Annotated in this window: 54 protein-coding genes and 1 tRNA gene (1 of these 55 cut by a window edge); 24 read left to right on the plus strand and 31 right to left on the minus strand. The window is 66.2% G+C overall.

Translation table 11 applies throughout. From position 1 onward, the window contains the following. Positions 1-99 precede the first annotated feature (99 nt). The 3 genes from VIL42_01795 to VIL42_01805 are packed head-to-tail and all read left to right on the plus strand — an operon-like array spanning position 100 to position 2,394. Positions 100-1,494, plus strand: coding sequence for a Mur ligase family protein (locus VIL42_01795; protein HEY8591578.1), 1,395 nt, complete (start codon positions 100-102; stop codon positions 1,492-1,494). 25 nt (positions 1,495-1,519) lie between these two features. Then, the gene (locus VIL42_01800; protein HEY8591579.1) at positions 1,520-1,900 is read left to right on the plus strand and encodes a hypothetical protein; all 381 of its coding nucleotides are present in this window, start codon (positions 1,520-1,522) and stop codon (positions 1,898-1,900) included. Next, positions 1,900-2,394, plus strand: a complete 495-nt coding sequence (locus VIL42_01805; protein HEY8591580.1) for a hypothetical protein — start codon at positions 1,900-1,902, stop codon at positions 2,392-2,394. Before VIL42_01800 ends, VIL42_01805 begins: the two co-directional genes overlap by 1 nt. A gap of 7 nt (positions 2,395-2,401) precedes the next feature. Here VIL42_01805 and VIL42_01810 read toward each other — a convergent pair whose 3' ends face one another. Further along, complete coding sequence (locus VIL42_01810; protein HEY8591581.1) at positions 2,402-2,950, minus strand: hypothetical protein; 549 nt, start codon at positions 2,948-2,950, stop codon at positions 2,402-2,404. Positions 2,951-3,148: 198 nt separating this feature from the next. After that, positions 3,149-3,376 carry a hypothetical protein gene (locus tag VIL42_01815; GenBank protein HEY8591582.1) on the minus strand — a complete coding sequence of 76 codons (228 nt, stop codon included), beginning with the start codon at positions 3,374-3,376 and terminating at the stop codon, positions 3,149-3,151. A 144-nt stretch (positions 3,377-3,520) separates the two neighbouring features. Between VIL42_01815 and VIL42_01820 the strand changes: the two genes are divergently transcribed. Together VIL42_01820 and VIL42_01825 are read left to right on the plus strand one after the other, a co-directional pair. Beyond that, the gene (locus tag VIL42_01820) at positions 3,521-4,729 is read left to right on the plus strand and encodes a histidine kinase (GenBank protein ID HEY8591583.1); all 1,209 of its coding nucleotides are present in this window, start codon (positions 3,521-3,523) and stop codon (positions 4,727-4,729) included. Beyond that, entirely contained in the window at positions 4,722-5,468 is a 747-nt protein-coding gene (locus tag VIL42_01825; protein HEY8591584.1) for a LytTR family DNA-binding domain-containing protein, read from the plus strand. The genes VIL42_01820 and VIL42_01825 overlap by 8 nt, the downstream gene beginning before the upstream one ends. On the opposite strand, the gene VIL42_01830 is transcribed toward VIL42_01825, so the two are convergent. Next, on the minus strand, positions 5,436-6,743 hold the full coding sequence (locus VIL42_01830) for a dicarboxylate/amino acid:cation symporter (protein ID HEY8591585.1): 1,308 nt from the start codon (positions 6,741-6,743) through the stop codon (positions 5,436-5,438). The genes VIL42_01825 and VIL42_01830 overlap by 33 nt on opposite strands. Before the next feature lie 107 nt (positions 6,744-6,850). Beyond that, positions 6,851-8,437 (minus strand): FAD-dependent oxidoreductase, encoded by a 1,587-nt coding sequence (locus tag VIL42_01835; protein ID HEY8591586.1) that lies wholly within the window; start codon positions 8,435-8,437, stop codon positions 6,851-6,853. A gap of 172 nt (positions 8,438-8,609) precedes the next feature. On the opposite strand from VIL42_01835, the gene VIL42_01840 reads away from it, so the two are divergent. Then, positions 8,610-9,071, plus strand: a complete 462-nt coding sequence (locus VIL42_01840; protein HEY8591587.1) for a PA2169 family four-helix-bundle protein — start codon at positions 8,610-8,612, stop codon at positions 9,069-9,071. Between the two features lie 86 nt (positions 9,072-9,157). On the opposite strand, the gene folE is transcribed toward VIL42_01840, so the two are convergent. The 8 genes from folE to VIL42_01880 form a co-directional block, all read right to left on the minus strand. Further along, entirely contained in the window at positions 9,158-9,784 is a 627-nt protein-coding gene (gene folE, locus VIL42_01845) for a GTP cyclohydrolase I FolE (GenBank protein ID HEY8591588.1), read from the minus strand. Next, positions 9,781-11,085: an FAD/NAD(P)-binding protein gene (locus VIL42_01850; protein HEY8591589.1), complete on the minus strand. Its 1,305-nt coding sequence runs from the start codon at positions 11,083-11,085 to the stop codon at positions 9,781-9,783. The genes folE and VIL42_01850 overlap by 4 nt, the downstream gene beginning before the upstream one ends. A gap of 4 nt (positions 11,086-11,089) precedes the next feature. Continuing rightward, on the minus strand, positions 11,090-11,377 hold the full coding sequence (locus VIL42_01855; protein HEY8591590.1) for a DUF6356 family protein: 288 nt from the start codon (positions 11,375-11,377) through the stop codon (positions 11,090-11,092). A 14-nt stretch (positions 11,378-11,391) separates the two neighbouring features. Continuing rightward, a tRNA-Arg gene (locus tag VIL42_01860) sits at positions 11,392-11,468 on the minus strand. Positions 11,469-11,537: 69 nt separating this feature from the next. Next, complete coding sequence (locus VIL42_01865; GenBank protein ID HEY8591591.1) at positions 11,538-11,939, minus strand: DUF1178 family protein; 402 nt, start codon at positions 11,937-11,939, stop codon at positions 11,538-11,540. After that, entirely contained in the window at positions 11,936-12,763 is an 828-nt protein-coding gene (locus VIL42_01870; GenBank protein ID HEY8591592.1) for a carbon-nitrogen hydrolase family protein, read from the minus strand. The genes VIL42_01865 and VIL42_01870 overlap by 4 nt, the downstream gene beginning before the upstream one ends. Beyond that, positions 12,760-13,017 carry a glutaredoxin 3 gene (gene grxC, locus VIL42_01875; GenBank protein ID HEY8591593.1) on the minus strand — a complete coding sequence of 86 codons (258 nt, stop codon included), beginning with the start codon at positions 13,015-13,017 and terminating at the stop codon, positions 12,760-12,762. The genes VIL42_01870 and grxC overlap by 4 nt, the downstream gene beginning before the upstream one ends. A 43-nt stretch (positions 13,018-13,060) precedes the next feature. Further along, positions 13,061-13,834 carry a ComF family protein gene (locus tag VIL42_01880; protein HEY8591594.1) on the minus strand — a complete coding sequence of 258 codons (774 nt, stop codon included), beginning with the start codon at positions 13,832-13,834 and terminating at the stop codon, positions 13,061-13,063. Positions 13,835-13,843: 9 nt separating this feature from the next. On the opposite strand from VIL42_01880, the gene VIL42_01885 reads away from it, so the two are divergent. Both VIL42_01885 and VIL42_01890 read left to right on the plus strand, forming a co-directional pair. Beyond that, positions 13,844-14,620 (plus strand): SAM-dependent methyltransferase, encoded by a 777-nt coding sequence (locus VIL42_01885; protein HEY8591595.1) that lies wholly within the window; start codon positions 13,844-13,846, stop codon positions 14,618-14,620. 86 nt (positions 14,621-14,706) lie between these two features. After that, positions 14,707-14,889: a Flp family type IVb pilin gene (locus tag VIL42_01890; GenBank protein ID HEY8591596.1), complete on the plus strand. Its 183-nt coding sequence runs from the start codon at positions 14,707-14,709 to the stop codon at positions 14,887-14,889. Between the two features lies 1 nt (position 14,890). Here VIL42_01890 and VIL42_01895 read toward each other — a convergent pair whose 3' ends face one another. The 5 genes from VIL42_01895 to VIL42_01915 all read right to left on the minus strand — a co-directional run bounded on the left by VIL42_01895 (position 14,891) and on the right by VIL42_01915 (position 20,189). Further along, positions 14,891-16,354 carry a M48 family metalloprotease gene (locus VIL42_01895; GenBank protein ID HEY8591597.1) on the minus strand — a complete coding sequence of 488 codons (1,464 nt, stop codon included), beginning with the start codon at positions 16,352-16,354 and terminating at the stop codon, positions 14,891-14,893. 83 nt (positions 16,355-16,437) lie between these two features. After that, positions 16,438-17,379 (minus strand): acetyl-CoA carboxylase carboxyltransferase subunit alpha, encoded by a 942-nt coding sequence (locus VIL42_01900; GenBank protein HEY8591598.1) that lies wholly within the window; start codon positions 17,377-17,379, stop codon positions 16,438-16,440. 35 nt (positions 17,380-17,414) lie between these two features. Continuing rightward, positions 17,415-18,299: a tyrosine recombinase gene (locus VIL42_01905; protein ID HEY8591599.1), complete on the minus strand. Its 885-nt coding sequence runs from the start codon at positions 18,297-18,299 to the stop codon at positions 17,415-17,417. Further along, positions 18,296-20,065, minus strand: coding sequence for a hypothetical protein (locus tag VIL42_01910; protein ID HEY8591600.1), 1,770 nt, complete (start codon positions 20,063-20,065; stop codon positions 18,296-18,298). Before VIL42_01910 ends, VIL42_01905 begins: the two co-directional genes overlap by 4 nt. After that, the gene (locus VIL42_01915; GenBank protein HEY8591601.1) at positions 20,055-20,189 is read right to left on the minus strand and encodes a hypothetical protein; all 135 of its coding nucleotides are present in this window, start codon (positions 20,187-20,189) and stop codon (positions 20,055-20,057) included. The genes VIL42_01910 and VIL42_01915 overlap by 11 nt, the downstream gene beginning before the upstream one ends. Positions 20,190-20,234: 45 nt before the next feature. On the opposite strand from VIL42_01915, the gene VIL42_01920 reads away from it, so the two are divergent. Then, positions 20,235-20,780 (plus strand): shikimate kinase, encoded by a 546-nt coding sequence (locus VIL42_01920; protein ID HEY8591602.1) that lies wholly within the window; start codon positions 20,235-20,237, stop codon positions 20,778-20,780. On the opposite strand, the gene VIL42_01925 is transcribed toward VIL42_01920, so the two are convergent. Genes VIL42_01925 through radA form a run of 5 tightly spaced genes read right to left on the minus strand, consistent with a single transcriptional unit; the run spans position 20,777 to position 26,239 of the window. After that, on the minus strand, positions 20,777-22,519 hold the full coding sequence (locus tag VIL42_01925) for a monovalent cation:proton antiporter-2 (CPA2) family protein (protein HEY8591603.1): 1,743 nt from the start codon (positions 22,517-22,519) through the stop codon (positions 20,777-20,779). The two genes, VIL42_01920 and VIL42_01925, sit on opposite strands and share 4 nt — an antisense overlap. A 56-nt stretch (positions 22,520-22,575) precedes the next feature. Next, positions 22,576-22,998, minus strand: coding sequence for an iron-sulfur cluster assembly scaffold protein (locus VIL42_01930; protein HEY8591604.1), 423 nt, complete (start codon positions 22,996-22,998; stop codon positions 22,576-22,578). Next, positions 22,995-24,305 (minus strand): cysteine--tRNA ligase, encoded by a 1,311-nt coding sequence (cysS, locus tag VIL42_01935; protein ID HEY8591605.1) that lies wholly within the window; start codon positions 24,303-24,305, stop codon positions 22,995-22,997. The genes VIL42_01930 and cysS overlap by 4 nt, the downstream gene beginning before the upstream one ends. Continuing rightward, on the minus strand, positions 24,302-24,829 hold the full coding sequence (locus VIL42_01940; protein HEY8591606.1) for a CvpA family protein: 528 nt from the start codon (positions 24,827-24,829) through the stop codon (positions 24,302-24,304). Before VIL42_01940 ends, cysS begins: the two co-directional genes overlap by 4 nt. Positions 24,830-24,871: 42 nt before the next feature. Next, entirely contained in the window at positions 24,872-26,239 is a 1,368-nt protein-coding gene (radA, locus tag VIL42_01945; GenBank protein HEY8591607.1) for a DNA repair protein RadA, read from the minus strand. A 95-nt stretch (positions 26,240-26,334) separates the two neighbouring features. Between radA and VIL42_01950 the strand changes: the two genes are divergently transcribed. The 4 genes from VIL42_01950 to VIL42_01965 all read left to right on the plus strand — a co-directional run bounded on the left by VIL42_01950 (position 26,335) and on the right by VIL42_01965 (position 32,639). Then, positions 26,335-27,579 (plus strand): hypothetical protein, encoded by a 1,245-nt coding sequence (locus VIL42_01950; protein HEY8591608.1) that lies wholly within the window; start codon positions 26,335-26,337, stop codon positions 27,577-27,579. 10 nt (positions 27,580-27,589) lie between these two features. Beyond that, positions 27,590-28,870 carry an MFS transporter gene (locus VIL42_01955; protein ID HEY8591609.1) on the plus strand — a complete coding sequence of 427 codons (1,281 nt, stop codon included), beginning with the start codon at positions 27,590-27,592 and terminating at the stop codon, positions 28,868-28,870. 64 nt (positions 28,871-28,934) lie between these two features. After that, positions 28,935-29,855, plus strand: a complete 921-nt coding sequence (gene cysK / locus VIL42_01960; protein HEY8591610.1) for a cysteine synthase A — start codon at positions 28,935-28,937, stop codon at positions 29,853-29,855. A 117-nt stretch (positions 29,856-29,972) separates the two neighbouring features. Continuing rightward, a complete protein-coding gene (locus tag VIL42_01965; GenBank protein HEY8591611.1) occupies positions 29,973-32,639 on the plus strand; it encodes an EAL domain-containing protein in 2,667 nt (888 codons plus the stop codon). 3 nt (positions 32,640-32,642) lie between these two features. Here the strand turns inward: VIL42_01965 and VIL42_01970 are convergent, their stop codons facing one another. The 4 genes from VIL42_01970 to VIL42_01985 all read right to left on the minus strand — a co-directional run bounded on the left by VIL42_01970 (position 32,643) and on the right by VIL42_01985 (position 36,877). Beyond that, a complete protein-coding gene (locus VIL42_01970) occupies positions 32,643-33,962 on the minus strand; it encodes a L,D-transpeptidase family protein (protein ID HEY8591612.1) in 1,320 nt (439 codons plus the stop codon). Between the two features lie 190 nt (positions 33,963-34,152). Next, entirely contained in the window at positions 34,153-34,653 is a 501-nt protein-coding gene (locus VIL42_01975) for a hypothetical protein (GenBank protein ID HEY8591613.1), read from the minus strand. A gap of 142 nt (positions 34,654-34,795) precedes the next feature. Then, on the minus strand, positions 34,796-35,014 hold the full coding sequence (locus VIL42_01980) for a hypothetical protein (GenBank protein HEY8591614.1): 219 nt from the start codon (positions 35,012-35,014) through the stop codon (positions 34,796-34,798). Between the two features lie 66 nt (positions 35,015-35,080). Continuing rightward, the gene (locus VIL42_01985; GenBank protein ID HEY8591615.1) at positions 35,081-36,877 is read right to left on the minus strand and encodes an acyl-CoA dehydrogenase C-terminal domain-containing protein; all 1,797 of its coding nucleotides are present in this window, start codon (positions 36,875-36,877) and stop codon (positions 35,081-35,083) included. Positions 36,878-36,966: 89 nt separating this feature from the next. On the opposite strand from VIL42_01985, the gene msrA reads away from it, so the two are divergent. The 4 genes from msrA to VIL42_02005 all read left to right on the plus strand — a co-directional run bounded on the left by msrA (position 36,967) and on the right by VIL42_02005 (position 40,508). After that, complete coding sequence (msrA, locus tag VIL42_01990) at positions 36,967-37,557, plus strand: peptide-methionine (S)-S-oxide reductase MsrA (protein ID HEY8591616.1); 591 nt, start codon at positions 36,967-36,969, stop codon at positions 37,555-37,557. 126 nt (positions 37,558-37,683) lie between these two features. Beyond that, positions 37,684-39,132, plus strand: coding sequence for an amidophosphoribosyltransferase (gene purF / locus VIL42_01995; protein HEY8591617.1), 1,449 nt, complete (start codon positions 37,684-37,686; stop codon positions 39,130-39,132). 18 nt (positions 39,133-39,150) lie between these two features. Further along, positions 39,151-39,867 carry an SDR family NAD(P)-dependent oxidoreductase gene (locus VIL42_02000; protein HEY8591618.1) on the plus strand — a complete coding sequence of 239 codons (717 nt, stop codon included), beginning with the start codon at positions 39,151-39,153 and terminating at the stop codon, positions 39,865-39,867. A gap of 38 nt (positions 39,868-39,905) precedes the next feature. Further along, positions 39,906-40,508 carry a LuxR C-terminal-related transcriptional regulator gene (locus VIL42_02005; protein HEY8591619.1) on the plus strand — a complete coding sequence of 201 codons (603 nt, stop codon included), beginning with the start codon at positions 39,906-39,908 and terminating at the stop codon, positions 40,506-40,508. Between the two features lie 111 nt (positions 40,509-40,619). On the opposite strand, the gene VIL42_02010 is transcribed toward VIL42_02005, so the two are convergent. The 5 genes from VIL42_02010 to VIL42_02030 form a co-directional block, all read right to left on the minus strand. After that, a complete protein-coding gene (locus VIL42_02010) occupies positions 40,620-41,903 on the minus strand; it encodes a cyclopropane-fatty-acyl-phospholipid synthase family protein (protein ID HEY8591620.1) in 1,284 nt (427 codons plus the stop codon). A gap of 14 nt (positions 41,904-41,917) precedes the next feature. Next, entirely contained in the window at positions 41,918-43,246 is a 1,329-nt protein-coding gene (locus VIL42_02015; GenBank protein ID HEY8591621.1) for a deoxyribodipyrimidine photo-lyase, read from the minus strand. Between the two features lie 52 nt (positions 43,247-43,298). Further along, positions 43,299-44,237 (minus strand): metal-dependent hydrolase, encoded by a 939-nt coding sequence (locus VIL42_02020; GenBank protein HEY8591622.1) that lies wholly within the window; start codon positions 44,235-44,237, stop codon positions 43,299-43,301. An 11-nt stretch (positions 44,238-44,248) separates the two neighbouring features. Next, a complete protein-coding gene (locus tag VIL42_02025; GenBank protein ID HEY8591623.1) occupies positions 44,249-45,262 on the minus strand; it encodes a 2-oxoacid:ferredoxin oxidoreductase subunit beta in 1,014 nt (337 codons plus the stop codon). Positions 45,263-45,381: 119 nt separating this feature from the next. After that, positions 45,382-47,280 (minus strand): 2-oxoacid:acceptor oxidoreductase subunit alpha, encoded by a 1,899-nt coding sequence (locus VIL42_02030; GenBank protein HEY8591624.1) that lies wholly within the window; start codon positions 47,278-47,280, stop codon positions 45,382-45,384. A 143-nt stretch (positions 47,281-47,423) separates the two neighbouring features. Here VIL42_02030 and VIL42_02035 point away from each other — a divergent pair, with 143 nt between their 5' ends. From VIL42_02035 to VIL42_02065, 7 genes are all read left to right on the plus strand, one after another. Continuing rightward, positions 47,424-49,355 carry a CocE/NonD family hydrolase gene (locus tag VIL42_02035; GenBank protein HEY8591625.1) on the plus strand — a complete coding sequence of 644 codons (1,932 nt, stop codon included), beginning with the start codon at positions 47,424-47,426 and terminating at the stop codon, positions 49,353-49,355. 4 nt (positions 49,356-49,359) lie between these two features. Further along, on the plus strand, positions 49,360-49,833 hold the full coding sequence (locus VIL42_02040; protein HEY8591626.1) for an RNA pyrophosphohydrolase: 474 nt from the start codon (positions 49,360-49,362) through the stop codon (positions 49,831-49,833). Between the two features lie 70 nt (positions 49,834-49,903). After that, positions 49,904-50,545: a DUF47 family protein gene (locus VIL42_02045; GenBank protein ID HEY8591627.1), complete on the plus strand. Its 642-nt coding sequence runs from the start codon at positions 49,904-49,906 to the stop codon at positions 50,543-50,545. Positions 50,546-50,557: 12 nt separating this feature from the next. Next, positions 50,558-51,646, plus strand: coding sequence for an inorganic phosphate transporter (locus tag VIL42_02050; protein HEY8591628.1), 1,089 nt, complete (start codon positions 50,558-50,560; stop codon positions 51,644-51,646). Between the two features lie 50 nt (positions 51,647-51,696). Next, complete coding sequence (locus VIL42_02055) at positions 51,697-52,905, plus strand: hydrolase (GenBank protein ID HEY8591629.1); 1,209 nt, start codon at positions 51,697-51,699, stop codon at positions 52,903-52,905. Continuing rightward, positions 52,902-53,918, plus strand: coding sequence for an arginine N-succinyltransferase (locus VIL42_02060; protein ID HEY8591630.1), 1,017 nt, complete (start codon positions 52,902-52,904; stop codon positions 53,916-53,918). Before VIL42_02055 ends, VIL42_02060 begins: the two co-directional genes overlap by 4 nt. Continuing rightward, positions 53,918-54,711, plus strand: partial view of an N-succinylarginine dihydrolase gene (locus VIL42_02065; protein HEY8591631.1) — the 5' portion only. Its footprint extends 457 nt past the window's final position; the window shows 794 of its 1,251 coding nt (coding positions 1-794); it begins with the start codon at positions 53,918-53,920; its stop codon lies off the right edge, out of view. The genes VIL42_02060 and VIL42_02065 overlap by 1 nt, the downstream gene beginning before the upstream one ends.

A 54,711-nucleotide genomic window follows, 5' to 3' on the forward strand; every position in this document is an offset into this window, starting at 1 on the left:
CCTTCTTAACACGAGTGACAAGCCGCTCGACAGTCGCCCCGCACTGCCTTGCCAATGATGGGCTTTCGCTGAGAGTCACAACGCAATAGGGCCGCCGCCATGATCGATACTCCGGTTTTCTTCAGCGGCATCGGTGGCAGCGGGATGCTGCCGCTCGCTTCCATTGTGCGCGCCTCGGGCGCGAAGGTCGCGGGCTCCGACCGCTCGCTCGATGCGGGCCGGACGCCGCAGAAGTTCGATTATCTGCGTTCGCTCGGCATCCAACTGTTCGCGCAGGACGGATCAGGCCTGCAGGACGGCATGACGCTGGTCACCTCGGCAGCGGTCGAGGACACCGTTCCCGACGTTGTGCGCGCCCGCGAACTCGGCCTGTCTCACCTGACGAGGCCACAATTCCTCGCCGAGCTGCTCAATTCGGCGCGGCGCAGCATCGCCGTTGGCGGGACGAGCGGCAAGTCCACCGTCACCGGCATGATCGGCTGGATCCTGCACGCCTGCCATCGCCAACCGACCGTGATGAACGGCGCGGTGATGAAGAATTTCGTAACGCCGTCGGCGCCGTTCGCGAGCGCGCTGGTCGGCGACCCCGAACTGTTCGTGAGCGAAGTGGACGAAAGCGACGGCTCGATCGCGCTCTACCATCCGGAAGTCGCGGTGCTGACCAACATCAGCCTGGACCATAAGGAGATGGAGGAGCTGCGCAGGCTGTTCGCCGGCTTCCTCCTTCAGTCGCGCAAGGCCGTGCTCAACCTCGACGATCCCGAGACGCGCGCGCTCGGCGAAGCCGTGCCCGACAAGCTGGTCGGCTACGGATTCGACAGCCCCGCGGCCGCCTTCAAGGGCCGCGACCTCAAGCTCGAGCCGAATGGCGTGCGCTTCTCCGTCGGTTCTGGCGGCGAACGGCACGAGGTGCACTTGCAGGTGCCGGGACGGCACAATGCATCGAACGCCCTCGCCGCCATCGCCGCTGCAGCATCGGTTGGTGTTCCCGTTGCAGATGCCGCCGCAGCCCTGGCAAGGTTCGAAGGGCTTCGCCGGCGCATGGAAACGGTCGGCGAGGCAGCGGGCGTCACGGTGATCGACGATTTCGCCCACAATCCCGACAAGATCGCCGCGACTCTCGACACGCTGCGCGCTCATCCCGGCCGCTTGCTGATCATGTTCCAGCCGCACGGATATGGACCGCTCGCCAAGATGGGCCAGCAACTGGCCGACGCCCTTGCCAGCGGCATGGCGCCCGGCGACCGGCTCTACCTGCCCGATCCCGTCTATCAGGGCGGCACCACCGAGCGGGTCCACGGCAGCGACTGGCTGGCCGCGCAGGTGAAGGACCGGGGCCGCGACGCCTTCCATATCGCCGAGCGGCTGGCGATCGGCGAAGCGCTTGTCGGCGACGCTAGAAGCGGGGACCGGATCCTGATCATGGGCGCCCGCGACGACACGTTGATCGACTTCGCCCAGCATCTGGTGGACCAGCTCGCGGCGCGGAACTGATCGAGCGCTTCAGCGTCGGGCGTGCATGGCACGACCCGGATCAGTCACTGGCTGGAAGCTTCCTCAAGTCGAGCGCGAGCTGCTGCTGCGACAGTTTCCGCCCAAGTACGCGAACGTGGTTGCCGATCATGTGACGCTGCGGGTCGGCGCTGGACCCCAGACGCCACTGCCGCCGCAGCCGGATCACGCGCGGGTCATCGGACGTGCCGACGATGGAGAAAGCCTCGAGTGCCTGGTCGTCGAGCTCGATGGCACGACGGACCGGCCGGACGGATCAACCTATCACATCACCTGGTCGCTTGGCCCCGGACGCAAGGCGCGGGAAAGCAATGACGTCCTTCGCGATCAAGGCTGGAAGCACCTCGACGCGCCAATCGACGTCGAGCTTGAGCCGGCGCGGTTCTGATGGCTGAGCCGAGGCTGTTCTTGGATGCGGACGGCGTGCTTGCCGACTTCGACGAGGGCTTCAGGAAGCTGCTCGGCGCCTATCCGCGCGACTATGAGCGCAAGCACGGCCGCGGCAGCTTCTGGAAGAAGCTAGCGACCGCCAGGAACTTCTACGGCAGCCTGCCGGAGATGCCCGATGCGCGAGTGCTGTTCGACGGCGTCAAGCATCTGAAGCCGACGATCCTCACCGGACTTCCGCTCGGCAAATGGGCCGCGCCGCAGAAGGTCGAGTGGGCGGCCGAACATTTTCCCGGCGTCCCCATCATCACCTGCATGGCGCGCGACAAGCACAAGCACATGCATCCGGGTGACGTGCTGGTCGACGATCGCGAGAACCACCGCGCCGCCTATGAGGCCGCCGGAGTCGTCTTCGTGCACCACAAGAATGCCGAGGACAGCCTCCGGCAATTGGCGAAGATCTACCCGTCGGTAAAGGCGCCAGAAAGCGCCTGAGCGCTGCTTAGGCCGCGGCCTTCAGGTCGACCTTTTCGACCCATTCCGGCCAGAACACCGGCTCGCGGCTCGACCAGCCCGGCGCCGTGGCAGCGCTTTCGCTGATCGACTGGAGCAGGGTCCGGCGACGGTCCGGGTGGAGGTGCGGTAGCGCCGCGGCTGCACAGAAGGCTGCCGGCAGCCACGGACGCGCCGACGCGCCGATCAGCCGCTCATACAAGAACCGGTAGGCTGCGAAGTTGAGCAGCCGGTCCTGGCCGAGGTCGAACGCGGAAATGGTGATCAGCATGCCGATGAACGGCTCGATCATGTCGAGGCCGCTATCGTCCGGCACCTGCAGGCGCAGATGGTCCAACTGCTTGTAGAGACGGGCTTGGCCGCGGATCGAAGCGGCTTCGCCTTCGTCGCGCGCCCAGCATTCGATCGCGTCGCGACGCCCGTAAGCGACGTCCAGCGAACGGCGGATGTAACGCTGTGTCGCCTTCGGGAAGCTCGCAAACTCCTTCATTTCCGAAAGCAGCATCGCCCCGCTTGCCGGCTGGCTGGTGCGCGTGATCATGAACCCGACTCCTTTTGCCCAGGCGGGATCATGCTATTGCCATGGTTTCGAGATACTTAACCATGATCCCACCCCCCGTTCATATTGAATCAGAGGGTGGTAGGCGCGTCTAGCCAGAAATTGGCCAAGCGCCTGAAAACTGTGGATTGTTGATTTGTTGCAACGCCGCTGCCGTCGGGCGACAGCAGCGAGACGTCACTCGGTAAAGCCCGAGGATGGCGCAGGCTCGCCGCTGTCCGGCTGCGCCGCCGAAGGGGGATCGGACGCGTCCATGGACTCGTCGCTGCCGACATCGGTTTTGAGGTCCGGATCATGCGGGTTCCGCTTCAACGCTTCCTCCAGGCCCGCTTCAGGCGGCGCCGAAAAAACCAGCGGTGGCGGCGTGTCCTTCTTCGCTTCGGTCACTGAAGTGGTCTCCGTCATGTCCATTGCTATTCTGTAACGAGCAGCAGGGTCGCCCCGTTCCCCATTGCCTGCTTTCGACGGGGTGCGGCGGAGCTTCTGCCAACGGGCCTTCAGGCGGTTTGCGGGACATGCGTTTTGCGACATGGTGCCGCCCAGATGCTGATGATGCCGCAACCTGTCGCCCACAGCCGCTTTGCCGACTGGCCCCTGGCGCTGAAGTCCATCCTCGGCTTCTGGCTATTCTATGCCTTGACGGTGCTGGCCCGGGCGTTCCTCGGCGCAGATCCCTGGACGACGCTGCAGAACAAACTGATCGTCGTCGCCATCGGCAGCGTTCTAACGGGCGTCGTCTACATCGCCATCAACCTGTTTGGCGTCGGCTCGAGCATCAGGCGCAAGGCCGTCATTGCCACCCTGGCATCGCTGGTGGTCGCGGCCGTGATGGGCGCGTCCTTGATCCTGCTCGAAAATTTCGCTCGTCCGAGCAATGAGGAGTTCCGCTTTCAGGCCCGCGAAGGCGTAACCGTGATCGCGAAAGGCAAGACCGTCGAGATCGAGCGGAAGGCTGCCGAGCCGCTGGTGCTCACCATGCCGACGGTGACGGACCTGGATACCAAGCAGCGGGTCCGGGTGATCGCCGACGCCGCTGTCGTGTGGCTGTTTTTCTTTCTCGCCTGGAGCGCCTTCTATCTCGCCAATCTCGCGCAGGCTGAAGCGTTGCGGGCGCAGCGGCGCGTGGCGGATGCCGAGGGCGCTGCACAAGCGGCGCAAGTCCGGGCGCTTCGCTACCAGGTCAACCCGCATTTCCTCTTCAACACGCTGAACTCACTATCGTCGCTGGTGATGACCGGGCGCACCGACCGCGCCGAAGCCATGCTGCTGGCGCTATCGACCTTCTTCCGGACCAGCCTTTCGCTCGATCCGGGCGCCAACGTGACGCTTGCTGAAGAGATCGACCTGCAGCGGCTCTACCTGGATATCGAGAAGGCTCGCTTCCCCGATCGGCTGCATGTCCAGATCGACGTGCCGGACGAGCTCGCCCAGGCGCGGCTGCCGGCGCTGCTGCTTCAGCCGATCGTCGAGAACGCGATCAAATATGGCGTATCGAACAGCCGCAAGGCGGTGCTGATCCGCATCGAGGCCAAGCGGGTGGACGCAAGCCGCATGGTTCTTGAAGTCAGCAATCGATTGAAAAACGGCGGGCGCGAGGAGCTGCCGGCCGCGACCCACGAAGGAACCGGCCTTGGCCTCAGCAACGTCATTCAGCGCCTGGAAGCGCGGTTCGGAAATCGCGCCAGCTGCCGCTTCGGGCCGATGACCGGCGGCGGGTTCAAGGTGTCCATCACCATGCCGATCGACCACGATGCTTGAAGACCGCGCCCTTCGAGTCCTGATCGCCGACGACGAGCCGCTCGCCGTCGAGCGGCTCCAACTGCTGCTCGCCCGTGCCGAGGGCGCACAACTCGTCGGAACCGCAAGCGACGGCGATTCGGCAATCCACCTGAGCGAGGCGCTCCGCCCCGACCTGCTGTTGCTCGACATTGCAATGCCGGGGCTCGACGGGATCGGCGTCGCCCGCGCACTCGCGGCGCAAGACGCCTCGCCTGCGGTCGTATTCGTCACGGCCTTCGATCAGTTCGCGGTGGCCGCTTTCGAAGTCGAAGCCGTCGATTATCTGATGAAGCCCGTCGATCCCGCGCGCCTGCAGCGGGCACTCGACCGGGCACGAACCTACCTGCGCCAGCGCGAGGAGCAGCCGAAGCCGGCCAAATCTTCCGAGTGGCTCGAGGAATTCTGGGCGTCGGACCTGTCCGGCCTGGTCCGCATCGCGGCGCAGGACGTCGACCGGGTGTCGGCCGAACGCGATTACATGCGGCTACACGTCGGACGCCGAAGCTGGCTGATCCACCATTCGATGGCTGCACTGGAAGAGGGTCTCGATCCCGACATCTTCGTCAGGCTTCATCGCTCCGCAATCGTGCGTAGGGACTTCATTGCGGGCTTCAGCCGCAACCCCTCGGGCCGGTGGATCGCCCGGCTGGTCGATGGCACCGAGCAGCCGGTCGGGCGGCTCTATTCAGACCGCGTGCGGGCGATCGCCGGCCGCTGATTCCTCGCCTGTTTCGCGGTCGACGACCGTCGCGAGTGATACGTCGAACGTCACATTGCCGAGCGTCCGGAAGATGTCGGGGATCATCTCGACAGCCACGAGGAGGCCAAGCGGCGCAATCGGGATCCCCAATGCGATCCCGATCGGGGCAATGGAGGAAATGAAGCTCACCTCCCCGGGCAGACTTACGGCGCCGTAGCTCATCACCGCACCGACCGCGACGGCGGCGATCATCTGGCCGATGGTAGGTTCGAGGCCTAGCCAGTGCGCCACATAGAATGCGACCGCCACGTTCATCGCCGGTCCGGTCGAGCGGAAAAGGGCCACAGCCAGCGGCAATGCAACGTCCGCGCTCTGCTCGCGAACGCCGAGCGACCGCGCGGCGGTGAGCATTGCCGGAAGGCAGGCGAGCGAGGAGCGAGTCGAAACGGCGACCGCCTGCGGGCCGATCAGCGCCTTTGAAAAGGCGCCCGGCGACCTGCGCCCGCCGATGATCGCGAACGGATAGGCCGCCCCGAACGTCCAGAGCAGCCCGACGGCGGAAACCAGAACCACATAATGGCCGAGCCCCGCGAAGGCGGCTGCCCCTGCCTCCGACCCGACGCTGAATGCGAGCGCGAAGACGCCTAGCGGCGCGATCCAAAGCACCCAGCGGATGATGACCAGCAGCGCCTCGGCGATCGCCTCGAACAGGGTCACGACCGACTGGCGGCCGGCAGCCCCGATTCGCGTCAGCGCCAGCGCGAACAACAGGCCGAACACCACCAGCGGCAGGACATCGCCGTTGGAGCCGGCGGCGATCACGTTCGACGGAACGACACCGGTGAAGAAGTCGATGATCCCCGGCAGCTCCTGCGGCGCCTTCTGGTCGACAGCGGAAAGCCCGCTCTGCAGCGCCGCCGCCGTGCTCGGCGCGAGTGGGAAAAGGTGCGTCAGAAGAAGCGTGAGCAGCGCGCCGACGATCGCGGAAACAGTGCAAAGGATCACGATCCACAGCACTGACCGGGCAGCGATCCGGCTGCCCTGCGCCGCCTCGGCGCTGCGGGCGATCCCGGTCACCAGCAAGGTAATCACGAGCGGAATGACGGTCATCTTGAGGCCGTTCAGCCACAAGGTGCCGACGAAGCCGGCTGCCTTCAGTGCGCCCTCGCGCGCTGCGGGATCGAAGGTCCCGGCAAGCGACCCTAGCGCCAGGCCTGCAACCAGCGCCGCAAGTGCCCAATAAGCATGGAAACCGCGCCTTTCGCCGCGCCCGCGGGCTTCACCGTCCCTCAACGCGGTGTCCGGACGGAATGAGGTAAGCGGACGATGCGCATGCTGGCTCTCCTGAATCGCCGGGCCTTCTATGCACGCGCGAGCGCTTGCGCCAGCGGCGCCGGAGTTCAGGCCGCTTTTGCTTTCGCCATCTGCGCGACGAGCGTCAGCGCATCATGCGCGGACAGCGCCGCGCCTTCCTGCCAAGTGGGCTGATAGCTCAGATGCTCGCCGGCGAAGACGATTGGACCTTCAGGCTTCAGCAACTCGCCATAAAGCTCGCCGCGTCCGCCGCCCTCGGCACCAGGCCTTGGATCGAAATCGGGCCACAGCGCGCCGACGCCTTCGGAATAAGGCGTCAGGCCCCACGCGACGGTGACGCCCTTGCCCAACAAGCGCGACTTGCCCGGGTGCAGTGCCTCCACCGAATCCCTGCAGATGCGGAAGCGCTCCTCATGGCTAAGCGCGGCGAAGCGCTGCGGGTTGTCGCGATTGGTCCAGCCGGCTGCGTAGGCAGCGACCAACACGCCCTTTGGCGCGCCGAAGCGGCTCGATGGGTACATGATGTTTTCGTTCAGGCGGTCGGTCCAGGCGAGCCCGCCATAGATGAAGTCGTCGCGTTCCCAGAAGCGGGGCGCTTCGAAGCCGACCTTCACGCTCGGCAAGTAGCCGGGCGCCTTCTTGAGTGCGTCTTTCTTTGCCGCCGAGAAGTCGCTCGGGATGCGCGCGAGCACAGGCATCGGCAGGGTGCAGATGCAATAGTCGGCTTCCGTCACCTGATTGCCCGGTCCATGTTCGATGCGGACTCGATCGCCAGCGCGGCGGATGGCCTTGACGACGGTGCGCAGCCGTACGGCCGGCCGCACCCGGTCGTAGATGGCATGGGCGATCCGATCCATGCCGCCGACCGGCTGAAGCATGGTCGCCTGCATGTCCCAGATATGTTCGAACAGGTAAGGGAGCACGATCGACGGAGTCGGGGCCAGCTCGGCGAATTTTAGCGCCGGCAGCATTTCAGGCGCACCGTGGTAGCCGCCGGGTTCGCGGGCGAAGCCGGAGCTGCCGCTGGGTACATAGCGGCCGTTGTCCCCGACAGCCGCGTACGGCTCAAGGAAGCGCCGAACGATCGACAGCTCGTCCTTCGACACTTGCCCATCCAGTGCCTTCGCGTCGATCGCCTTCGCCAGCAGCTCACCCAGATGCCCGCGCATGTCGTTGACCATGCGCCGCTCGGGGTGGACCTTCCCAGCGAAGTCCCAACCGGCATTGCGGTTGACGTTGACGAACGGCTCAAGCTGCACGCCGAAGCGCCGGGCATAGCCCAGGATCACGCGGTGCGTGCTCGGGATCCGGGCAGCGCCGGCGTTGAAGTACAGGCCCGGGTCGAAAGCGGCGCGCTGGTCGGGCCTGCCGGTCTGGACGATGCGGTCGCCGCCGCGGATCGTCCAAACACGCCCCCCGACCCGGTCCCGCGCCTCCAGCACCGTCACCTTGTAGCCCGCCTGCTGCAGCTCGTAGGCGGAGACCAGCCCAGCGATGCCGGCGCCCAGGATCACGACCGAGCGGCCATTTCCGCTCGATCGCGGCAGCTGGAACTTCTCGGCCCCGGCCGGCGTGGGCATCGCTAAGCCCAGCGATTCCATGGCCATGTAGGCGGCGCCGGCGCCACCGATGCGGCCGATATTCTCCATGAGAGCGCGACGAGTGAGCGCCATGTGCAGTCCCCTGTCTGCAGCGCGACTCGCCCCCGAGCATTGCTGCTCACGGCAGACTGACAGCAATTCGCGGCGGACGCCTGAAAAAAGCGCGGTGCGGCTTGGCATCACCTGCGGGGCTCACGCGTTGTCGACCGGGAACCCCCCTCAATTCGGAATGGAGAACCCAGTCATGGACAACAGCAACTCGGACGAAATCGGCACGCTCAACACGCTGATCGCCACCACCATCGACAGCGTCACGGGCTATGAGAATTCGGCCAAGGACATCGACAACCAGCGTTTCGCCGAGATTTTCCGCCAGCGCGCCGACGAGCGCCAGCAGGTCGTCGAACAGCTGCGCGGCGAAGTCCGCCGGCTCGGCGGCGATCCCGAAGAGAGCGGCTCGTTCCTCGGCAAGGCCCACCAGCGCTGGGAAGACCTGAAGTCGGCAGTCACCGGCCAGGATGAGAAAGCGATCATCAACGAGGTCGAGCGCGGCGAGGATTATCTCAAGGAGAAGTTCGAGACGGCGCTCAGCGGCGGAATGCTCAGCAGCGAAAGCCGCTCGGTCGTCGAGCAGGCCTATCAGTCGGTGCGCCAGGGCCACGACCAGATGAGCCAGCTGAAGCACGGCATGGAAACGAACGCCTAAGCGGCAGCACTTCCACTACCCACCCCGTAGGGGTGAGGGCACGGGGCGGCATCGCAGCGAGCGGGCCGCCCCGTTTGCTGTCGGCCCTAGTAGCCCATCAGGGCGAGAACCTCGCGCCGGCTCCGCTCGTCCTCGCGGAAGGTGCCCATCATGCGGCTGGTGGTCATCATCACGCCGGGCGTCGAAACGCCGCGCGCCGTCATGCAGGCGTGGCTCGCCTCGATCACCACGGCGACGCCCTTGGGCTGAAGATGCTCCCAGATTGCATCGGCGACCTGCGCCGTCAGCCGCTCCTGCACCTGCAGGCGCCGCGCATAGCCATGAAGCACCCGCGCCAGCTTGCTGATCCCGACAACGCGGTCGCGCGGCAAATAAGCGATCGCCGCCTTGCCGATGATCGGCGCCAGGTGGTGCTCGCAATGCGATTGGAACGGGATGTCCTTCAGCAGGACGATCTCGTCGTAGCCGCCGACTTCCTCGAAAGTCCGGCTGAGATGCGAAGCCGGATCCTCGCGATAGCCGCGCGCATATTCGTGCCACGCGCGCGCGACGCGCTTGGGTGTATCGGCAAGGCCTTCGCGGGCAGGATCGTCGCCCGTCCAGCTGATGAGCGTTCGAATGGCGTCGAGCACATGGTCGGGAACCTCGACCTTCGGCGGAGTCGCGACGAGGTCGCCGTCGGCGGGATCCCGATGCTCGTCAGTTGGGGTCATGATGCAAGCTCCCGCTCGATATCCATTGCGACGGCTGCCGCTTGTTCGCGGATATCAGGGACCGCGACAATCTCCCAATAACGACCTTTGGTCAGCGGCCCGAGCGCCCACAGCCGTTCGCCCGCGCGGGCATGGTCATCGACCGCGAGCCCGAGGTTGAGGTGATCGGCCGCGACCTGACCGCTGTCGAGCAGCGAGCGCAGCAGCGGATCGCTGGTCGACCGGATCGCCTGTAGCGGCCCAGTGCAGTTGATCGCGTAGCCGAAGCTCATTCGCTGCGGCCGGTCGGCGCCGCGCGCGCAAATTTCGACTTGCAGCTCGTCGCCGGCCTCGACCGCGGACTGGATGCGCCCGGCCATGATCCGCAGGCGGCCCTCGGCAATGAGCCGCGCCAAAGTCTCGCCGACTTCAGGCGCGATGCGGTGGCGGTGGACGTCCCACCAGGGACGGGCGTGGCGCATGAAACGCCGCTGCTCGATTTCCCCGAGGCTCTGCCAGATGGCGTGGCTATGCGGGCGCAGGCTGTCGACGGCGGCACGCCAGCCGACTTCCGCGCTCCGCCGCCGGAGCCAGCGCCCCATGCCGCGGAGGGTGCCCAGCGGCAGGTCATTGGCATCGACGCGCGATGGCGCGTTGTCGGCGTGGGTTCGGGGGATCAGGCCCCGGCGCGATATTGCGACGATCCCGCCCTGGTGGCCGGCGGCGTCGAGCGAAAGCACGAGGTCGACCATCGTAAGGCCGGTGCCGACCAGCAGGACGTCGGCGTGCGTCTGCGCGAGCTCGCCAATGGCGGCCTGCGCCGCAGCGCCCCATGGATTGCCGACGAACCGGCTCGGCGCGGGGGCGAAAGCGCGAAGCCCTTCCGGTTCCTGGTTGCCGGTTGCGAGGACCAGGGCTGCCGCTTTGACGATTTCTCCGTTGTCGAGTTCGACCTGCCAGCCGTCGCCGTTCCGCACCGCACCGGTGGCGGTGCCCTCGACGGCGACGATACGCTCGCTCGTAACCCCCTCCCGAAGCAATTCGTCGAGATAGCGGCCGAAGAGCCGCCGCTGGGCGAAGCCGCGGGGGTGCCCGCCTTCATCGGCAAAGTGCTTTGCGAAATGACCCGGCTCGCCGGCGAGCGCGCTCATTCCTTCGGCACGAACGTTCAACAGGTGCGCAGGCTCGCTCGTCGAATAAGCGACGCCGCGCCCCATGCGTCCGCTGCCGTCGATCAGCGCCGAGCCAATCCCGCGGCGTGCGAGCTGGACGGCAAGGATGGTGCCCGAGGCGCCGCCGCCGACGATAGCGACCGGGAACAACCGGTCAGATTTCGTAGTCAGGCCAACTCTCCGGGTTCGAGGCCCCTGCCCGGCGTTGCTGCATGTGATCGTACATGTAGGTGACTGTCTTGCCTGCCGTCTGGGTGAACCAGCCGGGCACGATGGCGTGGACGAGGCAGGCCGCGCCCGCGCCGATCAACCGCGCACCGATCGCGACAGCGCCGATGCCATGGCCGGCCCAGCTCATGCCCAACGAGCGCGGATGCTCGCTGAACAGGCGGTCCACCAAGCCGGTCGGCGTGTCCAGTTCGCTCGGTTCTGTCGTCGCCATCATCGTCCTTTTGTTGGCGACCCCGACAGGATTCGAACCTGTGGCCCTCAGATTAGGAATCTGATGCTCTATCCTGCTGAGCTACGGGGTCGCGCCTGTTCCCCGATAGAAGCTGCGAAGCTGACGATCAATTCGCAGCACCTCGAGCTGTGCGAGCACCTTAGTTCAGCTGGGTCGGCGGAGCGACGGGGAACGGGAGCGGAGCGACGGGCACGCCTTCGTCGACCAATTCCTTCGCCTGCTGAAGGGTAGCGTTTCCGTGCACCCGCCGCGGCTCGACTTCGCCGGCGTGAATTGCGCGGGCAGTGTCGGCGAACTTGTCGCCGACCCAGGACGAATTCTTCAGCATCTCGGCCTGGGCTGCAGCCAGCATGGCGAGAGGGTCGCCGGCGCCCTTCTTCGGCACGCGTGGCGCCATTGGTGCCTTTTCGACCGACGAGGACTGGCAATAAGGGCATTGCACCAGTTCAGCCTGCCGCTGCTCTTCATAGTCGGCGCTTGACCGGAACCAGGCCTCGAACGGGGCGCAGCCGGCGTTGCACTGGAGGTCGAAGACGATCACAGGGTCACCGCGTCCGGGATCGGTCGGCGATGGCTGAGCGCCGGGATCCGAGACCGAACATCGGAAATACGCGCGAGATCCACGTCGGCGAAACCCACGCCCTGATCGTCTGCCATGTCCAGCAGCACGTCGCCCCACGGGTCCACCACGAGCGAATGGCCGAACGTCTGCCGTCCGTCCTCATGTTGCCCCACCTGAGCGGCGGCGATGGTGAAAAGCCCCGCCTCGATGGCGCGGGCGCGAAGCAGCACATGCCAATGCGCCTTGCCGGTGGGGACGGTGAATGCCGCCGGCACTGCGATCGCGTCCGCTCCAGCTTCGGCGAGCCGGGCGAACAAGCCCGGAAACCGCAGGTCGTAGCAGATGGTCAGGCCGAGCTTGCCGACAGGCGTCCCGTCGACCAGCACGACCCCGGCTCCGCCGGAATAGACGTTCGATTCCCGCCAGCTCTCGCCCGTGGGCAGGTCGACGTCGAACAAGTGAATCTTGTCGTAGCGGCCGCGGATCTCGCCATGGCCGTCGATTACAAAGGCGCGGTTGGCGACCTTCCCGCCCTCCGCCAGAACAGCGAGAGATCCGATGTGCACCCAAATGCCATGCTTCGCAGCGGCTTCGCGGCAGCGGGCGAGCACGAGGTCCTGGTCTTCGCCGGCCAGGCTCTTCGCTGCGCGGCTTGCATCACGGTCGAGCAGTCCGGACATTTCCGGCGTGAACAACATCTCCGCTCCACCTGCGGAGGCGCGCTGAATCGCTTGTTCGAGCGCCTCCGCATTCGCCGCGGGATCGATCCCGGTGGTCGATTGGAACAGCGCGATGCGCGTCATGCGTCGAGGAGAGTATCGAGACGGCCGCTGCGCTCAAGCGCGAAAAGGTCGTCGCAGCCCCCGACATGTGTTTCGCGGATGAAGATCTGCGGCACCGTGGTGCGCCCCTTCGCCCGCTGAATCATCTGCTGCCTCTGCTCGCCGCCCATGTCGACGGGGATCTCGGTATATTTGAGGCCCTTGGAGTCGAGCAGTTCCTTCGCGCGCCAGCAATAAGGGCAGAAACTCTTAGTGTAGATCTCGATTGTCGGCACGCGGGCGGCTCCTCGTCTTCGGTGTCCTATTTAGGCATCGCGCTCAACGCATCAATTGCGAAGGCTTCACCACCCGCGCCCAGCTGATGAATTCGACCCGGGTCGCACCGGCGCGGCGCAGCGCGCTTGCGCAAGCCTCCGCGGTGCTCCCGGTGGTCAGCACGTCGTCGACGAGGATGATCGTCTTGCCGGCGACTGCCGCTTTGTCCGGCACGCGAAAGGCGCCCGCGACCGTTTGCCGGCGCTGCTGCGCAGACATGCCTTTCAGCGCGGGCGTCCTGCGCACGCGGCGAAGGAGGGTGGGGTCGGCTGGCAAGTTGAGCCGCCGCGACAGCTCGCGTGCAACGAGCGCCGACTGGTTGAAGCCGCGCGACCACAGCCGGCTGCGATGGAGCGGAACGGCGACGAGCACGCGCTCGTCCCCGCTTTCCACGAGCGGCGCCATGTAGTGGGCCATCGTCCGCGCAATTGCGACCTTGCGGCCGTATTTGAGGCGGATCGCCAGGCTGCGGGACAGTTCGTCATAGGCGACTGCGGCCCGCGTGCGCTCGATACGCGGCGGCTGGGCGAGGCAGGGCGCGCATGTCGTCTCGTCGGTCGCTTCAAGCGGCAGTCCGCAGCACCCGCAGCCCCCGGTGGCGAGGAATTCGACCTTCTTCCAGCAATCGCTGCAGAAGCTGTGGAGCTCGTCGACAATGATCCCGCAGCCGGCGCAGCGTGGCGGAAGTGCAAAATCGAGCACCGCACGGCCGCATGTTCGGACGATTTCGCCGATCTTCCCCATCCTCTTCTTGTCGCTGGCGCGCACGCGTCGCACAAGTGCGCCATGCCGGACCTGTTCGACAATCATCTTCGGGCGCTGCGCCGCGACCGCGCGGCGCGCCTGGGCACCGAGCTATTCCTGTTCGACCGCGTGTTCGAAGACTGCCTCGAGCGTATCGCGCTGATGGACCAGCGGTTCGAAAGCGCTCTGCTGATCGGCTGCCCCGACCCAACTTGGCCGGAGCGCTTGAAACTTGTGGCCGAGCGCGTCGACGTGCGCGATCCGGCGCCGCTGTTCGCCGCGGAGGCGGGGGGCAGCGATATTCAGGAGGACCGCTGGGAGCCCTTGCCGACGTCGTGCGACCTGGTCGTGGCGATCGGGACCTTGGACACGGTCAACGACTTGCCTGTCGCGCTGCGGCTAATTGGGCACGGCATGAAGCCGGGCGCGCTGTTCATCGGTGCCGTCGCCGGCGGCGATACGCTCCCGCAGCTGCGGGGTGCCATGCGCGCTGCGGATGCGCTGGGCGGCGGCGCCGCGGCTCACGTCCACCCGCGCATCGAACCCGCAGCGCTGGCGCCGCTGCTCGAAAGCGCGGGGTTCATCAAGCCGGTGGTCGATGTGGATCGTGTGCAGCTGTCCTATCGATCGATGGCACAACTTGTCGGCGATCTGAGAAGAATGGGCGCCACCAACGTCCTTACATCGCGGTCTCCATCATTGACCCGCGCACAGGCACACGCCGCCGCGCAGGCGTTCAGCGAGGCCGGCAATGGTGAGCGGACGAAGGAGACGATCGAAGTGCTGCACTTCGTCGCCTGGACGCCTGCGAAGGGATGATCCGCCGTTAACCGTTGCCCTGGTAAGACTTGTTAACTGGCCCGCCATTATGGTGGCTTCGTGGATGTGGACCAGAGGAGGGTAGCGTGAGCGCTGTCCGTGGATTCTTGCGCTCGCTTCGTGCCGACCGGCGTGGCGCGACCGCGATCGAATATGGATTGATCGTGGCCCTTATCGTGGTGGCGATGATCGGCGCGCTGTCCGCCCTCGGCGGTGGCGTGAACGGCAAGTGGGGTTTGCTCTCGAATGAGGTGTCGACCCACATGTAAACTAGGCGGGCGCGTTCCTGCGCACGCCATAGACCGCCAGCTTTACCCGCTGCCCCGGAACCAGCGGCGAATTCGCCGCGAGGCCGTTCAGCGTCAGGAAGCGCTCGAGCTTCAGGTCGCGATAGGCCATTCGCGCGGCGAGCGACTGTATCGTGTCGCCGCGACCGACCGTCACCACCTGGATCACCCGCGGGCGGATCGCGGACGCTTCCGCCTGACTAATCTTGCGAAGCGAGCTGATCATCGGCGTGAAGGGACCAATCCCCGTGCCGCCGCGAGTCAGCATCAGGAAGTGGTACACGCGCTGCGGATCCCATTGGTAGGCGACGACGCTGGCGTCGATGAGGCCGGAATTGGTGTTGATCCGAGCCGTCGTGACGGCAGCCTGCATGCCGTTGATGGTCAGCCGCTGAGGCGGCGGCGCCGCGATCCGGTACTGGCCTTGGGTCAGCGCCTGAAACACGCTGGCCACATAATTTTCCAGTGAGCCGCGATAGGCGCCCCCGCTGAACTGCGCCTTCCCGGCGGACCCGGCAACGGTGACCGCATAAGTCCCGTTCGACATCAGATAGCCGGCAGGAACACGGAACTGGATGCGCAGATCGGGATGGGTGAACACAGGCCCGTCGATGATCCCTTGGGCAGGATCGTCATCGACATAAACGCCGTCGAGCTGAGCCAGGAATCCATCTCGGTTACGGACGCCAGTGCCGAGCCTTCCGGTCTGCTGACCGGCGACGAGCGCGCGCTGCATGCGGTTCTCGCTCAGCGGGTGCGTGCTCGCCCATTCCGGAGTCTGGCGATTTGTGCGGCCTTCGACCCGGGCCTGAAGCGCCTTCTGCCGGCTGAGCGCGGCAAGCAGCTGCGCGGCGCCGGCCGGGTCGTATCCGGCCGCCAACATGTAGCGCATGCCGAGCGTATCTGCCTGATATTCCTGATCCCGCGAGAAGCTCAGCTGCTGCAACTGCGCGCGCTGCTGGAGCATACCGCCGAGCACCTGGTCGCCAAAGACCGCGCCGAGGATCTGGCCGAACACACCGAGCGGGTTCTGCCGCGAATATTGCTCTCGGATATGCGCATGATTGGCGGCGACGTGCCCGACTTCATGACCGACGGCGAACGCCAGCTCCGATTCGTCGTTCATCAGCCCCATGAGCTGGCGGGTAATGTAGATGTAGCCGCCGGGCACGGAGAGCGCGTTTTCGACCGCAGCGTTGAGCACGGTGAATTGGAGCGCCTGATTGGGATTGGCGATGCCGGAGAAGGCTCCGACGCGGCGTCCTACTGCCTGCACATAAGCGGCGCGGGGCCCTGTCTCGGCGCCGCCATATTCTTCGAGCAGCTCGGCATGGCCACGCTGCGCGTCAGCCACGTCACGCGGATCAAGGTAGCGCAGACCGCGTTGCGCGGCAGCCGGCGTGATCGCCAGCGCAGCTGCGGTGAACAGCAGAAGAGCTTTACGCATCGTGCAAACCCACTCTTTCCGTTTCGCCCGCCTACAAAAGCGTCGCGCGCTTGAACGGAAAATGACTGAAGCGGGTTTTTGGTTCAGCCGATCGCGAGGTACTTGCTGCGGCGCTGTGCGCGGAGCTCTTTCGTCCCCAGTTGCGCACAACCGTCCAGCTCCTCGACGAGTGCGCCCTTGAGCGAGCCGATCGCTGCGTCGGGGTCGCGGTGCGCGCCGCCGAGCGGTTCGGGGATGATGCGATCGACGACGCCGAGTGCCTGCAGATCGGCGGCGGTGATCTTCATCGCTTCCGCGGCATCGGCGGCTTTGTCGGCGGTCCGCCAGAGGATCGATGCGCAGCCTTCGGGCGAAATTACCGAATAGACCGCATGTTCGAACATCAGCACGCGGTTGGCGCTGGCGATCGCAACGGCGCCACCCGACCCGCCTTCCCCGACGATGACGGCGACGATCGGCACCCCGAGCGCGAGGCATTCCTCGGTTGAGCGAGCGATCGCTTCCGCCTGCCCCCGCTCTTCAGCCTGAACGCCCGGAAAGGCGCCTGGCGTATCGACCAAAGTCACCACCGGGATGCCGAACTGGTCGGCAAGCTTCATCAGCCGGATCGCCTTCCGGTAGCCTTCCGGCTTGGCCATCCCGAAATTATGCTTGAGGCGCGACGCCGTATCGTCGCCTTTCTCGTGCCCGATCAGCATCACCCGCCGGCCATCGATACGGGCGAAGCCGCCGATGATCGCAGGGTCATCCGCGAAGGCACGGTCGCCCGACAGCGGCAGGAAGTCGGTCGCGATCCCCGCGACATAATCCTTGAAGTGCGGCCGGTCCTGGTGCCGCGCCACTTGCGCCTTCTGCCAGGGCGATAGCCGAGCGTAAGTGTCGCGCAGCAGCTTGTTCGCCTTCGCCTCGAGACGGCCGACTTCCGCATCGATATCGATGTCGGAGCTGGTGGCCGTGTCGCGCAGTTCGGCGACGCGGCTTTCAAGCTCGGCGATGGGGCGTTCGAAGTCGAGGTAATTCAGCATCCGGGCGGGCGCCTAGGCCGAAGCAGGCTTGCAGGTCAACGACCGCCCGTCGCCAGTGGGTGCCGCTGGTTCACCAATTCGACGAGCCGGGCACTGTCGACATGAGTATAGATCTGGGTCGTCGCGATGTCGGCGTGGCCGAGCAGCGATTGAAGGACGCGCAGGTCGGCGCCGCCCGAAAGCAGGTGCGTCGCGAAGGCATGACGAAGGACGTGCGGGCTGACGCGCTCAGGCGCGATGCCCGCGTCCGCGGCCATGGCACGAACGATCTGGAACAGCCGGACGCGGCTGAGATGAGTCTTGCCGCTCGGGAAAAGCCAGAGCACGTCGGAAGCGACTTGTTCGGTCCAGCGCTGAACGGCGGCCACGGCACGGGTCGAGATCGGCACCAGGCGTTCCTTGCTGCCCTTGCCGCGAACCATCAGGAAAGGCTGTCCAGCCCTCACGGCGCCGCGTGGCAGGCCGACGAGCTCGCTGGCGCGCAGGCCGGAACCATAGAGAAGCTCGAGAAGCGCCAAGTTGCGAACCGCCGAAGGTTCGCCGCTCGATGCTCGCGCTTCCGCCGCTTCGAACATGCGCCGGAGTTCGTCCTCGTCGAGAATGCGGGGCAGCGGCCGTTCGAAGCGCGGGCGCGGCAAGGCCGACGAAGGGTCGTCGCTCCGGAAGCCCTCATCGACGAGGAAGGCAAAGAAGCGCCGGAGCGCAGCCGACCGGCGGGCGACCGTCGATGCAGCAAGCTCGCTCCACGAACTGCCGAGCCGCGAGAGATCGTCCGCGGACGCTTGGCCGATCGAGCTAAGGGTCTCCGCGGAGCGCTCAAGGTCGTTGCGATAGGCCGAGAGCGTATGCTTCGACGCTCCCGCTTCGGCAGCCATCATGTCGAGGAACCGGTCGACCAGCGCTCGGTCGTCGGGCGTCACGTCCGGGAAAGCGCCTCTGCGGCGATCATGCGCGCGGTGAAGTCCTGATCGGTGCGCTTGAGCGCCATCAGCGCATGATAAAGATGCGCGGCCGGCACCCGGCTCCATGATGCCGTCTGAAGTCCGGTTCCCGTCATCAGGCGCACCGTGGCGCCCTGCCCGCGTCCCGCAGCCGCATCGATCATCCGCGTCCAGCTGTTCGACCGTCCGAGACCGAGCCCGTAGCGCTTGTTGAGCGAATTGGCGGTGGACGTGTCGATCCGCCCCAATCCGGCAAGTCCGGCGACCAGCAACGCGCTCCTGACCTTGTCGGGGCTCTCATCACGGCTGATGAACCCGCCGATGCGACCCATTCCGATGCCCGCGGCATCAGGTGCGGACAGCGCGAGCATGGCCCAGACACGGTCGCCGTCCGCTTCTTCCATATCCCCGACCACCGGCGCCCAGCGCGCGGCGGCGCGGTCGAACCCGCCGGCGAGCATTGCGGCGATGAGGTCCGGCGCGTCCTTCGACAGCTCCGCATCCGGCGGGATCCGCGTTGCAGCACGCGCGACAAGCGCCCGTGCGCCCTCCTTCCCGAAGCCTTCCTTGCCGGTGCCTAGCAGGCGGCGGATCGCGTCGAGCCGAGCTCCCCGGTCCTTGCCGATATAGGCCAAGCGGAGCTGCCACGCATCCGAGGACGGCAGATCGCCGGCGTCAGTCGCGTCGTAAATCTGCGAGTAGAGGTCGACGAGGCTTTGCGAGGAGAAGACTCCCAAGCCCGCCGCGATCAGCGACGGCTGCAGCCGCTGCTGGGGAGAAAAGAGCGGAGCGCGCGCGTGGTAGGCGCGAAGCTGCGGTGGCGCCGCGTTGAGCAGCCGGTCGGGCGGCGCCATTCCAGTCGCCGCGGCCAGCCCGAACCGCCAGGCGGTCAGGCTGTTGACCGGTTCCCACTCGATCGTCGCCGAGCGGCCGCTGCCCGCGGCGCCGACGACCTTCTCCGCGAGCGCAAGATCGATACCGCCGACCCGGCTTGACCGGCGCGCGCTGTCGATCTGCGCGGACGCGCTGTCCGAGTCCCCGGCGAGGGCGGCGCACATAGCCTGGACGAACTGGCGGATCCTCGGCTCCTGCTCGCGAAGGCGGCTCTGGAGCGGGCACATTGCTGCCACGTCGGCCGTCGCGAGGGCCGCCTGCACGGCGACCTGCACCATCCGCGGCGTATAGGCGTCGGTATCGACGCCATCGACCAGCATGCGAGCGGCGTCTGCTTCGCCCATCCGCAACAGCAGCCAGGCGCGCGCCGCCGTCCAGTCGATCGGATTGACGTCGCGCGGCGCCGGCGTGCGTGCGAGCAGCGCATCGCGCAGCGCGATATGCGCCCAGCGTGACGCGATCGGCGTGTCCATCCGCAGCATCAAAGTCGACAGGAACGCTCCGCTGGCGTCGCCCCACGGCTGTTGACTGAGCCCAAGAGCGACCGGGTCGAGCTTGCCCACAAGCCGCGCATCGCGGCGCGCCCAGCCAGGATATTCGATCGGCGGCTGAATCGAGACGGTCGGCGTCGCCGGCGTGAATTCCTGAAAGCCGTCGCCTCCGGACGCAGCATCGTTCCCTGCGCGGCGGGGCTCGCTCGACAGATCGGGCTCGCCGCTCGGTTCCGGCTCGCTCGACGGTTGCGGCTGCGACGGCTGCGGCTGAGTTTGCGGCTGCGCCGCCTGCTGCGCGATTGCCGGAATGGCGATCGCGAGGGCTGCGCACGCAATCAGAAGCGGCTTAACGCGCATTGCCCCCCTGCGGCACCGCAACCTCGATCGTGCGGGTCGGCTGTTCCTTGGGAACGGTCGACAGGAAAAAGAGCCCGCCGACGAGAAGCAGTAGGACGATGATGAGCAGGACGGTGCGCGACATGGCGGCGCTTTTGCCGAGCGGCGGACGCGCTGTATAGCCCCGTCAGTGACAGATTTAGCGAAGCGCCTCGACCGGCCGGTGGTGCTGGTGGGGTTGATGGGGGTTGGAAAGTCGACGGTCGGTCGCCGCCTGGCGCGCCGGCTCGGCTTGCCGTTCATCGATAGCGACGCTGCCATCCAGGACGCCTGCGGCCTTCCCGCCGGTGACGCGCTCGAACGTTACGGGGAGCCGGACTTTCGCGATGGCGAGCGGCGCGTCGTTGCCCGCCTGATCGACGGGACGGTGCGCGTCATCGCGACCGGCGGCGGCGCCTATGTCGACCCGCGCACCCGAAAACTGCTGAATGAAGAAGCGATCACCATCTGGCTCGACGCTCCGGTCGAGATCCTTACCGAGCGGACGTCCCGCCGGAACACGCGGGCCCTGCTTCGGCGGGGCGATCCGCGGGCGACGCTGGAACGCCTCGCGCGGGAGCGCCGCGAAGCCTACGAGCAGGCGCACATCCATGTGAAGAGCGGGACCGGCGCGCACAAGGACGTGGTCGACGCCATCGTCCAGGCGCTCGAGGAGCATCTCGCCGGATCGGCTTAGGCGGGGCTTGGGGGCTTGTCCTCGTCGAGGCCGCGGTCCGGCGCGAAGGACCGCTCAAGCCCCGCCCGAAGGTCGCCGGTTTCCGCCTGCCGCTCGAGCCGCTCGGAGTCCCGCAGCCGGTATTCCCGCTCGACCCGGTCGATTTCCGGGAACGGAACGCCCGCGGCTTTAAGCGCAGCGCGGCCCATCTTCACCGCGCTCTCGAACAGCTCACGCTGCGTGTAGGCGACATCGAGTCCTGAAAGCTCGATCATGTGCCGCCGGTCGAACGTTCGGACCATGATGCGCGCTTGGGGGAAGGCGTCCATGACTGCCCGCAAGGCTTCGCGAGTGAGAGAGCCGGACGCATTGTCGTTGCAGAAGAGGATGCTGCTCGCCTGCTCGGCGCCCGCGGTGCGCAGCAGGTCGAGCCGGGTGCCGTCGCCGAAATAGACCTTGGTCCCGAAGCTCCCCGCCGTCTCGATCATCTCGGCGTCCGTATCGACCAGCGTCACCGGCACGTGCTTGGCCATCAACATCTGGGCGACGGTCTGGCCGAACCGGCCGTAGCCGACGACGATGACGGGCGTGTCGGGGCTTCCCTCGGGCCCTTCGAGGCCGCGCGAGCGCGCTGCCTCCCGGGCTTCGAGACGGTCGTTCAAGCGCATCAGGAAAGGCGTCGTCGCCATCGACAGGGTCACGACGGCGGTGAACAGGGAGGCGGCTTCAGGCGCGATGATCTGGGCGCTTGCAGCCTGGGCGAACAGCACGAAGCCGAACTCGCCGGCCTGGCTCAGCAACAGGCCGAGGCGAAGGCTGTTGCCGAGGCGGGAGCCAAAAAAGCGGTCGATCAGGGCGATGATCAGCGCCTTCACGACGATGATCGCCGCCGCAATGCCGATGACGAAGAAGGGACTCTCCGCAATCAAGCTGAGGTCGAGGAGCATGCCAACCGACAGGAAGAACAGTCCGAGTAGGATTGAGCGAAACGGCTCGATGTCCGTTTCAAGCTCGTGCCGGTACGGCGATTCGGCGAGCATGACGCCGGCGACGAAAGCGCCGAGCGGCACCGAGAGGTGGAGCGCGTGCATCACGGCGGCTGCGCCGATGACGGTGAACAATCCGGCGACGATGAACAGCTCGCGCTCGGCGAGGCGACCGACGAGCCGGAACATGGGATTGAGAACCAGCCGCCCGACGATCACCAGGGCAACCACCGCACCCAAGGTATAGAGCGCCAGCGTCCAGCCGGCCGGCGCACTCGGATCGGGCGGCGTGCGCGCCATCGCTGCAATGATCGTGATTAGCGGGACGATCGACAGGTCCTGGAACAGCAGGATCGAAAAGGCCCGTTCCCCCTGCGGCGTGTGCAGCTCATTGTCCCCGCGCAGCATCGGCAGCACCTGCGCCGTCGAGGACAGCGCTAGCGCGAGCCCGATCGCTAGCGCGGCCTGCAACGAGATACCAAGCGCCGCCCACAGGAGCGCCGTCAGCGCAGCGCCGCAGAGCGCGACTTGTGCCAGACCGAGCCCGAAGATGTCCCGTCGCAGCCGCCACAATCGGCTCGGCTGGAGTTCGAGCCCGACGATGAACAGCAGCAGCGCGATGCCGATCTCAGTGACGCTGGTCACCTGCTCGGGATCGGGGATCAGGCCCAGCAGTTGCGGGCCGATCAAAGCGCCGGCGACGATATAGCCGAGCGTCGCACCGAGCTTCAGCTGCCGGAACAGCGTGACGAACACCAAAGCCGCGGCAAGCATGATGGCGCCGCTTTCGAGGATGGCGGTCGTGGCTTCAGCAGTTTCGGCCGGGGTCGTCACCGGCAGTTCTCCATTGCGGCGATCAGCGTCCGCCACGGCAGCAGGATCGCACCGTGACGCGCCTGGCGGTCGCGTGCTGGTGCAAGCGCTTCAAGACCAGGCCAGTCCGACACGTCGTCATGCTCCTGCCCGAGCCAGCGGCTCAGCAGCACAAGCGCGTTCGTCGCATCGGCGTGGCTGAGGCCAAAGGCCTTCGTCTCCATCAATGCGGCGGACGCCTGGCCGAAGGCGCAGGCATGCACCTCCTGCGATATGGCCTGGACGCGGCGCTCGGAGTCGAGCTGGACAGCAAGCTTGATGCGGCTTCCGCAAGTCGGCGACCTGAGCTCCCCTTCCCCGTCCACCCGTTCCAAGTCTCGCACGCCTTGCAGTGCGGCCGCGAGGCGCAGGACGTCGGTCGTGTAGAGGGGCGCGTTCATTCGCGCCGCCAAGTCGTGCCGTTCGGCCCGTCCTCCAACAGGATTCCGTCGGCCTTCAGCTCGTCGCGAATGCGGTCCGCCGCTGCAAAGTCACGCGCCTTCTTCGCGGCTGTCCGCTCGGCAATGCGCGCTTCGATCGCGTCCGCGTCGGAATCGCCCTGGAACCACTGGGTTGCGGTCGATTCGAGCAAACCGAGCAATTGCGCGCTCGCCTTCAGCGTCGCCGGATCCTCGATCCCTGCCAAGCGGGCGAGCGCCAGCGGCGTGTTGAGGTCATCGCGCAACGCGTCCAGCACCGCCTCGTCGATCTCACCGGCGCTCGCATCGCCGGCTTTCCGGTAAAGTCCGTCGAGGGTCGCTTTGGCCTGCGAGATCAACCGCTCGGACCACTCGAGCGGCTGGCGATATTGTCCGGTGAGCAGTGCGAGCCGCAGCGTTTCGCCTTTGTGACCGGCAGCCAGCAGCTCATCGACCGTGACAATGTTGCCGAGTGACTTGGACATCTTGCCCGAAGCCATCGACAGCATGCCGTTGTGCACCCAGTAGCGCGAGAGCGGCGCGCCGCCGTGAGCGCCGCATGACTGGGCGATCTCATTCTCGTGGTGCGGGAATTCGAGGTCGAGGCCGCCACCGTGGATGTCGATCGTCTCACCGAGGTGTCGCTCGATCATCGCGGAGCATTCGATATGCCAGCCCGGCCGGCCCATGCCCCAGGGAGAGTCCCACCCCGGCTGATCGCCCGTCGAAGGCTTCCACAGAACGAAATCCGCGGGCGACTTCTTGTACGGCGCGACATCGACGCGGGCGCCGGCGATCATTTCGTCCATCGGCCGGCGCGACAGCTGCCCGTAGTCTGGCCAGCTCGGCACATCGAACAGCACATGCCCTTCGGCCTCATAGGCCTGACCGGCCGCGATCAGCCGCTCGATCATGGCGATGATGTCGGCGACATGGCCGGTAGCGAACGGCTCGACATCCGGCGCGCGAACGCCAAGCGCAGCGCCATCGTCCGCGTAGAGCTTGGCGTAGCGCGACGTGATCGTGTCGATGGGCACGCCCTCCCGCGCCGCGGCGGCCATGATCTTGTCTTCGATGTCGGTGACGTTGCGCGCGTAGACGAGCGAGTCCTCGCCGTAGGTGTGGCGAAGCAGGCGCGCGAGGACGTCGAAGACTACCGCCGGACGGAAGTTGCCGATGTGGGCGCGGTTGTAGACCGTCGGCCCGCACACATACATCGTCACCCGCTCAGGGTTCAGGGGCACGAACTCGCGCTTTTCGCGCGCCATGGTGTCGTAAAGGCGGATCATTCTTCGGAGCCTACTGGTCTTGGCGTCAGCCGCCGCGCTTCGACCCAGTCGACGATGGCGCGGCCGCTCGCATTAAGGAGCGGATAGGTTGTCGACTTGGTCATCCAGGCGGGCCGCTCGGCCTGCGCGCCATAGACCATGTCGGTCGCAAGGTTCGCGACAAGGAAGAACAAGGTGGCGCCGAGCAGGCCCTTGAGCATGCCGAAGCCGCCGCCGAGCACCCGGTCGACCGGCCCCAACACCGAGTGCCGCCGCGTCCGCCCGCCGATCGAGCGGGCGAGCAGCTTCACGATCAGGAAGCTCGGCACGAACAACAGCGCGAAGGCGAGCACGGCGGCAGCCGCGGAGCTCACCCCCATCGACCCTTCGAGCCCACCCCACAGCTGGGTGTGGAACAGCTTCAGCATGGCGATGGCGACGAGCCAGGCGAACAGTGAGATCACCTCGTGGACGAACCCGCGCACGAACCCCACGGCGCCGCCGCCGATCAGGAGCAGGAACACGAAGATGTCGAGCGCAGTCATCGAGTCGGTGCGGCTAGCGGCCTCTACGGCCGTTCGCCAGCCCTAACGCCCGAGCACCTGCTCGACGAGCTGGCGGAGGTTGCCGAATTCTGCAGTTCTGAGCCCATCGACAGCGGCGACGCTCTTGGGCGCCCAGGCGGCGCCGAAGCCGAGCTTGGCGGCTTCCTTCAGCCGCAGGCCGGCGTGAGCCACCGGGCGGATTTCACCCGATAGGGCGATTTCGCCGAGCACCACGGCTTCCTGCGGGATCGGCCGTTCCGAGAGCGCCGACACCAAGGCCGCCGCAACCGCGAGGTCGGCGGCGGGATCGCTGAGGCGATATCCGCCGGCGACGTTGAGATAGACTTCGGCGGTGGCGAAGCTGATCCCGCACCGCGCCTCAAGCACCGCCAGGATCATCGCCAGGCGCCCGCTGTCCCAGCCCACGGCGGCGCGTCGCGGGGTCGCCCCGGTCGCGAGCCGGACCGTGAGCGCCTGAATCTCTACCAGGACAGGGCGCGAGCCTTCGATCGCTGGGAACACGCTAGTACCGCTGACCGGCTCGCCGCGGTTGGTGAGGAACAAGGCCGAGGGATTCGGCACTTCGGTAAGCCCCGCCCCTTCCATCGCGAAGACGCCGATCTCGTCGGTCCCGCCGAAGCGGTTCTTCATCGCCCGGAGGATCCGGTATTGGTGGCTGCGCTCCCCTTCGAAGCTCAGCACCGTGTCGACCATATGTTCGAGCACGCGCGGACCGGCGATCGTCCCATCCTTGGTCACATGGCCGACCAGGATCACCGCCGTGCCATGCTCCTTGGCGAAGCGGACGAGTTCCTGCGCCGAGGCGCGGACCTGGCTGACGGTGCCGGGTGCGCCTTCGATCAGGTCGGAGTGCATGGTCTGGATCGAATCGATGATTAGCAGCGCCGGGGGCTCGCCATCGCCAACGGTGGTCAGGATATCGCGAACCGACGTCGCCGCCGCCAAGCGCACGGGCGCGCCGCCAAGGCCGAGGCGGACAGCGCGGAGCCGCACCTGCTCGGCCGATTCCTCGCCGGAGACGTAGACGACCTTGCCGCCGTTGTTCGCCAGCCGCGCAGCGACCTGAAGCAGCAGCGTCGACTTGCCGATGCCGGGATCGCCGCCGACCAGCATCGCGGAACCCGCGACGATGCCGCCTCCGATCGCCCGGTCGAATTCGGAAATGCCGCTCGGCATCCGCTCCGGAAGCGCGGCTGGGGTCTCGAGCCCGACCAGCGGGATCACTCGCCCGCCGCCCTGCAGGTTGTGCTTGGCGGCGAAGATGCTGGAGACCTCGGCCGCTTCCTGCACCAAGGTGTTCCACTCGGCGCAATCGGGGCATTGCCCCTGCCAGCGGTGCTGCACCGACCCGCAGGCCTGGCAGGTATAACGCGTCTTCGCCTTCGCCATGTGCCGACGCTAAACGATCCCGTTTCGTTCTCCTAGCCCGAATGAGCTTCAGCAGCAGGGCAGACCTCGGCGAAAACGCTTGTTAAGGCGGGCGGATGATCGCCCCATTCGGAGTTCCGTTCGAGTTCGTCCTTTTCGGCCTGATGCTCTTGGGCGTCGCGCTTTTCCACAAGCGAGCGCTGGAGGTCAGCGTCGGCGGCCTCGTCATCATCCTGCTTTACGAAGCCCTCGTCACCGCCTTCCCGACGGGTCGGGGCATGGACGCGCTCGTCGCGCACGCGGCGCACGAATGGGTGATCATCACCAACTTGTTCCTGCTGCTGATCGGGTTCGAGGTGCTGTCGAATCAATTCGAGCGCAGCAACATTTCGGATCACCTTCCGAACCTTTTGCCGGACCGGTTCGCCGGAAGCGTTGCCTTGCTCGGCGTGATCTTCGTCCTTGCCGCATTCCTCGACAATATCGCCGCCGCCGTCCTGGGCGGCGTCATGGCGCGCCACCTCTACAAGGGGCGCGTGACCGTCGGCTTCATTGCCGCGCTGGTGGCCGCGTCCAATGCCGGAGGCGCGGGGAGCGTGATCGGCGACACCACGACCACGATCATGTGGTTGAAGGGCGTTTCCGCGCTCACCGTCCTGCCTGCCTATGTCGCAGCGGTCCCGGCGTTCGTGGTGCTGGCGCTGTGCGGCGCCCGGGCGCAGCACCGTCACCAGCCGATCCTGGACAATGACGAGCCCGGGCATCCGCTGGAGTGGCGGCGGATCTGGATCGTCGCCTTCATCCTGGTTGCCGCAGTTACCGCCAATGTGTTCGCCACATCGCTTAGCGACGGCGAGGAAACAGCGCCGTGGCTGGGTATGGCACTTTGGGCAGCGATCCTGCTTACGAGCCTTGTCGCCAAGCCCGATTGGGCGGTGATGCGGCACGGGCTCAAAGGCGCGGTCTTCCTGGCCTCGCTGGTGGCCGCCGCATCGCTGATGCCGCTCAAGGGCCTGCCGGAGCCGTCGTGGCACACCGCGTTTGGGCTGGGTCTGCTGTCATCGGTGTTCGACAATATCCCGCTGACCGCGCTGGCGCTCCGACAGGGCGGCTATGATTGGGCCCTATTGTCGTTCGCAGTCGGCTTCGGCGGATCCATGGTGTGGTTCGGATCGTCCGCCGGCGTGGCGATCACGAACCTCTATCCGGAGGCGCGCTCGGTCCTTCGTTGGCTCAAGGAAGGCTGGTTCGTGCCGGTCGCTTATATCGTCGGCTTCTTCTTCATGCTTGCCGTGCTGGGCTGGAACCCGACCGCCGAAAGCGCCAGCGACTGGGTTGCTCCGGGTACTGCCCACCCTTAGTCAGCCGCCGGTGAGCTTCCTCCCCGAACCGCTGCGCATTGCCGACTTCCGCGCCTTCTGGCTGGCGCGGCTCGCGACGACGATTGCGCAGATGGCCATGGTGATCGTCATCGGCTGGCAGGTCTACGACATCGCCCGCGAGACGATGAGCATTCGCGAAGCGTCGCTGCGCCTCGGCATGATCGGGCTGGTGCAATTCCTGCCCTTGTTCCTGCTGACGCCGATCAGCGGCTGGACCGCGGACCGCATCGACCGCCGTCACATTGCCCGCGCCGTCGTCTCGCTCGAAGTTTTGTGCGCCGCGATCCTCTTCGTCGCCACCTCGGGCGGGTTCATCACCTTGCCGATCCTGTTCGGCGTCGCCGCGCTGCTCGGTGTTGCCCGCGCTTTCGCCGGTCCGGCGCTGGGCGCACTCGCCCCCAACCTGGTGCCGCGAGAGATCCTCCCGACTGCCATCGCCTTGAGCTCGGCCGCGTGGCAGGCGGGCGCCATTGCCGGCCCGGCGATCGGCGGCCTGCTCTACGACGTGAACCCCAGCTTCCCTTATGCGCTCAGCACCGTGCTGTTCGGCTTCTCCGTCATCTGCCTGTTCCTGATCGGACCCGTGCAGCGCAGCGCGATCAAGCCGGGCAAGCCGTGGCAGCAGATGGTCGACGGGCTTGCTTATGTCCGCCGTAACCGCCTCGTCTTCGGCGCCATCACTCTCGATCTCTTCGCGGTGCTGCTGAGCGGCGTTACCGCCATGCTCCCCGTCTATGCGCGCGACATTCTCGAAGTCGGTGCGGATGGGCTCGGCCCCTTGCGCGCGGCACCGGCGCTTGGCGCGACCCTGACCGCCATCTTCTTCTCGATCCGGCCGCTGAAGACGAACGTCGGCGTAAAGATGCTCGCCGCCGTGGTCATCTTCGGCGGAGCGACGGCGGTGTTCGGCTGGTCGACGTCCTTCCCCTTGTCGCTGGCGATGCTGACCCTGCTCGGCGCCGCCGACATGTTCTCCGTGTACATCCGGCAGTCGCTGATCCAGCTCCACACGCCCGACGAAATGCGCGGCCGCGTCGGCGCCGTATCGACGCTCGCCATCTCCGCTTCGAACGAGCTCGGCGAAACCCGCAGCGGGTTCACCGCGGCGTTGCTTGGGCCTGTGGCCGCGACCGTCGCTGGAGGCCTCGCCGCGGTCGGCGTGACCCTCGCGTGGGCGGTGCTTTTTCCGGAGCTCCGCCGCGCCCGGACGTTCGAGTTGCCCGACGAGCCGCCGCCGAAGGAAGCGACGGTCGTGTCGGAAGGAGCCTAGGGCGCTTGCAATTGCGGCGACGGCAACCGATTTCCCGGGCTTACGCTTAAGGAGCCTGCCCCTCATGAAAGCCGCGAACATCCTTGAGACGATCGGCAATACGCCCGTGGTGCGGATCAATCGCCTGTTCGGCGATCGCGCCGAGGTCTGGATCAAGCAGGAACGCGCGAATCCCGGCGGATCGATCAAGGACCGCATCGCGCTCGCCATGATCGAGGATGCGGAGCGCAGCGGTGCGCTGAAGCCGGGCGGGACGATCATCGAACCGACCTCCGGCAATACCGGCATCGGCCTGGCGATGGTCGCGGCGGTCAAGGGCTACAAGCTTCTCCTGGTGATGCCCGAAAGCATGAGCCTTGAGCGGCGCCGGCTGATGCTCGCTTATGGCGCGACCTTTGATCTCACGCCCAAGGAGAAGGGCATGCAGGGCGCCGTCGACCGTGCGCGCGAGCTCGTCGAGCAGACGCCGGGAAGCTGGATGCCGCAGCAGTTCGACAATCAGGCGAACGTTGAAGTTCACCGCCGCACGACGGCGCAGGAAGTGCTTCGCGATTTCGCCGACTCGCCGCCTGATGTGATCATCACTGGCGTCGGCACGGGCGGGCACATCACCGCCACGGCGGACGTGCTCAAGAAGGAATGGCCGCAGCTCAAGGTATTCGCGGTTGAGCCCGCCGCGTCGCCGATTCTCAACGGCGGCAAGCCGGGCCCGCACCCCATCCAGGGCCTGGGCGCGAACTTCATCCCGAGCATCCTCGGTCGCGACCTGCTCGATGGCGTCATCGATGTCGAAGCGGAGGACGCGCGGGAAATGGCTCGCCGCGCCGCGCGCGAGGAGGGCATGCTGGTCGGCATCTCGTCCGGCGCCACGCTCGCGGCAATCGAGCAGAAGCTTCCGGAACTGGGCGAGCACCCGCGGATCCTCGGGTTCAACTACGACACCGGCGAACGCTATCTCTCCGTGCCCGAGTTCCTTCCGGAATAAGGTTTAATGCGCCGATAACCTTAGTTCTTCGGCGAACCTTCAACTACCCAAAGTTAAGGCCCGCTGTTGCGGGCGCATAAGGCGTTCGCCTGTAGGTGATCGCCAATGCGTCGAGCCATGTTCGGCAAAGCCCAGGAATTTGATGCGCTCGCAGCCCCGCGGGCGCCGATCAGTGACGCCTTGCTGTTCGACATCCGCGATCATCAGCTGAGTGCCGAGCTGACCCTTGCTGAGCGCCGGGTCGAAACGTGGAGCTTTGCCCCCTGGCTGCTGCTGGCTGCACATGTAGTGATCGCCTGCACGCTGTTCCTGCATCCGGAAACGGGTGGATCTGGTCCTGCCGTTCTACTTCCGTTCGCGGGCTCGATCCTCCTCGACATCGCGGCGGGCGTGGTCCTCGTAGGCTGGCGACGCGTGCAGATGGCGCCTCACACGGTCGCGCGACTGATGTGCGGCTATCTCGCTGGCATCGGAGCCCTGTGGGCCTTCTGGAGCCTCGCGCTTGCTTCCGGACAGGCCACCGACCCAAGCCTGCCAGTGCTTGCGGTCGCGACCGGATTCTTCGTCCGTTCGGTTGTTGCGGTAGCGGCTCCCCCGCTCGCCATCATCAATGCCGTCGGCGCGATCGTCGCGACGGCCCTCTTTTCGAACAATCTCGCGATCACCGTCGCCATCGATACCGTGGCCGTCCTGCTCGCCGGCTACAGCCTCGCCAACACGCGTGAGACGCTTGCCCACGGGCGCCGCCGGCTCGCGCTGGAGTGGCAGGCGAGAAAGGCGCTGAACTTCGTCGACGAGTTCGAAAACACCGGACGCGGATGGTTTTGGGAGACCGACTCCTTCGGGACATTGTCCTACGTCTCGCGCCAGCTCGCCGAGGATTTTCACTGCGAACCAAGCGCACTTCTTGGGCGCCAGTTCACCGACCTAGTCTCAGTCGACCAAGGCTCGGCTTCGACCGAAGAAAGCAAGACTCTCGGCTTCCACCTCTCGGCACGCTTCCCATTTGCCGATGTCGTCGTCCGCCCGGCCAGCCAGGAAGACGTGCATTGGTCGCTGTCCGGAAACCCGATCTTCGACGAACGCGGCCGCTTCCTGGGTTTCCGCGGTATCGGCACCGACCTCACGGAACAGCGTAAGTCCGAGCGCGAGATTTCGCGCCTGGCCCGCTTCGACTCGCTCACCGCGCTGCCGAACCGGGCGATGATGCGCCAAACGGTCGAGGAAGCGCTCCGCAATTCGGCTCGCCGGCAGAAGGGCTGCGCGCTCTTCATGATCGACCTCGACCGCTTCAAGAACGTGAACGACACGCTCGGCCATCCGATCGGCGATGCTTTGCTTCGCCAGGTCGCGGAGCGGCTGAAGTCGGTGATGGGCAATAACGGCCAGGTGGGCCGCCTCGGCGGCGACGAGTTCCAGGCTGTCCTGCCGGGTACCGTCGACGTCGGCCTGCTCGAATCGCTCGCTCGCACCCTCATCGAGCAGGTGTCGCGTCCTTATTCGATCGAGGGTCACAAGGTGACGATCGGCGCATCCGTGGGCATCGCGATCGGCGACCCGGGACGCTCAAGCGCAGACGCCATGGTGCGCAACGCCGACCTCGCGCTCTACGCCGCCAAGGGAGCAGGCCGCGGCAAGCACTGCTTCTACGAACCGGCGATGCACAGCGAAGCCGCCGAACGCCAGCTGCTCGAAAACGATCTCCGCCAGGCAATCGACCGTGGCGAGCTCAGCGTCCATTACCAGCCGGTCGTGCGGGCCGCCGGCGAAGAGATCTCCGGCTTCGAAGCGCTCGCGCGCTGGCAGCACCCGACACGCGGCGCGATTTCGCCAGCTAAGTTCGTGCCGCTTGCCGAAGAGGCCGGCCTCATCGGACGCATCGGCGAATGGGTGCTGCGGACCGCTCTAGAGGAGGCAGCGCGCTGGCCGAGCCATGTCCGCGTTGCCGTCAACCTGTCGCCGCTGCAGTTCAACGACCCTGCCGTGGTCGACATGATCGCGAAGCATCTCGCGGAGTCAGGTGTCGCTGCCGACCGCCTGGAGCTTGAGATCACTGAGGGCGTGTTCCTCGCCGAGGGCGATACTACGGACGATACGTTCGCGCGCTTGAAGAAGCTTGGCGTCCGCCTCGCGCTCGACGATTTCGGCACCGGCTACAGCTCGCTCGGCTATTTGAAGAAAGCTCCGTTCGACAAGATCAAGATCGATCAGAGCTTCGTCCGCGGCGCCGCCTCGGCCACCAACCGCAACGCAGCGATCATCCGCGCCATCGTGACGCTTGCCGAAACGCTCGGCATGGACACGTGCGCCGAGGGCGTGGAGACGCACGACGACCTGCAGCTGATCCGCGAACTCGGCGTCAGCATGGTCCAGGGCTATATCTTCGGGAAACCCACCGAAGCGGCGACTGCACGCGAGCTGGCCAACAGTGCCACCGTCGAAGCCGACGGCTTCGCGTGCAGCCGCGAGCCGCGCCATCGCCTAATGCGCCGCGCCGTGACTTGCATCGACGGGCTCACCGTAGAGGTGAAGCTGCGCAACATTTCGTCGATGGGCGCGCTGGTCGAAACGCCCGCCGCGGTCGCGCCTGGGACCGAGCTGGCGATCGATATCGTCGGCGTCGGGCCGGTGCGGGGCGTGGTTCGCTGGTCGCAAGCCGGCAAGTTCGGCGTCCAGTTCGGCCAGCAGTTCGACCTCGCCCGCCTCGCCCCGAAGAAGGAGAAGCGCAGCGAGGTCACGATGCTGCGGCCCTGGTACGTCGACCAGCAGCGCGAGGCGAGCTAGCCGCTAGCGCGCCGCCATGCGTCGCGCCTGCCCACGGTCCTTGCCGTAGAAATCGTCGAAATAGACGATCGACGTCCCGCTCGGCACTGCGGTCAGATAGGTGATGTAGATCGGCACCGGCTGCGGCAGGTTGACCTTCTGTTCGGGCCGGGCACCCTGTGCCTTCGGGGCCCTGCCGTTGAACAGCCAGCGCGCGAACCGCGGCGCATCCTCGAGCCGGACGCAGCCATTGCTCTGAAGCCTGGCAGCCTCCTCGATCTTCTCGCGCTCCGGCGTGTCGTGGAGCCAGATGCCCTGCGAATTGGGGAACATGAACTTCATCCGCCCCATCGAGTTCGCCGGTCCGGGCTTCTGGCGAAGGCGAGCCTGGATGCGGCCCTGCTGAACCGCGCGCCAGTCGATCGACATCGGGTCGATCACCCGCGCATGGTCCGACCAGTCGGACAGCAGCTCATAGCCCCGCTTGGAGAAGTAGGAGCGCCCTTCCTTGAGGATGGTCGGCGCGAGCTTCTTAGCCGTGATGTCCGCCGGCGAATTCCAGTAGGGATTGAGCGCGATGTATCGCATGTAGGCGTTCATCATCGGCGTCTGCGCGATCGGGTCCGGGCGCCCGGCGACGACGCGCATGGAATCCACGACCTGGCCGTCCTCATACATGTAGAGGCGCGCTGCCGGAGGATTGACGATCACGTAACGGCCGTGCGCCGCCGGAAGGGCGCGTGCGCGCTCGAGATTGAGTTCGAGCAGCCGGCGCTGCCCCTCGCCATTGTACATGCGGCCGGCGATCGCCGCGCGCAGCTTGGCGTAGATTGGGCTCATCCAGCCCATGTTCTGGACATAATCCGACAGCGACGGCGCACGCGCCGCGGCACTGAGGAGCTCCATTGCAGAGGGCGGCGCCGGACGCAGCTCCGGATCGACATAGACGATGCCGACGTTGGGGTCGTGCTTCTGGTCGCGAGCATAAGCGACGAACGCCTCGCTCAGCATCATGTCGGCGCGCTGGGCCGCTGCCGGGTTGGCACGCGCATCCGCGACCGCGCGAGTCAGGGCCCGAACATTGTAGCGCCGCGGGTTCAAGCGATCCGCCTGGGCGGTCGCAAGCAAGGCCACCAGCTGCTGGGCGGCAGCTCCTGACCCGGGCGAGAACCAAAGCGATCTCCCGCCGCGTGCGCGATAGAAGTCGGCAACGCCGCCCGCGACCGATGGCGCGGCCGCCACGGCAGGTGCTTCGGCAAGGGCGATCGGCAGGCTGATCGCCGCGCCGGCTACCGCCACTGCAGCAATTCCGCTCAGCGGCAGGGCGCCGCGAAAGAATGTCATCTTTTCCACTGTGTCTCCCTTGGCGCGACGAGCGCTCCGGCGCGATGAACGCACAACATCAAGCGACGTTTATACGACATCCCCGCTGAACGCGCGATGTAGAAGAAAAGCGTTCGATATCAGCGTCTTGTACACGCAAAAAAGAAGCGTCGGCAGTGCCGGCGCTCCTCCTCTGGCCGTGTCGCCCGCCTTAGTAGCGGCGGTCGATATCAACGTCCCGGACGTAGCCCCGATAGTCGACGTCGCAGGTGAACGAGAGGTCCGCAGCCTGGCTGGTCCCATAGCCAAGGGCGCCATAAGCGTAGGGATTATAGGTGTTGGTCGCATAGCGGCCACTGCTCGCGAGGCCGCGAACACGAAGCGTCCCGCGACTCGTCTGGGTCGCCGACGTGATGCCGACTACTCGGCCCTGGTTGATCGGAATACCGACTAGCGAGCCGAGGATCGTGCCCAGGGTATTGCGATTGTACAGGCGGTTTTGAACCGCGGCGGTGCACTGCTGCAGCGCCGCGTTCGAGTTCACGCCATAAGGCGTATAGCCGTTATAACCATAAGCATTGGCATAGCCGTAAGGGTTGTAGGTGCCGTAGCCGTAGGGGCTGTAACCGTACACCTGCGCCGCGGCGGGCGTGGCGGCAGCGAACGCCGCAAGGCCGGCCGCGCCGGCAAGCATTTTGATCATAGTACGCATGGCTCAATTCCTCCTTCCAACTGGGTTGGAGCCTTGCGCCTTCAACGCGCCGCTGTTGGAGGGTGCGTCGTCATTCGTCGCAGAGTTCCGCCGATCCATCGCAGTGGCGTGAACCGCGGTTTAACAAAGGCTTCGCCGGCGCTTACTGGCTGTTTTCGCTGCCCGCATTCCCGGCCTGCGCTTCGGCCGCCGCATTCAGGGCCGCATCGGGATCCATCCCGTTCTCCGCCGCACCGTTCAGGACCTCGGCCGCTTCGGGCGTCGAGACGTTCGCCGCGTCGTCGAGCTTGTCCTCCTTCGCCGCCTGGCTGCTGCAGCCGGCAACGGCGACGAGAAGGGCTAAGGTGAACAAGGCGCGCATGTGGGGGACCTCCTGTTGCTGTCCCCCGCCAACACGCGAGCGCGCGAATGAGTTGCGCCGCGGGCCCTAGAAGGCCTCGGCCGGCATCCTCATCAACGCCTCGGCACCAGCCTCGATCTTGCGCCGCAGCCCGGTCGATTCCGGCAGCTCCCGCTCGGCGAAGAAACGCGCGGTCGCAAGCTTGGCGTCGTTGAACGACTGGTCGCCTTCGCCTGCGTCGATCGCCTTTTGCGAGGCGGCCGCCATCTTCAGCCACATCCAGCCGAAGCTGACGAGGCCCATCAACTCCATATAGGCGTAGGCACCGGCGCCGGCATTGTCGGGATCGGCCATGCCGTTCTGCGCCAGCCACATGGTCGCAGCTTGAAGGTCCTGGAGCGGCCGCTCGAGTGCTGCTGCGACGCCCGCGGGATCGCCGGCCTGCTTGGCTTCGGCGATGTCGCGGCCGATCACCTCGAACAGGGTGCGAACGGCGCGGCCGCCGTCCTTGGGCAGCTTGCGGCCGACCAGGTCCATCGCCTGGATGCCGTTCGTGCCTTCGTAGATCATCGCGATCCGCGCATCGCGGACGAACTGCTCGACGCCGTGCTCGCGAATGTAACCATGGCCGCCGAATACCTGCTGCGCATGCACCGCGGCCTCGAACCCCTTGTCGGTCATGTAGCCTTTGATAACGGGCGTGAGCAGGCCGAGCAGGTCGTCAGCCTGGGTGCGCTCGGCTTCATCCGGAGAGCGACGGAGGAGATCGACCAGCAACGCGCCCCACAGCACCAGCGCCCGTCCAGCCTCGTTCCATGCCCGCGATTCCAGCAGCATGCGCCGAACGTCCGGGTGGACGATGATCGGGTCGGCCTTCGCCTCCGCGTCGCGTGCGCCTTGATTGAGAGCGCGGCTCTGGCGCCGCTCCTTCGCGTAGGCAACGGCATTCTGGTAGGCGACCTCGCCCTGGGCGAGCCCCTGAAGGCCGACGCCGAGGCGCGCGGCGTTCATCATGATGAACATCGCCTGGAGCCCCTTCTCAGGCTCGCCGACGAGCCAGCCCTTCGCCCCGTCATAGTTCATGACGCAGGTCGAATTGCCGTGGATGCCCATCTTCTTTTCGATGGCGCCGCATTGCAGGCTGTTGCGCTCGCCTAGGCTGCCATCGTCGTTGACGAGGAACTTCGGCACGACGAACAGGCTGATGCCCTTCACATTGTCCGGGGCGCCAGCACGCTTCGCAAGCACCAGGTGAATGATGTTCTCGGCAAGGTCGTGCTCGCCCGACGAGATGAAGATCTTCGTACCGGTGATCGAATAGCTGCCGTCGTCATTCGGTTCGGCCTTGGTCTTCAGGAGGCCGAGGTCGGTGCCGCAATGCGGCTCCGTCAGATTCATGGTGCCGGTCCACTTGCCGCTCACCATGTTCGGCACGTAGCGGTCCTTCAGCTCCTCGCTGGCCTTGACCAGGAGCGACGCGATCGCGCCGGCGGTCAGGCCGTGATACATTTCGAAGCTCTGGTTCGCGGACAGCACATATTCGCTGACCGCCGTGCCGACGACCTGCGGAAGCCCCTGCCCGCCATATTGCTCCGGGGCCGTCAGAGTCGGCCAGCCGGCCTCGACATATTGCTCATAGGCTTCCTTGAACCCCGGCGGAGTGGTGACCGAGCCGTCGTCGTTGCGCTTACAGCCGACTTCGTCCCCGACTTTGTTCAGCGGCTGCAGCACCTCTTCGGTGAACTTCGCGGCTTCTTCGAGGATCGCCTGCACCAGGTCGGGAGTCGCATTCGCGAACCCGGGCAGGTTCGAATAACGGGAGATGTCCAGCACCTGGTTGAGGACGAACAACGTATCGGGAACCGGCGCCTTGTAAGTGGGCATTGCTTACCTCCGTGTCAGCAAGACCCTATTGCGGGTACTCGCGCTCGTCCAGCCGCTGTAAATGCGGTGCGGCACATTACATAGGCCATATGCGAAAACTGCTCCTCGCCGCGGCGCTGATCGCTGCTCCGACCGCCGCCACTGCAAAGACCGAGACGGCTGTTCTAGCCGGCGGCTGCTTCTGGGGCATGGAGCTGGTCTTCGAGCATGTAAGAGGCGTGCAAGACGTCGTCTCCGGCTATGCCGGCGGCAGCGCCGCGGACGCGAGCTATGACAAAGTGAGCTCCGAACGGACCCGGCACGCCGAGGCGGTTCAGATCAGCTACGACCCCGCGCAGATCAGCTACGCCAAGCTGCTCCACATCTATTTCACGGTCGCTCACGACCCCACCCAGCTGAACCGCCAGGGTCCCGACCGGGGCACCAGCTATCGTTCGGCAATTTTCCCGCAGAGCGTGGATCAGGAGCGGGTCGCTCGCGCTTTCATCGGCAAGGTCGAGGCCGCGCACATCTGGAACAAGCCGGTGGTCACCCGAATCGAGCGCGGCCGGTTCTTCCGCGCCGAAGCCCGGCACCAGGATTTCGCCGAGCGGAACCCTTATTACCCCTACATCGTCGTTCACGACCGCCCGAAGCTTGCGGCGCTGAAGAAGAAATTCCCAGCGCTTTACAAGGGCTAAGCAGCGGCGCTGTGACCGTAAGCGATTAAGATTTCACGATTTATTCAGCCCGGGGGCGACAAGTCAGCCGTGCGCCCCTATATCGGCGCGGACAGACGCGACGCGGGTAGCCGGGGACCCAAAGCCATGCTGACGACCAATCCGTTCGACGACGACAAGCTGCGCGAGGAATGCGGCGTGTTCGGGATTTGGGGTGCCGACAATGCGGCGAGCTTCGTCGCTTTGGGGCTCCATGCCCTGCAGCACCGCGGCCAGGAAGCCGCCGGCATCACGAGCTTCGACAGCAGGCAGTTCCACTCCCACCGGGCGATGGGCCATGTCGCCGGCAATTTCGACCGCGACGACGTCATGCGCCAGCTGCCGGGGCGCGGCGCTATCGGGCATGTCCGCTATTCGACCACGGGCGATACGGCGATCCGCAACGTCCAACCACTGTTCGCGGAGCTTGCAGAGGGTGGCTTTGCCGTCGCACATAACGGCAATCTTTCGAATGCGATGAAGCTTCGGCGGACGCTGAACCGCCGCGGCTCGATCTTCCAGTCGACCAGCGACACCGAGGTGATCATTCACCTCGTCGCCACCTCGCAGTTCAACACTACGCTCGACCGCCTGACGGATGCCCTGAAGCAGGTCGAGGGCGCTTATTCGCTGGTCGTCCTGACTCCGGAAGGCCTGGTCGCCTGCCGCGATCCGCTCGGCATTCGTCCCCTGGTCATGGGCAAGCTTGGCGAGGCGACCATTTTCGCCAGCGAGACCGTCGCGCTCGACGTTATTGGCGCCAGCTATCTGCGCGACGTCGAGCCGGGCGAGCTGATCCTCATCAACGACAGCGGTCTCCGCTCCTTCCGTCCGTTCCAGAACGTGTCGCCCCGCCCATGCATCTTCGAGCATGTCTATTTCTCGCGGCCCGACAGCGTCGCGGAGGGTGTCTCGGTCTATGAGGTGCGCAAGAACATCGGCGCCGAACTCGCCCGTGAAGCGCCGGTCGACGCGGACTTCGTCGTGCCGGTACCCGACAGCGGGGTGCCGGCGGCGCTCGGCTTCAGCCAGGCATGCGGTATCCCGTTCGAACTCGGGATCATCCGCTCGCACTATGTCGGCCGCACCTTCATTCAGCCGAGCCAGGAAGTTCGGCACCTTGGCGTCAAGCTGAAGCACAACGCCAATTCCGCGCTGGTCCGGGGCAAGAGCATCGTCCTGGTCGACGATTCGATCGTTCGTGGCACCACCAGCGTGAAGCTTGTGCAGATGATGCGCGACGCCGGCGCGCGCGAAGTCCACATGCGGATTGCCTCGCCGCCGACGGCGCACAGCTGCTTCTACGGCGTTGACACGCCGGAGCGGGCGAAGCTGCTCGCGTCGCAGATGAGCATCCCGGCGATGGCCGATTACATCAATGCCGATAGCCTTGCCTTCATCACCATCGAAGGCTTGTACCGGGCGCTCGGCCAGGAGCGGGATGCGGCGCAGCCGCAGCGTTGCGACGCCTGCTTCACGGGAGCCTATCCGACCACCCTCACGGATGCCGCCGAGAAGGACGGCGCCGCGACGCTGTCTTTGGTGGCAAGCCGCTAGCCGCTACAGGCGCTGTCCATGACTGATTCGAAGCCTTTCGAAGGCAGGCTCGCGCTCGTGACCGGTGCCAGCCGCGGCATCGGCGCGGCGACCGCCGAAGCGCTCGCCGCCGCCGGCGCGCATGTGATCCTCGTCGCGCGCAACGGCGCTGCGCTCGAGGAGGTCGAAGAGCGGATCCACCAAGGCGGCGGCACGGCGACCATCGCGCCGCTCGATCTCACCGATGCGGAGGGCATCGGCAAGCTCGCGGTGGCGGTGGCCGGACGTTGGGAAAAGCTCGACGTGCTCGTCATGAACGCCGCGATGCTCGGCTCGCTGACGCCGGTGCAGGATATCGATCCCAAGGAATATTCGCGGCTGTTGAGCCTGAACCTTCTCGCCAATCAGGCACTAATCGCCGCGTTCGACGGGCTGCTGCGGAAGGCGCCAAAGGCGGACGTCGTCGCGCTTACCTCATCGGTCGGCGTCGAACCCCGCGCGTTCTGGGGCGCCTATGGATCGTCCAAAGCCGCGCTCGAGACTCTGCTCGGCGCCTATGCGGATGAGACCGAACATACCGGACGCTTCAAGGTCCATATCGTCGATCCGGGCGCAACCCGCACGCGCATGCGGGCGCTTGCCTTCCCTGGCGAGGAACCGGAGACGCTCAAACCACCAGAGGCGGTCGCCGGCGCCATCGTCGACCGTCTGTTGGCCGACGCGCCGACGGGCGCCAAAATGCGTGTGGACGCGTAAGGCTCGCGCGGCGGAAAAGCTTCGGCTAAGCTTCGGAAATGGCGAGCAGTGATCGGGATTTGATCGAGGCGATCGGCCTTAGTCCGGTCCCCATGGTGGTCAGCAATCCGCGCGCCAACGACAACCCGCTCGAGATCGTCAATCAGGCATTCTGTGACCTGACGCTTTATCCTGAGAGGGACATCCTCGGTCGTAACTGCCGCTTTCTCGCCGGCGAGCAGACGGACGAGGGAAGCACGCAGCGCCTGCGCGAAGCGATCGAAGCCCGGCGCCCGATCTATGAAGAGATATTGAACTACCGCAGCGACGGCTCGTCGTTCCGAAACGGGGTGATGATCACGCCGCTGTTCGGCGAAGACGGCAAACTGGCGTGGTTCCTCGGGTCGCAGGTCGAGGTCGGGCCGGCGCACGCCGGATTCAACGACCGCCGCGCTCAGGCCGAAGCGCAGGTCGGTGCGCTCCCGCCCCGGCAGCGGGCCGTGCTCGCCGCCATGGCGCAAGGCTTGCTCAACAAGCAGATCGCGTGGGAGCTGAAGATCAGCGAAAAGACGGTGAAGATGCACCGCGCGCTGCTCCTCGAGCGGCTCGGCGTCGGCACGTCCGCCGAAGCGATCCGCATCGCCGTCGAGGCGGGGCTCTAGACCGCCTCTACGGGCCCAATCCCGTATCGTTGTTCGCGGCAAGTCCTTCTAAACGGGGACGAACGGCCCTGCGCGCTTCTTCCCTCTTGTAGGCGTGCAGGGCCAACCCCCTCATTCGGGCCTCTGCTCAGGCTTTCGACGTGGCGCTCCGGCTTTTCGGAGCGTCACCTGCGCGACATCGATGGCGCCGCCGCGGAAGCCACCTTCGCAGTACATGAGATAGTAGCGCCACAAATTGTGGAACGCGTCGGTAAAGCCGACGAGCGCGCCACTCGCCACGGCCTGGTTGTAGCTGTCGCGCCACTGCCTGAGCGTTTCGGCGTAGTCGAAGCGGAAGCCTTCCCGCTCCTCCCATGACAGGCCGCGCTCTGCGGCTAATGCTTGGAAGTGAACCTCGTCGAGGAGGCAGCCGCCGGGGAAGATGTAGGTCTGGATGAAATCGGCGCTGCGGGCATAGCGCTCGAACAGCTCGTGACGGATGCTGATGAACTGCAGCCCCGCACGGCCGCCTGGTTTGAGGTTGCGGGCAATGCAGTCCAGATAGGCCGGCCACCAGCGCTGGCCTACCGCTTCCACCATCTCGACCGAGGCGATGGCATCGAACTGTTCATGAGTGGCGCGATAATCCTGCAGGCGGATCTCGACCGCGTCGCTGAGGCTGGCCTCGGCGATCTTCCGTTCCGCCCAGGCCTTCTGCTCCGTCGACAGCGTCAGGCCGACGGCGCTTGCGCCGCGCTTCGCCGCCTCCATCGCCAAGGTGCCCCAGCCGCAGCCGATCTCCAGCAGCCGATCGCCCGCCTTGAGATCCAGCCGATCGAGCAGGTCGTGGACCTTCTGCAGCTGTGCTTGCTCGAGGCTCTCAGCGGCCGAGCGAAAGCGGGCGGCGCTGTAGGTCATCGTCGGATCGAGCCAGGCGGAATAGAAGTCGTTGCCGAGGTCATAGTGCGCGGCGATGTTCTGCCGCGCCTTTCCTGGCGCATTGTCGCGGAGCCGGTGGGCCAGTGCGTTCAGCCAGCGGAACGGACCTTTGGCGCGGCCCACGTCCCCAAGCGACGCTGCATTGGCCGAGAAGATCTCGAAGATGGCGACCGGGTTCGGGCTCGACCATTCGCCGAGCGCCCACGCCTTATACCAACCGACGGAACCCGAGGTGGCGAGACGGACGAGAGCCATCCAGCTCGACAGCTTGACCACCGCAGTCGCGCCTTGGCCGCGGAAGCCGAGCCGCCGTTCGGTGCCGTCCGGAAGCGTCACATCGATCCCGCCGCACTGCAGACGCTTGTCGATCTCGCCGACGACGCGCCGGATGGTCGGCGCAGTCAAGCGGGCGAGCAGCCCGCCGCCGGTCGCGAAGCCGCGATCCGCCCGCACCAGATGTTCGCCGCGCGTCGACATGCGCGGCTGGAATGCTACTCGCGGCGGGCTCGCGCAAGCGCCCGTTGGCGGGCTTCCCTGTGACCGATCAGCGGCTCGGCGTAGCCGGAGCGGTCGGTGGGATCGTGGATCTCGTCGTCCGACAGATGCGCCAGCTCAGGCACCCAGCGGCGGATATAGTCTGCGGCTGCGAACTTCCGCGACTGGGTCAGCGGCGCCATGATCCGCGAGAAGGGCTGGCTGTCCGTCCCGGTCCCGGCGATCCACTGCCAGTTGAGGCTGTTGTTGCCATAGTCGGCATCGACGAGCGTATCCCAGAACCACTGGGCACCGCGCCGCCAGTCGATCAGCAGATGCTTTACCAGAAAGCTCGCGGCGATCATCCGCACGCGGTTGTGCATCCATCCGGTCGCCCACAGCTGGCGCATGCCGGCGTCGACGATGGGATAGCCCGTGCGGCCTTTGGACCAGGCAGCGAAGTCGGCGTCCGCCTGCCTGCCGGTCCTCCACCTCAGCTTAGCCTTGCGTTGATCGCGGTCGCCGATCTGAGGGTCGGCGAGGATGAGGCTGCGGGAGAAGTCGCGCCACGCTAGTTCCTTGCGGAACTTGGCGGCGTCGCCGCCCGGCAAGCGATGCCACACCTGGCGCGGGCTGATCTCGCCGAAGTGCAGGTGGGGCGACAGGTTGGACGTGCCGACCTCAGCGGGCAGATCGCGCCGCTCGGCGTATCTCGAGGCTTCGGCGGCGAAGCGGTCGAGGTGCGTCTCGGCGCCCTGCTCGCCGGGGTACCAGACTGAGAAGCCTTGTGCCCAGTTCGGCTTCGTTGGGAGCAGGTCCCAATCATTGAGGTCGTCACTCCTCGGCACCCGCTTCGGCTTCTCGAACCGTTCCGGCGCAGCCTGCGGCTCCGGCACGTCGTGCTCGCAGAACGCCCGGTAGAAAGGCCCGTAGATGCGGTACGGCTTGCCGCCGCCGGTGAGCACCCGGGCCGGCGGCACCAGCGTGTCGCCGGCATGGATCACAAGTTGGCCGAAAATCTTTGTTTCGGTCTCGCGCCACCAGGGCTCGTAATGGGCGGTGGCGTGGATCGCCTCGGCGCCCGCCTCCGCCGCTATCTGCGGCACCAGCTCGGAGGAGCGGCCGCGACGGAGGATCAGCGCGCCGCGGCGCGCCTCGATGTCGGCCTTCAGCGCCGCGAGGCTGTAGTGCAGCCACCAGCGCTGGGCGCCGCCGATCGCCCATTGGCCGGGCGTTTCGTCGTCGAGCACGTAGAGCGCGGCGAAGGCGCCCTGTTCCGCCGCCGCGGCGATCGCCGGCTGGTCGGCGAGGCGAAGGTCCTGGCGGAGCCAGACGAGCGAAGTCATGCCGCATCAACGCGCCGTCAGCGGCTCTGGCGACCCGTGCTTTGGGCGGTGTTCAGCAGGTGCGGATAGTCACTCCACGAGCCAGCCGCGAGCTGCGGAAGCGGCCGTAGCGCGCGTCGCCGATCGACACGTTGGCGGCGCAGCCGGAGCGGGCGACGCTGGCCTGCGGAAGGATCGACCAGTTCAGGAACTTGCGAAGCGATGGGGTTTCGCGGAGCGCCTGCCGGACGAGCGGATCGCGCATGTTCGTCGGCTCGCATGCGCTCGGCCCGGCGAAGCCGCTGAACGGACTGTAGGCGGCCCGGCGGTAGCAATCGCCTTCCTGCCAGACGAGGTCGCGCCGCCATGACCAAAAGGGCGGCGGCGAAGCGAAGATGCGGGTTGCGGCGGGCGCCGCGTCGAGCACTCGCGCCTTGGCGCGTTCGCTGATCGCCAGGTTGAGGCTGACGTAAGCGAGCGTGATCGCCACAGCGATGCGCGCAGGCCGCTGCCAGTCGCCGTGGCCGCGCTTCTCCCGCCGCTTCGACCAGAAAATCGATCCGCTGAGCAGCAGCCACAGCCACAGGTCGATGATGAACAGGCCGTCGGCGTGCCACCAGCGGCCGGAGAAAGGCGAAAAGAGCTGGACCGAGTAAGTGGTCAGCAGATCGAGATAGGGGTGCGTGAGCGCCCCGATGTAACAGAGGGCAAGCAACCACCAGGCCCGCATCGCCAGGCCGCTCTTGAACTCAGCCCCTCGGGAAACCTGCCAGCGGTCGAGCAGCCACAACAATCCGAACAGGATCGGCGGCATGACTGCCACGCCGCCGACGATCCCGTGGGTGAAGCCGCGGTGGGTGGCGAGCGGGGTCCACGGGAAATTGCCGAAGAAGACGTCGATGTCCGGCATGTTGGCGCCGAGGATCAGCGCCGCGAGGCCCTTGCGCGACTTGGTCTTGAGGCCAGTCTGCCCCAGGACCCAGCCCGCCATCGAGTGGGTGATGTTATCCAATTATGGCCGCGTCAGATCTGGTGCGGTTCCTTGTCGACCTGCCAGGTCTGGCCCTTGGCGACGAGCGCCTGCAGGTCGGCCTTCTTGCCCGATGCCGCGGCCGCATTCTGTTCGACCACGGCGCTTTCGAAGGTCGGGGCCGGATCTTCGTAGATGACGCCGAGCGCGACCGGGAACCCTTCCGGCAGGTCGATGAGCATCGAGGCGATGCCCTTGTTCTTGGGGTTGTGGACGATGACGGCGGGATCGTCGCCCTCGACCACCTTCAGCCGGAGGTTCTCGACATCGAGCGCGAGGCCCTTGGTGCCGCCCGCGAACAGCATCTTCTCGCCGGGCTTCAGCCACAGCTGCCGCTCCTGCGCGACGCTGCGCTCCGTGAAGCTGGCGAACACGTCGTCGTTATACACCACGCAATTCTGGTAGATTTCCACGAAGCTGGCGCCGCGGTGGGCGTGGGCTGCCTTCAGCACGTCCGGCAGGTTCTTGTGCACGTCGATGCCGCGGGCGATGAACCGAGCGCCCGAGCCGAGCGCGAAAGCGCAGGGCGTCGCGGGGCGGTCGACCGATCCGAACGGCGTCGACGGCGAGCGGGTGCCGATCCGGCTGGTCGGCGAATATTGGCCTTTGGTTAGCCCGTAGATCTCGTTGTTGAACAGCAGGATCTGGCAGTCGAGGTTGCGGCGCAGCACGTGCATCGTGTGGTTGCCGCCGATCGACAGCGCGTCGCCGTCGCCCGTGATGATCCACACGTCCAGCTCCGGGTTCGCGAGCTTCACGCCAGTCGCAATCGCGGGCGCGCGGCCGTGGATCGTGTGAAAGCCGTAGGTCGACATATAATAAGGAAAGCGGCTCGAGCAGCCGATGCCGGAGATGAACACCGTCTTTTCGCGAGCGACACCGAGGTCCGGCATCGTCCGCTGAACGGCCTTCAGAACCGCATAATCGCCGCAGCCTGGGCACCAGCGGACCTCCTGGTCCGACGCCCAGTCCTTGGCGGTGGTGGTGACGGGGGACATGTCGTTCATGAAAGAGCGCCGTTAAGCCAGAGGATAAGGAAGACGACCGCGATCAGCAGCATCACGAGCGGAAAGACGTTGATCTGTTTCATGCCGGTCGTCCGCGAAAGTTCACAATTGCCACGGCCCTACGCGTGCGCGCGCGAGTCTGCGCCCAACTGAGTGGCAATCGCCTCTTCGATCTCCGCAATCCGGAACGGGTGGCCGCTGACCTTATTGAGGGCGCGAGCGTCGACCAGAAACTGGTCGCGAAGAAGCGTCTTGAGCTGGCCCATGTTCATTTCGGGCACCAGGATATGATCGAAGCCCTTCAAGAGGACAGACATATTCTTGGGCATCGGCCAGATATGGCGAATATGGACGTGCGCAACGTCCTGACCCTTGGCAATCGCGCGCCGGACGGCTTGGTGGATCGGTCCAAAGGTCGAGCCCCAGCCGACCACCGCGAGCTTCGCACCTTCCCGGCCGAGGCAGACCTCCTGATCGGGGATCGTCTGGGCGACGTTCAGCACCTTGGCGGCGCGGGCGTCGGTCATTTCCTGGTGAGCGCGGGGTGAATAGTCGATGTTGCCGCTGCCCGGAGCTTTCTCGATGCCGCCGATGCGGTGTTCGAGCCCTGGCGTGCCCGGCTTGATCCACGGACGCACGAGGTTGCAGTCGCGGGCGTAGGGCATCACGCCCTCGCCTTCGCCCGGCGCCTGGTCGAAGAAGGTGACCGGGAACGGTTCGTAACCGCCCATGTCCGGCACCCGCCACGGTTCGGCGGCATTGGCGATATAGCCGTCCGTCAGCAGCATCACCGGAGTCATGAACTGGGTGGCGATCCGGCACGCCTCGATCGCGCAGTCGAACGCGTCGGCGGGCGAGCGGGCGGCGATCACCGGCAGGGGCGCGTCGCCGTTGCGGCCGTAGACGGCTTGGTAGAGGTCCGACTGTTCGGTCTTGGTCGGGAGGCCGGTCGAAGGCCCGCCACGCTGCGAATTGACGATGACCAAAGGCAGCTCGGTCATGATCGCGAGGCCCATCGCTTCGGTCTTCAGCGCGATGCCGGGGCCGGATGACGAGGTGATGCCAAGCTGGCCCGCATAGCTGGCGCCGATGGCGGAGCAGATGGCGGCAATCTCATCCTCCGCCTGGAACGTGGTGATCCCATATTCCTTGAGGCGCGACAGGTGATGAAGAAGCGCGCTCGCCGGCGTGATCGGATAGCCGCCAAAGAACATCTTCAGGCCCGCGAGCTGGGTGCCGGCGACCAGCCCTAGCGCGAGCGCTTCGGCGCCGGTGACGGTGCGGTAGAGGCCGGGCTCAGCCGGCGCGGCGGCGACATGATGGCGGTGGACGCCGCCGATCTCGACGGTCTCGCCATAAGCGTGGCCGGCGTTGAGCGCGGCGATATTGGCTTCGGCGAGCTCGGGCGCCTTGGCGAACTTGGTCTTCAGCCAGTCGACGATCGGCTGGCGGTCCCGGTCGAACATCCAGAGCGCGAGGCCCAGCGTCCACATGTTCTTGCAGCGCAGGGCTTCTTTGTTGCCGAGGCCGAACGGCTTCACCGCATCGAGCGTCAGCTGTGAGATATTGAAGCTGACGAGCTGCCAGCGGCCGAGGCTGCCGTCCTCCAGCGGGTTTTGGTCGTAGCCGGCCTTGGCGAGGTTGCGCTGCGTGAACTCGCCTTCGTCGGCGATGATCAGCCCGCCTTCGCGAAGCTGCTCGACGTTCACCTTCAGCGCCGCCGGGTTCATCGCCACGAGCACGTCGGGCTGGTCGCCGGCGGTTTCGATCGCGGTCGAGCCGAAATTGATCTGGAAGGCGGAGACGCCGAAGGTCGTGCCTTGCGGGGCGCGGATCTCCGCCGGAAAGTCAGGGAAGGTCGCGAGATCGTTGCCGGCGAGCGCGGTGGACAGGGTGAACTGACCGCCGGTCAGCTGCATGCCGTCGCCGCTGTCGCCGGCGAACCGGACGACGATGGCTTCGGGCGAAGGATGCGCGGCCGCTTCCGCGTGGGTGATGGTGTGCGTGGCTGTGGCCATGTGGCCTTTTTAGAAGCGCCTTGCGGCGCGCGCCACCATGTTGTGAGTTCCGCGGAGGAACGCCCGATCCGATGGCGCAGACCCGCGATTGCCAAGACGAAGGCCGCTCATCATAGTCCCCACAAGAACAAAGCGGGGGAAAGATGAGCCAGCGTCAACGTGAAACCCGGAAATGGTCTTTTCCGCTGCGCTGGACGGCAGCGGCGGCCTTGTCTGCCATGGTTCCCGCCGCCCAGCTTTCGCACGCATCGGCGCAGCCGGCCCCAGCCGCCAGCGAAGGCCTGGTCGGCAAGGCGATGGAGCGGCTGTGGGTGCCGATGCGCGACGGCGTCCGGCTCGATACCAGCGTGTTCCTGCCCAAGGGCCCCGGCCCGTTCCCAAGCGTTCTCGTCCGCACGCCCTATCCATTCGGCGAGCCCAATTCCGCCTTCGAAAAGAAGCTGATGGAGCGCGGCTATGCGATCATTTTCCAGAACGAGCGCGGCATGTACATGTCGGAAGGCCGTCACGAATATATGGCCAATGCCGGGCCGGACGGCGTCGACACACTGAACTGGATCGCCAAGCAGCCCTGGTCGACCGGCAAGGTCGGCACCTACGGCTGTTCGTCAAGCGCGGAAGCGCAGCTGGCGCTGATCGCGCAGAACCATCCGGCGCACCAGGCAGCGGTCGTGCTCGCTTATGGCGCAGGCATCGGAAAAATCGGTCCCTATGCCGAGCAGGGGAATATCTATCGCGGCGGCGCGCTGCAGCTGCTCTTCGCGAGCTGGATGCGCGATTATATCGGCAGCAGCGGCCCTGGCGCGGACGAGCGCATGATGTTCCCGCCGAACCTGACGCCCGAAGCGAAGGCGCGGCTGTGGAAGCTCTATTCGATGCAGCTCAAGGACTATGCGACGACCCCTAAGCGCTCGACCGAGGAGATGCTTAAATATTACCAGCACCTGCCGGTGACCGACCTCAACAAGGCGGTCGGCGGGCCGCGCACCGATTGGGACGATTTTGCGGGCTGGTCCCCGGCCGATCCGCGCTGGAAAGGCATCGACTTCGCCAATGAAGGCGACAAGTTCGGCGTCCCGGCGCTGTGGGGCGTGTCATGGTACGACGTCAGCGTCGGGCCCAACCTCTATCTCTACGATTATGCCCGGCGGAACGTCGCCGCGGGGCGGCCCAAGGACGAGCAGTTTCTGGTGGTAACTCCGGGCGTTCACTGCAGCTTTCAGCAGCACCCGGCGAAAAAGACCGTGGGCGAGCGGGAGATCGGCGATCCCAGCTATGACATGGACAAACGCATCATCGACTTCTTCGACTGGAAGCTGAAGGGCGTGAACAATGGCGAGGCGAGCCAGCCGCGGGTCATGACCTACCAGATGGGCGAGAACCGCTGGGTTTCCGGCGACCGGGCGATGACCGAGGCGCCCAATAAGCTCGAGTTCTACCTGACCAGCCGCAATGGCGCGAACAGCGTCTTTGGCGACGGATTGCTCGCAGGCCAGCCGGTGGCGGACGGGCGCGACGCCGACAACTTCGTCTACGATCCCAAAAGGCCGGTGCAGACTCTCGGCGGCGGCGCCTGCTGCATGGGCGGCATTCCCGCCGCCGGCGCCTACGACCAGGCGCCCGTCGAAGCGAGGCACGACGTGCTCGTCTATTCGACGCCGCCGCTGACGGACGCGGTTCGGGTGCGCGGGCCGATCACGCTCGAACTCTACGTCTCGTCGGATGCGCCGGACACGGACCTCGCCGTCAAGCTGACCGACGTCTATCCGGACGGGCGCTCCTACAATCTCGACGATACAATATACCGGCTTCGCTATCGCGACGGGTACGACCGGCCGCAGATGATGCGGGCCGGCAAGGTCTACAAGGTGGTGCTGCCGCCGATGTTCACCGGCAACACCTTCCTGCCCGGGCACCGCATCCGGGTGCAGATCACGTCGAGCAACTTCCCGCGCTACGACCGCAACCTGAACACCGGGGCGAACAACGGCGCGACCACGGCCATGCGGGCGGCGCGCAACGCCATTCACCATTCGGCCGCTTATCCGTCGAAGGTCACGTTAGCGACTGACTGAGCGCGTGACCGGCAACGATCATCTTTACCGCCGCGGCGTCGGCGTGATGCTGCTCAACGCCGACAAACAGGTGTGGGTCGGGGCGCGCATCGATAATCCCGAGGACGCGTGGCAGATGCCGCAGGGCGGAATCGACGAGGGCGAGGATCCGTGGGCGACCGCGCTCCGCGAACTCGAGGAAGAGACCGGAATCCCGCCGCACCTGGTCGAGCGAATCGCCGATTGCCCGGAGCGGCTGCGCTACGTTTTGCCGGAGGAATGGCGGCCGCGGCTATGGGGCGGCAAGTGGCTGGGGCAGGAACAGGACTGGTTCCTCTGCCGCTTCCTGGGCCGCGACAGCGACGTCGACATCGTGACCGCCCATCCGGAGTTCCGCGCCTGGAAATGGGTCGCGCCCGAGCGGCTTCCGGAGCTGATCGTCCCGTTCAAGCGCGATCTTTACACCCGGCTGCTTCAGGAATTTGCCGAGCATCTGTGACGCTTCGGTGTCAGTTGCGAGACTCCTGCGGCTCGACTAAGCCGCACCGTCGCCTGCAGGGGGTCGCACGATGTTAAACTGGTTTCAGCGCCTGCTTCCACGCAAAGGCGATTTCTTTGGAATGTTCGAGGCGCATGCCGCGACACTGGTCGGGGCAGCCAAGGCGCTGCAGCGGATCGCCGACGACGGCGTCTCCCCGGGCGAGCTGCTCAGCGACATCCAGGAGCATGAGCACCAGGCCGACGACATTATCCGCAATGTCCTGACCGAAGTGCGGCGCACCTTCCTGACGCCCTTCGATCGCGGGGACATCACCTCGCTGATCGGCGCGATGGACGATGCGATCGACGAGATGCTCGCCGCCGCGCGCGCGATCGACCTCTACGAGCTTCGCGAACTCCGGCCGGAAATGAAGCAGATCATTGGCCTGATTGGCGAAGCCGCGGACGTCACCGCCCAGGCCGTGCCGCTGCTGCGCAACGTCAGCGCGAACGGCCCGAGGCTCCATGAGCTGACCGGCCGCCTAGTCAGCCTTGAAGGCGACGCCGACGATCTTCACGCGGCCGGCCTCAAGCAGGCGTTCCAGCAGGCCCGGACCGATCCGCTGAGCTTCGCCGTCGCGCGCGAAGTGTTCAAGAATCTGGAACGGGTCACCGACGCCTTCGAGGACGTCGCCAACGAGATCGACGGCATCGTCATCGATCACGCCTGAGGGGCAACACAAGTGCACGAGCTTGCCTTTCCCCTCCTCGTCGGCCTGATCCTAGTCGCGCTGGCGTTCGATTTTTTGAACGGCCTGCACGACGCCGCGAATTCCATCGCGACCGTGGTCGCTACCCGCCTGCTCGGTCCGGTCGCCGCGGTGGGCTTCGCAGCTTTCTTCAACTTCGCGGCTTATTTCCTGTCGCTAGCCGTCCCCGAGCTTCATCGCGTCGCCGAGACGATCGGCAAAGGCATTATCGACGCCAATCTGGTGACGCCTGGCGTCGTCTTCGGCGCGCTTGCCGGCGCGATGTTCTGGAACGTCGTCACCTGGCTGAAGGGGATTCCATCATCGTCCAGCCACGCGCTGGTCGGCGGGATCGTCGGCGCGGGCGTCGCCCACGCGTCGGTCAGCGCCATCCAGTGGCCTGGCCTCAACAAGACGCTCGTCGCGATCGTCCTGTCGCCGACGCTGGGCATGATGCTGGCGATGCTGATCATGCTGGTGACGAGCTGGCTCGGCGTGCGTGCGACTGCCCGGGGCGCCGAGCGGACGTTCCGCGCCCTTCATCTCGTCTCTTCCGCCACTTACTCGCTCGGACACGGCCTCAACGATGCGCAGAAGACGATGGGCATCATCACCGTGCTTCTCTATTCGACCGGCTATCTCCACGGCGAATTCCACGTGCCGCACTGGGTCGCGCTGAGCTGCTATGTCGCGATCGGCCTTGGCACGATGACGGGCGGCTGGCGGATCATCGAAACGATGGGCACCCGCATCACCAAGCTGTCGCAGCACCAGGGCTTCAGCGCCTCGGCCGGCGGGTCGGTGATGCTGATCGCCGCATCCTGGTTCGGCATTCCAGTATCGACAACCCACACCATCACCGGCTGCGTGATCGGCGCCGGCGCCGCCCGCCGAGCCTCGGCCGTGCGCTGGGGCGTCGCCGGCAATGTGATGATCGCCTGGCTCATCACCATTCCCGCATCCGCGACGGTCGCGGCGCTCTTCTACTGGCTGGTCAACGGCCATTTCTTGCGCGTGCTGATCGGCATTGCGATCATGACGCTGCTCGTGTTCCTCAGCCGGACATTCCGCCCCCGCCCCTGAGCTGTCGGCCCGGTGTGGCGTTCGGCAAATGGCCCGGCTAGGAGCCGGGCATGGGGGAATTGACGTCCAGCGAACGCGAAGCGGTTGAGCGCGCAGGCGCCGAGCCGATGCTTGATCAGGTGCTTGCATGGTCGGCGATCAACAGCGGTTCGCGCAATCTTGCCGGGCTCGAGCGCATGGGTGAAGTCCTCGCCGACGCCTTTTCGGCGCTGCCGGGGCTGCTCAGGCTCGAACAGCCGCAGAAGGTCGACGCCGTGGACGCTGCGGGCGCGACGCAGGACCTCCCGCACGGTCGGCACCTGCACCTGACAGTCCGCCCGACGGCCCCTCTCCAGCTTCTCTTCACCGGCCACATGGACACGGTGTTCGCCGCCGACCACGCGTTCCAGGAGACGCGCTGGCTCGACGAGGGCGTGCTCAACGGGCCTGGCGTCGCCGACATGAAGGGCGGACTTGCCGTCATGCTTGCGGCGTTGAAGGCAGTCGAGAAGAGCAGGCTTGCCGACCGCATCGGCTATGAAGTCGTGATCAACAGCGACGAGGAAGTCGGGTCGCTCGCGTCAGCCGGGCTGCTCAAGCAGGCGGCGCAGGGCAAGCGGGCGGCGCTGACCTACGAACCAGCCGCGCTTCCGGACGGCACGCTGGCAGGCGCGCGTCCCGGCAGCGGCAACTTTTCATTCGTCATCAAAGGCAAGTCCGCGCATGCCGGGCGCAATCCGGAGGACGGCCGCAATGCGGTGGTCGCCGCGTCGGAGCTCGCGCTCCGGCTTTCCATGTCAAAGACCCCCGGCCTGTCGATCAATCCGGCGAAGATCGACGGCGGCGGCCCGAACAATGTCGTGCCCGACCTCGCGATCCTGCGCGTCAACATGCGGCCGCGCACCGGCGACGACCAGGAGATCGCCGGGCGGCTGATCGCCAAGGCCGTCGACGAGACCGCCAAAAGCCACGAAGTCTATATCGAGGTCCACGGGGGCTTCGCACGTCCGCCCAAGCCGCTGGACGAAGAGGCCGAAGCCTTGTTCAAGCTTGTCCAGGCCGCCGGCGCGGACCTCGGCCAGTCGTTCGGCTGGCAGCCATCCGGCGGCGTGTGCGACGGCAACAACATCGCCGCCTGCGGCGTGCCCGTCGTCGACACGATGGGCGTGCGCGGCGGCAAGATCCACAGCATGGAGGAATATCTGATCACGGAAAGCCTGGCCGAGCGTGCGGCGCTGTCGGCCCTGACCGTCCTGCGGCTTGCCGGAGAGGCGCAATGAGCTTTCGCGTCCGCGCCGTCAAAGGCGAAGATTTCCAGGCGATCTACAAGATGGCGAAGCTGACCGGTGGCGGCTTCACCAACCTGCCGCCCGAACGGGCGACCCTCGTCGCCAAGATCGACAAGTCGGACAAGAGCTTCGCCCGCGACGAAGATCGCCAGGGCAACGACCTCTACATGTTCGTGCTCGAGGATCCTAAACGTCAGCTGATCCGCGGGACCTGCCAGGTGTTCGGCGAAGTCGGCGTCGACCAGCCCTTCTTTTCCTACCACCTCAGCACCCACACCCAGTCGAGCCCGGAGCTGGGAAAGACCTTTCGCAACCAGCTGCTGACGCTGACCACCGATCTCGAAGGCTCGTCGGAGGTCGGGGGGCTATTCCTGCACCCGGAAATGCGCGCAGGCGGCTGGGGCTCCCTGCTTGCCCGCAGCCGTTACCTCTTCATCAAGCTTCACCGGCAGCGCTTCGGCCCGCGCACGCTCGCGGAGCTTCGCGGCGTGATGGATGAAGGCGGCAACGCGCCCTTCTGGGATGCGCTCGGCGGCAAGTTCTTCGGCATGACCTTTCCCGAAGCCGACGAATTCAATGCGGTGCACGGCACCAAGTTCATCGCAGATTTGATGCCGAGGACGCCGATATACGTGACGCTCCTCACCGACGGGGCGCGATCGGTCATGGGCCTGCCGCATCCGAGCGGCCGGGCGGCGCTGCGCATGCTCGAGGAAGAGGGATTCAGCTTCGACCGGTACATCGACATTTTCGACGGCGGTCCAACGGTGACCGCCAGCACCGACAACATCCGCACCATCCGCGAATCCAAGCTCGAAACGGTCTGTGAAATCGAGGACGGCGGGAAGATGCGCGCACTGGTCGCCAAGGGGCGGCTGAAGGACTTCCGCGCCTGCTGCGCAAGCGTCCGCCGACTTCCGCGCAAGGGCGTCTGCATCGACCGCGAAGCCGCCGAGCTGCTCGAAGCCGAGATCGGCGACGAGATTGCGGTGATCTCCCGCTGATGCCGCTTCGCGAGATCAACTTCGACGGGATCATCGGCCCGAGTCATAATTATGCGGGGCTGAGCCTGGGCAATGTCGCGTCCATGAGCCACGGCGGACAGGTATCGGAACCCCGCGCGGCGGCGCTGCAGGGCATCGAGAAGATGCGCGCCAACCTTGCGCTGGGCCTGGCGCAGGGCGTGTTCGTACCGCACCCGCGCCCGGACCGCGCCTGGCTGGCGGAGCTTGGCACGACCATCGAGCATGCCGAGCCGATCCTTGCCGCCAATGCGATGTCGGCCTCGGCAATGTGGGCCGCGAACGCGGCGACTGTCTCCCCCGCGCCGGACACGAGCGACGGCAAGTGCCACCTGACGGTCGCGAACCTGCGCACCATGCCGCATCGCAGCCATGAGTGGCCGGCAACGCTCGCGCAGCTGCGGCTCGCCTTCCGCGGCGACGGCTTTGCCGTCCACGCCCCGGTGCCGCCGGCGTTCGGCGACGAAGGCGCGGCCAACCACATGCGGCTTGCGCCCAGGCACGGCGAGCGCGGCGTCGAAGTGTTCGTCTATGGCGTCACCGGCGGCGCCTTCCCGGCCCGGCAGCACATCGAAGCGTCGCGGGCGATCGCCCGGCTCCACGGCCTCGATCCCCAGCGGACCATCTTCGTCGAGCAGTCCGAAGAAGCGATCGCGTCAGGTGCCTTCCACAATGACGTGGTCGCGGTCGCCAACGAACGCGTGCTGCTCGCCCATGAGCAGGCGTTCGCGGACAAGGGCTCGCTGGTGGCGCAGCTTGAGGCTCAGGTCGACGG

This window comes from Sphingomicrobium sp. (assembly GCA_036563485.1).
Lineage (GTDB): Bacteria > Pseudomonadota > Alphaproteobacteria > Sphingomonadales > Sphingomonadaceae > Sphingomicrobium.

What these genes read in the sequence shown, in the direction of transcription:
- VIL42_02010 (HEY8591620.1), bottom strand. Translation starts at nt 41,903, where the DNA reads ATGTCGACGCGCGGCGAACATCTGGTGCGGGCGGATCGCGGCTTCGCG.
- VIL42_02030 (HEY8591624.1), bottom strand. Translation starts at nt 47,280, where the DNA reads ATGGCCACAGCCACGCACACCATCACCCACGCGGAAGCGGCCGCGCAT.
- VIL42_01950 (HEY8591608.1), top strand. Translation starts at nt 26,335, where the DNA reads ATGATCGCCCCATTCGGAGTTCCGTTCGAGTTCGTCCTTTTCGGCCTG.
- VIL42_01800 (HEY8591579.1), top strand. Translation starts at nt 1,520, where the DNA reads ATGGCACGACCCGGATCAGTCACTGGCTGGAAGCTTCCTCAAGTCGAG.
- VIL42_02055 (HEY8591629.1), top strand. Translation starts at nt 51,697, where the DNA reads ATGGGGGAATTGACGTCCAGCGAACGCGAAGCGGTTGAGCGCGCAGGC.
- VIL42_01820 (HEY8591583.1), top strand. Translation starts at nt 3,521, where the DNA reads ATGATGCCGCAACCTGTCGCCCACAGCCGCTTTGCCGACTGGCCCCTG.
- VIL42_01940 (HEY8591606.1), bottom strand. Translation starts at nt 24,829, where the DNA reads ATGACTGCGCTCGACATCTTCGTGTTCCTGCTCCTGATCGGCGGCGGC.
- VIL42_01985 (HEY8591615.1), bottom strand. Translation starts at nt 36,877, where the DNA reads ATGCCCACTTACAAGGCGCCGGTTCCCGATACGTTGTTCGTCCTCAAC.
- VIL42_01885 (HEY8591595.1), top strand. Translation starts at nt 13,844, where the DNA reads ATGCCGGACCTGTTCGACAATCATCTTCGGGCGCTGCGCCGCGACCGC.
- VIL42_01925 (HEY8591603.1), bottom strand. Translation starts at nt 22,519, where the DNA reads ATGCTTGCCGCGGCTTTGGTGTTCGTCACGCTGTTCCGGCAGCTGAAG.
- VIL42_01930 (HEY8591604.1), bottom strand. Translation starts at nt 22,998, where the DNA reads ATGAACGCGCCCCTCTACACGACCGACGTCCTGCGCCTCGCGGCCGCA.
- VIL42_01910 (HEY8591600.1), bottom strand. Translation starts at nt 20,065, where the DNA reads ATGCGCGTTAAGCCGCTTCTGATTGCGTGCGCAGCCCTCGCGATCGCC.
- VIL42_01835 (HEY8591586.1), bottom strand. Translation starts at nt 8,437, where the DNA reads ATGGCGCTCACTCGTCGCGCTCTCATGGAGAATATCGGCCGCATCGGT.
- VIL42_02035 (HEY8591625.1), top strand. Translation starts at nt 47,424, where the DNA reads ATGAGCCAGCGTCAACGTGAAACCCGGAAATGGTCTTTTCCGCTGCGC.
- VIL42_01970 (HEY8591612.1), bottom strand. Translation starts at nt 33,962, where the DNA reads ATGACATTCTTTCGCGGCGCCCTGCCGCTGAGCGGAATTGCTGCAGTG.
- VIL42_01825 (HEY8591584.1), top strand. Translation starts at nt 4,722, where the DNA reads ATGCTTGAAGACCGCGCCCTTCGAGTCCTGATCGCCGACGACGAGCCG.
- VIL42_01915 (HEY8591601.1), bottom strand. Translation starts at nt 20,189, where the DNA reads ATGTCGCGCACCGTCCTGCTCATCATCGTCCTACTGCTTCTCGTCGGC.
- folE (HEY8591588.1), bottom strand. Translation starts at nt 9,784, where the DNA reads ATGACCCCAACTGACGAGCATCGGGATCCCGCCGACGGCGACCTCGTC.
- VIL42_01870 (HEY8591592.1), bottom strand. Translation starts at nt 12,763, where the DNA reads ATGACGCGCATCGCGCTGTTCCAATCGACCACCGGGATCGATCCCGCG.
- VIL42_01855 (HEY8591590.1), bottom strand. Translation starts at nt 11,377, where the DNA reads ATGGCGACGACAGAACCGAGCGAACTGGACACGCCGACCGGCTTGGTG.
- msrA (HEY8591616.1), top strand. Translation starts at nt 36,967, where the DNA reads ATGCGAAAACTGCTCCTCGCCGCGGCGCTGATCGCTGCTCCGACCGCC.
- VIL42_01840 (HEY8591587.1), top strand. Translation starts at nt 8,610, where the DNA reads ATGGACAACAGCAACTCGGACGAAATCGGCACGCTCAACACGCTGATC.
- cysK (HEY8591610.1), top strand. Translation starts at nt 28,935, where the DNA reads ATGAAAGCCGCGAACATCCTTGAGACGATCGGCAATACGCCCGTGGTG.
- VIL42_01965 (HEY8591611.1), top strand. Translation starts at nt 29,973, where the DNA reads ATGTTCGGCAAAGCCCAGGAATTTGATGCGCTCGCAGCCCCGCGGGCG.
- VIL42_02015 (HEY8591621.1), bottom strand. Translation starts at nt 43,246, where the DNA reads ATGACTTCGCTCGTCTGGCTCCGCCAGGACCTTCGCCTCGCCGACCAG.
- VIL42_01980 (HEY8591614.1), bottom strand. Translation starts at nt 35,014, where the DNA reads ATGCGCGCCTTGTTCACCTTAGCCCTTCTCGTCGCCGTTGCCGGCTGC.
- VIL42_02025 (HEY8591623.1), bottom strand. Translation starts at nt 45,262, where the DNA reads ATGAACGACATGTCCCCCGTCACCACCACCGCCAAGGACTGGGCGTCG.
- VIL42_01975 (HEY8591613.1), bottom strand. Translation starts at nt 34,653, where the DNA reads ATGCGTACTATGATCAAAATGCTTGCCGGCGCGGCCGGCCTTGCGGCG.
- radA (HEY8591607.1), bottom strand. Translation starts at nt 26,239, where the DNA reads ATGGCGAAGGCGAAGACGCGTTATACCTGCCAGGCCTGCGGGTCGGTG.
- VIL42_01900 (HEY8591598.1), bottom strand. Translation starts at nt 17,379, where the DNA reads ATGCTGAATTACCTCGACTTCGAACGCCCCATCGCCGAGCTTGAAAGC.
- VIL42_02045 (HEY8591627.1), top strand. Translation starts at nt 49,904, where the DNA reads ATGTTAAACTGGTTTCAGCGCCTGCTTCCACGCAAAGGCGATTTCTTT.
- VIL42_01805 (HEY8591580.1), top strand. Translation starts at nt 1,900, where the DNA reads ATGGCTGAGCCGAGGCTGTTCTTGGATGCGGACGGCGTGCTTGCCGAC.
- VIL42_01795 (HEY8591578.1), top strand. Translation starts at nt 100, where the DNA reads ATGATCGATACTCCGGTTTTCTTCAGCGGCATCGGTGGCAGCGGGATG.
- VIL42_01815 (HEY8591582.1), bottom strand. Translation starts at nt 3,376, where the DNA reads ATGACGGAGACCACTTCAGTGACCGAAGCGAAGAAGGACACGCCGCCA.
- VIL42_02000 (HEY8591618.1), top strand. Translation starts at nt 39,151, where the DNA reads ATGACTGATTCGAAGCCTTTCGAAGGCAGGCTCGCGCTCGTGACCGGT.
- VIL42_02060 (HEY8591630.1), top strand. Translation starts at nt 52,902, where the DNA reads ATGAGCTTTCGCGTCCGCGCCGTCAAAGGCGAAGATTTCCAGGCGATC.
- VIL42_01895 (HEY8591597.1), bottom strand. Translation starts at nt 16,354, where the DNA reads ATGCGTAAAGCTCTTCTGCTGTTCACCGCAGCTGCGCTGGCGATCACG.
- purF (HEY8591617.1), top strand. Translation starts at nt 37,684, where the DNA reads ATGCTGACGACCAATCCGTTCGACGACGACAAGCTGCGCGAGGAATGC.
- VIL42_02005 (HEY8591619.1), top strand. Translation starts at nt 39,906, where the DNA reads ATGGCGAGCAGTGATCGGGATTTGATCGAGGCGATCGGCCTTAGTCCG.
- cysS (HEY8591605.1), bottom strand. Translation starts at nt 24,305, where the DNA reads ATGATCCGCCTTTACGACACCATGGCGCGCGAAAAGCGCGAGTTCGTG.